Annotated in this window: 62 protein-coding genes, 1 tRNA gene and 1 other RNA gene (1 of these 64 running past the window's edge); 29 read left to right on the forward strand and 35 right to left on the reverse strand. The window is 39.8% G+C overall.

Annotation, left to right across the window (positions count from 1 at the left end):
- Positions 1-259 precede the first annotated feature (259 nt).
- From LLF28_00115 to LLF28_00150, 8 genes are all read left to right on the forward strand, one after another.
- Positions 260-667 carry a LysR family transcriptional regulator gene (locus LLF28_00115; protein ID MCE5193858.1) on the forward strand — a complete coding sequence of 136 codons (408 nt, stop codon included), beginning with the start codon at positions 260-262 and terminating at the stop codon, positions 665-667.
- Between the two features lie 54 nt (positions 668-721).
- On the forward strand, positions 722-973 hold the full coding sequence (locus LLF28_00120; GenBank protein MCE5193859.1) for a hypothetical protein: 252 nt from the start codon (positions 722-724) through the stop codon (positions 971-973).
- Positions 974-1,217: 244 nt separating this feature from the next.
- Entirely contained in the window at positions 1,218-2,000 is a 783-nt protein-coding gene (gene modA, locus LLF28_00125; GenBank protein MCE5193860.1) for a molybdate ABC transporter substrate-binding protein, read from the forward strand.
- Positions 2,001-2,005: 5 nt separating this feature from the next.
- On the forward strand, positions 2,006-2,671 hold the full coding sequence (gene modB / locus LLF28_00130; GenBank protein MCE5193861.1) for a molybdate ABC transporter permease subunit: 666 nt from the start codon (positions 2,006-2,008) through the stop codon (positions 2,669-2,671).
- Positions 2,672-3,454, forward strand: coding sequence for an ATP-binding cassette domain-containing protein (locus LLF28_00135; GenBank protein MCE5193862.1), 783 nt, complete (start codon positions 2,672-2,674; stop codon positions 3,452-3,454).
- A gap of 128 nt (positions 3,455-3,582) precedes the next feature.
- Positions 3,583-3,680, forward strand: an RNA gene (ffs, locus tag LLF28_00140) — signal recognition particle sRNA small type.
- Between the two features lie 175 nt (positions 3,681-3,855).
- Positions 3,856-5,451, forward strand: coding sequence for a DNA polymerase III subunit gamma/tau (gene dnaX / locus LLF28_00145; GenBank protein MCE5193863.1), 1,596 nt, complete (start codon positions 3,856-3,858; stop codon positions 5,449-5,451).
- A 40-nt stretch (positions 5,452-5,491) separates the two neighbouring features.
- On the forward strand, positions 5,492-5,848 hold the full coding sequence (locus tag LLF28_00150; protein MCE5193864.1) for a YbaB/EbfC family nucleoid-associated protein: 357 nt from the start codon (positions 5,492-5,494) through the stop codon (positions 5,846-5,848).
- Between the two features lie 25 nt (positions 5,849-5,873).
- Here the strand turns inward: LLF28_00150 and LLF28_00155 are convergent, their stop codons facing one another.
- The 3 genes from LLF28_00155 to LLF28_00165 all read right to left on the reverse strand — a co-directional run bounded on the left by LLF28_00155 (position 5,874) and on the right by LLF28_00165 (position 8,205).
- Positions 5,874-6,203, reverse strand: coding sequence for a cytochrome c (locus tag LLF28_00155; protein MCE5193865.1), 330 nt, complete (start codon positions 6,201-6,203; stop codon positions 5,874-5,876).
- A gap of 10 nt (positions 6,204-6,213) precedes the next feature.
- Positions 6,214-7,401 carry a molybdopterin-dependent oxidoreductase gene (locus LLF28_00160; GenBank protein ID MCE5193866.1) on the reverse strand — a complete coding sequence of 396 codons (1,188 nt, stop codon included), beginning with the start codon at positions 7,399-7,401 and terminating at the stop codon, positions 6,214-6,216.
- Positions 7,402-7,509: 108 nt separating this feature from the next.
- Positions 7,510-8,205 carry a hypothetical protein gene (locus tag LLF28_00165; GenBank protein ID MCE5193867.1) on the reverse strand — a complete coding sequence of 232 codons (696 nt, stop codon included), beginning with the start codon at positions 8,203-8,205 and terminating at the stop codon, positions 7,510-7,512.
- Between the two features lie 102 nt (positions 8,206-8,307).
- Here LLF28_00165 and lepA point away from each other — a divergent pair, with 102 nt between their 5' ends.
- Positions 8,308-10,095 carry a translation elongation factor 4 gene (gene lepA, locus LLF28_00170; protein MCE5193868.1) on the forward strand — a complete coding sequence of 596 codons (1,788 nt, stop codon included), beginning with the start codon at positions 8,308-8,310 and terminating at the stop codon, positions 10,093-10,095.
- A 14-nt stretch (positions 10,096-10,109) separates the two neighbouring features.
- On the opposite strand, the gene LLF28_00175 is transcribed toward lepA, so the two are convergent.
- The 6 genes from LLF28_00175 to LLF28_00200 are packed head-to-tail and all read right to left on the reverse strand — an operon-like array spanning position 10,110 to position 12,628.
- The gene (locus LLF28_00175; protein ID MCE5193869.1) at positions 10,110-10,514 is read right to left on the reverse strand and encodes a DUF5658 family protein; all 405 of its coding nucleotides are present in this window, start codon (positions 10,512-10,514) and stop codon (positions 10,110-10,112) included.
- 30 nt (positions 10,515-10,544) lie between these two features.
- Positions 10,545-11,018, reverse strand: coding sequence for a hypothetical protein (locus LLF28_00180; GenBank protein MCE5193870.1), 474 nt, complete (start codon positions 11,016-11,018; stop codon positions 10,545-10,547).
- Positions 11,019-11,047: 29 nt separating this feature from the next.
- Positions 11,048-11,389, reverse strand: coding sequence for a DUF190 domain-containing protein (locus tag LLF28_00185; GenBank protein MCE5193871.1), 342 nt, complete (start codon positions 11,387-11,389; stop codon positions 11,048-11,050).
- Positions 11,390-11,392: 3 nt separating this feature from the next.
- Entirely contained in the window at positions 11,393-11,776 is a 384-nt protein-coding gene (gene crcB / locus LLF28_00190; protein MCE5193872.1) for a fluoride efflux transporter CrcB, read from the reverse strand.
- A gap of 16 nt (positions 11,777-11,792) precedes the next feature.
- Positions 11,793-12,290, reverse strand: coding sequence for a hypothetical protein (locus LLF28_00195; GenBank protein ID MCE5193873.1), 498 nt, complete (start codon positions 12,288-12,290; stop codon positions 11,793-11,795).
- On the reverse strand, positions 12,287-12,628 hold the full coding sequence (locus LLF28_00200) for a hypothetical protein (protein MCE5193874.1): 342 nt from the start codon (positions 12,626-12,628) through the stop codon (positions 12,287-12,289). The genes LLF28_00195 and LLF28_00200 overlap by 4 nt, the downstream gene beginning before the upstream one ends.
- A 147-nt stretch (positions 12,629-12,775) precedes the next feature.
- On the opposite strand from LLF28_00200, the gene hemW reads away from it, so the two are divergent.
- Genes hemW through cdd form a run of 10 tightly spaced genes read left to right on the forward strand, consistent with a single transcriptional unit; the run spans position 12,776 to position 23,587 of the window.
- On the forward strand, positions 12,776-13,909 hold the full coding sequence (gene hemW / locus LLF28_00205; GenBank protein MCE5193875.1) for a radical SAM family heme chaperone HemW: 1,134 nt from the start codon (positions 12,776-12,778) through the stop codon (positions 13,907-13,909).
- A gap of 37 nt (positions 13,910-13,946) precedes the next feature.
- The gene (uvrA, locus tag LLF28_00210; GenBank protein MCE5193876.1) at positions 13,947-16,757 is read left to right on the forward strand and encodes an excinuclease ABC subunit UvrA; all 2,811 of its coding nucleotides are present in this window, start codon (positions 13,947-13,949) and stop codon (positions 16,755-16,757) included.
- A gap of 44 nt (positions 16,758-16,801) precedes the next feature.
- Positions 16,802-17,233 (forward strand): hypothetical protein, encoded by a 432-nt coding sequence (locus LLF28_00215; GenBank protein MCE5193877.1) that lies wholly within the window; start codon positions 16,802-16,804, stop codon positions 17,231-17,233.
- Between the two features lie 43 nt (positions 17,234-17,276).
- Positions 17,277-19,067: a GspE/PulE family protein gene (locus LLF28_00220; GenBank protein ID MCE5193878.1), complete on the forward strand. Its 1,791-nt coding sequence runs from the start codon at positions 17,277-17,279 to the stop codon at positions 19,065-19,067.
- A 3-nt stretch (positions 19,068-19,070) separates the two neighbouring features.
- Positions 19,071-20,045 carry an ABC transporter permease gene (locus LLF28_00225; GenBank protein ID MCE5193879.1) on the forward strand — a complete coding sequence of 325 codons (975 nt, stop codon included), beginning with the start codon at positions 19,071-19,073 and terminating at the stop codon, positions 20,043-20,045.
- Positions 20,042-20,890, forward strand: a complete 849-nt coding sequence (locus LLF28_00230) for an ABC transporter permease (protein ID MCE5193880.1) — start codon at positions 20,042-20,044, stop codon at positions 20,888-20,890. The genes LLF28_00225 and LLF28_00230 overlap by 4 nt, the downstream gene beginning before the upstream one ends.
- A 6-nt stretch (positions 20,891-20,896) precedes the next feature.
- A complete protein-coding gene (leuD, locus tag LLF28_00235) occupies positions 20,897-21,397 on the forward strand; it encodes a 3-isopropylmalate dehydratase small subunit (protein MCE5193881.1) in 501 nt (166 codons plus the stop codon).
- 32 nt (positions 21,398-21,429) lie between these two features.
- Positions 21,430-22,494 (forward strand): 3-isopropylmalate dehydrogenase, encoded by a 1,065-nt coding sequence (locus LLF28_00240; protein MCE5193882.1) that lies wholly within the window; start codon positions 21,430-21,432, stop codon positions 22,492-22,494.
- Positions 22,495-22,508: 14 nt separating this feature from the next.
- Positions 22,509-23,195, forward strand: coding sequence for a response regulator (locus LLF28_00245; protein MCE5193883.1), 687 nt, complete (start codon positions 22,509-22,511; stop codon positions 23,193-23,195).
- Complete coding sequence (gene cdd, locus LLF28_00250; GenBank protein MCE5193884.1) at positions 23,174-23,587, forward strand: cytidine deaminase; 414 nt, start codon at positions 23,174-23,176, stop codon at positions 23,585-23,587. Before LLF28_00245 ends, cdd begins: the two co-directional genes overlap by 22 nt.
- A 26-nt stretch (positions 23,588-23,613) precedes the next feature.
- Here the strand turns inward: cdd and LLF28_00255 are convergent, their stop codons facing one another.
- Positions 23,614-24,633 carry a 4Fe-4S binding protein gene (locus LLF28_00255; GenBank protein ID MCE5193885.1) on the reverse strand — a complete coding sequence of 340 codons (1,020 nt, stop codon included), beginning with the start codon at positions 24,631-24,633 and terminating at the stop codon, positions 23,614-23,616.
- 148 nt (positions 24,634-24,781) lie between these two features.
- Between LLF28_00255 and LLF28_00260 the strand changes: the two genes are divergently transcribed.
- The 4 genes from LLF28_00260 (at position 24,782) to LLF28_00275 (ending at position 28,391) form a co-directional block, all read left to right on the forward strand.
- The gene (locus LLF28_00260; GenBank protein MCE5193886.1) at positions 24,782-26,038 is read left to right on the forward strand and encodes a DUF1015 domain-containing protein; all 1,257 of its coding nucleotides are present in this window, start codon (positions 24,782-24,784) and stop codon (positions 26,036-26,038) included.
- A gap of 10 nt (positions 26,039-26,048) precedes the next feature.
- Complete coding sequence (gene gap, locus LLF28_00265; protein MCE5193887.1) at positions 26,049-27,053, forward strand: type I glyceraldehyde-3-phosphate dehydrogenase; 1,005 nt, start codon at positions 26,049-26,051, stop codon at positions 27,051-27,053.
- 1 nt (position 27,054) lies between these two features.
- Positions 27,055-28,308, forward strand: a complete 1,254-nt coding sequence (locus LLF28_00270) for a phosphoglycerate kinase (GenBank protein MCE5193888.1) — start codon at positions 27,055-27,057, stop codon at positions 28,306-28,308.
- Between the two features lie 8 nt (positions 28,309-28,316).
- Positions 28,317-28,391: transfer RNA gene (locus LLF28_00275), tRNA-Val, on the forward strand.
- A gap of 505 nt (positions 28,392-28,896) precedes the next feature.
- Here the strand turns inward: LLF28_00275 and LLF28_00280 are convergent.
- The 24 genes from LLF28_00280 to LLF28_00395 form a co-directional block, all read right to left on the reverse strand.
- Positions 28,897-29,676 carry a hypothetical protein gene (locus LLF28_00280; protein ID MCE5193889.1) on the reverse strand — a complete coding sequence of 260 codons (780 nt, stop codon included), beginning with the start codon at positions 29,674-29,676 and terminating at the stop codon, positions 28,897-28,899.
- A 334-nt stretch (positions 29,677-30,010) separates the two neighbouring features.
- Positions 30,011-31,000, reverse strand: coding sequence for a GTP 3',8-cyclase MoaA (gene moaA, locus LLF28_00285; GenBank protein ID MCE5193890.1), 990 nt, complete (start codon positions 30,998-31,000; stop codon positions 30,011-30,013).
- A gap of 3 nt (positions 31,001-31,003) precedes the next feature.
- A complete protein-coding gene (ybgF, locus tag LLF28_00290; protein MCE5193891.1) occupies positions 31,004-31,873 on the reverse strand; it encodes a tol-pal system protein YbgF in 870 nt (289 codons plus the stop codon).
- Positions 31,874-31,905: 32 nt separating this feature from the next.
- Positions 31,906-32,424 carry a peptidoglycan-associated lipoprotein Pal gene (gene pal, locus LLF28_00295; GenBank protein ID MCE5193892.1) on the reverse strand — a complete coding sequence of 173 codons (519 nt, stop codon included), beginning with the start codon at positions 32,422-32,424 and terminating at the stop codon, positions 31,906-31,908.
- 75 nt (positions 32,425-32,499) lie between these two features.
- Entirely contained in the window at positions 32,500-33,792 is a 1,293-nt protein-coding gene (gene tolB, locus LLF28_00300; protein MCE5193893.1) for a Tol-Pal system beta propeller repeat protein TolB, read from the reverse strand.
- The gene (locus tag LLF28_00305; GenBank protein MCE5193894.1) at positions 33,789-34,439 is read right to left on the reverse strand and encodes a TonB C-terminal domain-containing protein; all 651 of its coding nucleotides are present in this window, start codon (positions 34,437-34,439) and stop codon (positions 33,789-33,791) included. The genes tolB and LLF28_00305 overlap by 4 nt, the downstream gene beginning before the upstream one ends.
- A complete protein-coding gene (gene tolR / locus LLF28_00310) occupies positions 34,436-34,843 on the reverse strand; it encodes a protein TolR (GenBank protein ID MCE5193895.1) in 408 nt (135 codons plus the stop codon). The genes LLF28_00305 and tolR overlap by 4 nt, the downstream gene beginning before the upstream one ends.
- Positions 34,844-34,846: 3 nt before the next feature.
- Positions 34,847-35,467 carry a MotA/TolQ/ExbB proton channel family protein gene (locus LLF28_00315; protein ID MCE5193896.1) on the reverse strand — a complete coding sequence of 207 codons (621 nt, stop codon included), beginning with the start codon at positions 35,465-35,467 and terminating at the stop codon, positions 34,847-34,849.
- Positions 35,468-35,577: 110 nt separating this feature from the next.
- Complete coding sequence (locus LLF28_00320) at positions 35,578-36,249, reverse strand: hypothetical protein (GenBank protein ID MCE5193897.1); 672 nt, start codon at positions 36,247-36,249, stop codon at positions 35,578-35,580.
- Positions 36,250-36,987 (reverse strand): TlyA family RNA methyltransferase, encoded by a 738-nt coding sequence (locus LLF28_00325; GenBank protein ID MCE5193898.1) that lies wholly within the window; start codon positions 36,985-36,987, stop codon positions 36,250-36,252.
- Positions 36,984-38,876, reverse strand: coding sequence for a 1-deoxy-D-xylulose-5-phosphate synthase (gene dxs, locus LLF28_00330; GenBank protein MCE5193899.1), 1,893 nt, complete (start codon positions 38,874-38,876; stop codon positions 36,984-36,986). The genes LLF28_00325 and dxs overlap by 4 nt, the downstream gene beginning before the upstream one ends.
- A gap of 28 nt (positions 38,877-38,904) precedes the next feature.
- Positions 38,905-39,792, reverse strand: coding sequence for a polyprenyl synthetase family protein (locus LLF28_00335; GenBank protein MCE5193900.1), 888 nt, complete (start codon positions 39,790-39,792; stop codon positions 38,905-38,907).
- 19 nt (positions 39,793-39,811) lie between these two features.
- Positions 39,812-40,552, reverse strand: a complete 741-nt coding sequence (locus LLF28_00340; protein MCE5193901.1) for a succinate dehydrogenase/fumarate reductase iron-sulfur subunit — start codon at positions 40,550-40,552, stop codon at positions 39,812-39,814.
- Between the two features lie 38 nt (positions 40,553-40,590).
- A complete protein-coding gene (locus LLF28_00345; GenBank protein MCE5193902.1) occupies positions 40,591-42,504 on the reverse strand; it encodes a fumarate reductase/succinate dehydrogenase flavoprotein subunit in 1,914 nt (637 codons plus the stop codon).
- 5 nt (positions 42,505-42,509) lie between these two features.
- A complete protein-coding gene (locus LLF28_00350; protein MCE5193903.1) occupies positions 42,510-43,181 on the reverse strand; it encodes a succinate dehydrogenase cytochrome b subunit in 672 nt (223 codons plus the stop codon).
- Positions 43,182-43,183: 2 nt separating this feature from the next.
- Complete coding sequence (locus tag LLF28_00355) at positions 43,184-44,590, reverse strand: NAD-dependent malic enzyme (GenBank protein MCE5193904.1); 1,407 nt, start codon at positions 44,588-44,590, stop codon at positions 43,184-43,186.
- Between the two features lie 29 nt (positions 44,591-44,619).
- Complete coding sequence (locus tag LLF28_00360; protein MCE5193905.1) at positions 44,620-45,324, reverse strand: ABC transporter ATP-binding protein; 705 nt, start codon at positions 45,322-45,324, stop codon at positions 44,620-44,622.
- The gene (locus LLF28_00365; GenBank protein MCE5193906.1) at positions 45,311-46,078 is read right to left on the reverse strand and encodes an ABC transporter ATP-binding protein; all 768 of its coding nucleotides are present in this window, start codon (positions 46,076-46,078) and stop codon (positions 45,311-45,313) included. The genes LLF28_00360 and LLF28_00365 overlap by 14 nt, the downstream gene beginning before the upstream one ends.
- Before the next feature lie 11 nt (positions 46,079-46,089).
- Positions 46,090-47,052 carry a branched-chain amino acid ABC transporter permease gene (locus LLF28_00370; protein MCE5193907.1) on the reverse strand — a complete coding sequence of 321 codons (963 nt, stop codon included), beginning with the start codon at positions 47,050-47,052 and terminating at the stop codon, positions 46,090-46,092.
- The gene (locus LLF28_00375) at positions 47,049-47,927 is read right to left on the reverse strand and encodes a branched-chain amino acid ABC transporter permease (protein MCE5193908.1); all 879 of its coding nucleotides are present in this window, start codon (positions 47,925-47,927) and stop codon (positions 47,049-47,051) included. Before LLF28_00375 ends, LLF28_00370 begins: the two co-directional genes overlap by 4 nt.
- A 7-nt stretch (positions 47,928-47,934) precedes the next feature.
- Positions 47,935-49,131, reverse strand: coding sequence for an amino acid ABC transporter substrate-binding protein (locus LLF28_00380; GenBank protein MCE5193909.1), 1,197 nt, complete (start codon positions 49,129-49,131; stop codon positions 47,935-47,937).
- A 100-nt stretch (positions 49,132-49,231) separates the two neighbouring features.
- Complete coding sequence (guaA, locus tag LLF28_00385; protein ID MCE5193910.1) at positions 49,232-50,779, reverse strand: glutamine-hydrolyzing GMP synthase; 1,548 nt, start codon at positions 50,777-50,779, stop codon at positions 49,232-49,234.
- Positions 50,780-50,880: 101 nt separating this feature from the next.
- Positions 50,881-51,105, reverse strand: a complete 225-nt coding sequence (locus LLF28_00390) for a DUF2283 domain-containing protein (protein MCE5193911.1) — start codon at positions 51,103-51,105, stop codon at positions 50,881-50,883.
- Positions 51,102-51,572, reverse strand: coding sequence for a hypothetical protein (locus tag LLF28_00395; GenBank protein MCE5193912.1), 471 nt, complete (start codon positions 51,570-51,572; stop codon positions 51,102-51,104). The genes LLF28_00390 and LLF28_00395 overlap by 4 nt, the downstream gene beginning before the upstream one ends.
- 185 nt (positions 51,573-51,757) lie before the next feature.
- On the opposite strand from LLF28_00395, the gene nikR reads away from it, so the two are divergent.
- From nikR to LLF28_00425, 6 genes are all read left to right on the forward strand, one after another.
- The gene (gene nikR / locus LLF28_00400; protein MCE5193913.1) at positions 51,758-52,174 is read left to right on the forward strand and encodes a nickel-responsive transcriptional regulator NikR; all 417 of its coding nucleotides are present in this window, start codon (positions 51,758-51,760) and stop codon (positions 52,172-52,174) included.
- Positions 52,175-52,230: 56 nt separating this feature from the next.
- The gene (locus tag LLF28_00405) at positions 52,231-53,001 is read left to right on the forward strand and encodes a transporter (GenBank protein MCE5193914.1); all 771 of its coding nucleotides are present in this window, start codon (positions 52,231-52,233) and stop codon (positions 52,999-53,001) included.
- An 18-nt stretch (positions 53,002-53,019) separates the two neighbouring features.
- The gene (locus tag LLF28_00410) at positions 53,020-54,093 is read left to right on the forward strand and encodes an energy-coupling factor ABC transporter permease (protein ID MCE5193915.1); all 1,074 of its coding nucleotides are present in this window, start codon (positions 53,020-53,022) and stop codon (positions 54,091-54,093) included.
- Positions 54,094-54,156: 63 nt separating this feature from the next.
- Positions 54,157-54,966 carry a cobalt ECF transporter T component CbiQ gene (gene cbiQ / locus LLF28_00415; GenBank protein MCE5193916.1) on the forward strand — a complete coding sequence of 270 codons (810 nt, stop codon included), beginning with the start codon at positions 54,157-54,159 and terminating at the stop codon, positions 54,964-54,966.
- Between the two features lie 11 nt (positions 54,967-54,977).
- A complete protein-coding gene (locus LLF28_00420) occupies positions 54,978-55,700 on the forward strand; it encodes an energy-coupling factor ABC transporter ATP-binding protein (GenBank protein ID MCE5193917.1) in 723 nt (240 codons plus the stop codon).
- Positions 55,701-55,721: 21 nt separating this feature from the next.
- Entirely contained in the window at positions 55,722-55,910 is a 189-nt protein-coding gene (locus tag LLF28_00425; GenBank protein ID MCE5193918.1) for a hypothetical protein, read from the forward strand.
- Positions 55,911-55,916: 6 nt separating this feature from the next.
- On the opposite strand, the gene LLF28_00430 is transcribed toward LLF28_00425, so the two are convergent.
- On the reverse strand, positions 55,917-57,251 hold the 3' portion of the coding sequence (locus tag LLF28_00430; GenBank protein ID MCE5193919.1) for a response regulator. Its footprint extends 717 nt past the window's final position; 1,335 of the gene's 2,052 nt are visible here — the last part of the coding sequence; its start codon lies off the right edge, out of view — the gene reads right to left on this strand; the stop codon is at positions 55,917-55,919.

The raw sequence follows: 57,251 nt of genomic DNA on the forward strand, positions 1-57,251 counted from the left end.
GAGGAATTTAAAAGCATAATTAAAAAGAATAAGACAGTAACTCTGCTTTATTCTGCTTCGGATAAAGAACACAATAACGCTGTCGCGCTTGTAAAAATGCTCAAGTGGCGCGCCAGCTGAAGCAATTCCACAGGCGCTAAAGGCAAGCCTGGCGCAGATAGGTTTGGGCGCTTATCAACAGTAAACATATTTTTGTAGTTTTAATTTTAATTGAAAATATTGTTTGACATTTGGTTATTCCTTTTTGTATATTACGCTCATGAAAACATCAAAACCAAAATTCAAACCGTCTAAAAAGGATAAAAAACCTGCTGACAGCGCTGTAAAGAAAAACAGCTATGCACTTAAAGGTAGTATATGGATTGAAGGGGAAAGTGGAACATTTCTGGGTTATGGAAGGGTTATCCTTCTTGAAAGGATAAAACAATACGGTTCAATATCAGAGGCAGCAAAGTCCATGGAGATGTCTTACAGGCATGCATGGGAGCTTGTGGATTCCCTTAACCGTCAGGCAAAAAAACCTTTGGTTGAAACCTCTACAGGAGGCAGAGACGGCGGGGGTGCAGAACTTACAAATGCAGGAAAAAGAGCGATTGAAATATTCTGGAGACTTCATGAGAGATTTAAGGGATTTTTAAAGAATGAGGCGAAAAATCTGAAGTTTTAAAAAAATTTTCAATCGTTATAGCTAGTATAATATAACGTTTAAAAGGAGGGTTTCATGTTTGGAGGCTCAGGCTATCTTCCTTCGCATATAATTCTTGAAAAACAGGGTTATATCTATTCCCCTGGTTCATCTGATTGCATGGAACTTGTCAAAAAGCTCATTGATTTTGTCTTATCAGAAGAGGGCAAGGCAATATACAGGAAATATCATTATTTCATGTCGCCTGATGAGGTATTTGCTTATATAGGAGAAAATAGGCCTGTCGGCGGAGAATATGTTGTTCCACAGGAGTGGCTTAAAAAATAAAGGACCTTCTGCTAAGTGTCTATTCATGCCACCCCTTTTCACCCTCCTCCATGAATCTATGGAGGAGGGAACCCCTTTTATGCTGAAGGATATTTATTCCTATGATAATATAGCGGCGAAGAAATGGTGAAAAGGCTTGTCAGCTGGATTTTAAGATGTAATATTTGACATTTGGTTATTCCTTTCTGTATATTACGGCTATGACTGGGAAGGTGGAATTTATGGATTTTAAGGAGGGTGAAAAATGCGGGCAATGAAAAAGCTAAGAAGATTTTTCGCGGTTGTTTTTTTTATTTATTTACTCGTCCCATCTAATTTATCTGCAGATCCAGTAAAAGACATTACCATTTCGGCCGCAGCAAGTTTAAAAAATGTATTTGAAGAAATAGGAAGGCTCTATGAGGCTAAATACGGCGCGAAGTGCATCTTTAATTTCGCTGCATCGGGCGACCTTGCGAGACAGATTATCGGCGGCGCTCCGGTGGATGTTTTTGCGTCTGCGTCTCAAAAAGATATGGATGAATTAGGAAAACGTGAGCTGATCATATCCATGACTCGCGCAGACTTTGCCGCTAATAGTATTGTTTTAATAGTTCCCGCCGGTTCAAAAGCAGTGCTCAAATCTTTTGAGGGTTTGAACAAAGCGGAAATAAAAAAGATCGCTCTAGGAAATCCAAAAACTGTTCCGGCAGGCAGATATGCAGAAGAGACCTTAAATTTTTATAAGATAATTCCTTTGATAAAGGATAAACTTATATATGCAGAAAACGTCAGGCAGGTGCTGGATTACGTTGCTCGCGGAGAAGTTGACGCGGGGATTGTATATTCAACCGATGTTGTTGCCAGATCAAATGAGATCAAGGTAATTACTATTGCGCCAGTTGAAAGCCACAAACCGGTTGTTTATCCAATCGCAGTTGTTAAGGGAACAAAGAACGAAACAGAAGCAAAGGCTTTTATATCTCTGGTGCTGTCGCAGGATGGCAGAAAAATATTAGAAAAGTACGGTTTTAAGACCATTAAATAAAAACAATGGACAATTCAATTCTTTTTTCAGTCCGTCTCTCATTGCAGGTAGCATCAGTGTCAACGGCGCTTATTATGCTTGTCGGAATCCCGATCGCATATTTTCTCGCTAGAAAAAACTTCAAGGGCAGAGAAATGCTTGATGTTATTTTCACTCTGCCACTGGTTCTTCCTCCTACTGTAACAGGTTACTATCTTATCGTAATCTTCGGAAGAAACGGCTTTATCGGCAGACTGATTTATGAATGGACAGGCTGGACTATAATGTTCACATGGTATGCAGCTGTTCTGGCTTCTTTTATTGTAGCCCTGCCTCTGATGATAAAGACTGCAAGGGCTGCGATTGAATCTGTTGACAAGAGCCTTATCAACGCATCATTCACACTCGGACACTCTGAGTTCGATACCGCATTAAAAGTAATTCTCCCTCTTGCGAAGCGCGGGATTGTTGCAGGCACTGTATTGTCATTTGCACGCGCAATGGGAGAATTCGGAGCAACACTAATGCTTGCAGGCAATCTGCCCGGCAGAACAGATACGATGCCGATCGCGATTTACAGCCTTGCATCCGGCGGCGAATGGACCAAGGCGCATTTTATGGTCTTGCTCATGACATTAATGTCCGGAGTATTTTTATACATTGCTAACAGATATGCGAAAAGGATTATATAAATGAGAGTTAAGATCAGACTTCAGAAAAAGATCAATGATTTTTTCCTTGATGTAGAATGGCAGATCGGCAATGAGCTGGCTGTGCTCTTCGGTTTTTCAGGAGCCGGCAAATCAATGACTCTCCAGCTGATAGCAGGTCTTATGAAACCTGACAAAGGGAATATTAGTTTAGATGATATTATATATTTTGACAGCTCATCAGGAATAAATTTTCGTCCGCATAAGCGGCCTTTCGGTTATGTGTTTCAGGATCTGGCGCTCTTTCCGCACATGACAGTCTTAGATAATATTATTTACGGCGCAGTAGATCTTCCCAAAAATGAAAAGCTGGACAAGGCGCACGAGATGATCCGAGCGTTTAAACTTACAGGACTTGAAAACAGATATCCTTCTGAAATATCCGGCGGACAAAAGCAGAGAGTGGCATTTGCGAGGTCATTGATACGCCGTCCGAAAATGCTTTTGCTGGATGAACCTTTTTCCGCGCTTGATAGGCCTCTTCGTTTAGAGATGAGAAACTTTCTGCGTGAGATTAGAGACAATTTCAGCATTCCTGTTTTTCTTGTGACGCATGACTTTGAAGAAGCGGATATGATTGCTGACAAAATAATCATTTATGAACACGGCAGGATCGCTCAAGTTGATCCGCCTCATAAGATCAAAAACAGCCCTGCAAATAAATATGTTTCAGAACTCATAGCATGCAATGGAACCTGTGGATATAACAAGAAAACACAGAAAGCAAATCCATGTGACTTACATAATCCCTCGTTTTTGATTTAGATTGTTTTAACTTCGACATATGAATGTTAAATAAATTTTCTTGTGCTAAAATACTGCACATACCGTGTGAATAATATTTTTTATTAAAATTGATTTGCAGCAATTATTCACTATTTTATTGCAGCCAGGGGACAGCCCTGCGCAGCAGAGTGGTGTGAACTCCGCCAGGTCCGGAAGGAAGCAATGGTAAGCATTTACTCTGGGTGCCGCAGCAAGTTGTCTCCTGGTTGGAGTAAAATAAAAAAAATTAGTGTTAAAAATGAAAACATTGTTCAAAATTTATTTAATTCAATAAATTTTTAAATTATGAATAGAACAAACAGACTCAAAATTTTTATAATCGACAGGACAAGCAGTTAAATTCTTTAACAGAATTATAGTGTTATTATGAAAGCAGGAATATGAGCTATCTTGTGCTTGCAAGAAAATGGAGACCCCAGGGGTTTGAAGACCTTACTGGTCAGGAACCTATTATCAAGATCCTCAAAAATTCCATATCACAGAATAAGATCGCGCATGCATATATCTTTTCAGGTCCTAGAGGAGTCGGGAAAACAACTACTGCAAGAATTCTTGCAAAGGCTCTTAACTGTGAAAAAGGCCCGACAGATAATCCATGCGGCATATGCGGATCATGTATATCAGTAAAAGAAGGGACAGCCATTGATGTTATGGAAATAGACGGAGCTTCCAACAATAGCGTTGATGATATCAGAGATCTGAGGGAGAAAGTTAAGTACACGCCTTTAGGAGGCAAAAACAAGATATATATAATTGATGAAGCGCATATGCTTTCTGTTGCTGCGTTTAACGCGCTCTTAAAAACTCTTGAGGAACCTCCTCCACATGCGGTCTTCGTTCTCGCAACAACAGCGCCAAAAAAAATACCAGTAACAATTTTTTCAAGGTGCCAGCATTTCCCATTCAGAAGGATATCAGTTCACAAGATAAAGGATAGGCTTAAGCATATAACAACATCAGAGAAGATAAATATCACTGATTCAGCTCTTGAGATGATTGCAAGGGCTGCTGACGGAAGCATGAGAGATTCACTGACGATTCTTGACCAGATTGCATCTTTCTCATCAGACATAAATGAAGATGAGGTAAAAGATCTGCTAGGCGTAACTGATATTACGATGCTCTCGAAAGTTGCATCTGCGACAATCAATGGGGACAGGGAAGAGATCATTAAGATGATTGCAGAGCTTGTGGATAAGGGAGTTGATCTAAAAACATTTGCAAAAGACCTTGTCGAATTCTTCAGGAGTCTTCTCGTTGCAAAGATTGTTAAGAATCCGGAAGATATACTGGAACTTGCTGAGAATGAAATAAAGGCAGTGAAGAATATCCTGCCTGATGTAAACACTGACATCCTCACGCTAATTATGGCAGAGATTATAAAAGCAGAATCAGATGCAAGGTCTGCTTTTTCCCCGAGAGTAGCGCTGGAGATGGCGCTTATCAAGGCAAGTTTCCTTTCAAGTTTAAAACCCGTAAAAGAAGCAATAGAAAATATAGACAGGCTTGTAAAAGAATTAGGCTCAAACATTCAGCCTCAGCCTGTTTCAAAAGAAGAACCAAAGACAGTCAGGCCGCCTGTCGCGGAGCAGGATTTAAAAAAAACACTAAATCCTGAAAATATCGAAGATGGAAAGTCACTTCTTGATGCAATCTTAAACAAGATCGATGACCCAAGAATTTCATCAAAGCTCGAAAAGGGGAAACCTGTTCTGAGCGGCAATATATTGAAACTCACATTCAACAGCAGCGAGGCTGAAATTTTTGCTGATGCTATAAAAAAGAATTCCTCTCTTATCGAAGGCATTGCCTCGGATATTCGTGGAAACGCTGTAAAGATCGAGATACATACTGAAACAAGAAAACTTGTACGCAAACAAGATCTTCAGGACAAGGTAATCGCAGATCCTGCAGTAAAAGAAATAGTCGATTTGTTTGACGGAAGAATTGTTGATGTGAAGATTAAAGAAAATTAGACGATAATTCATTTGACATATAATAGGAGGAAATTAAAAGATGTCTAAAAAAATGTTAGGCGACATAATGCGCGAGGCACAGAGGCTTCAGGCCGAGATGCAGAAAATGAAAGAAGAAGCAAAAGCAAAAAATGTTGAGGCATCTGCCGGCGGAGGAATGGTGACTGTTACTGCTAATGGCAGCGGAGAAATAGTTTCTATAAAAATCGAGAAGGATGTTGTAAATCCGGATGATATTGAAATGCTTCAGGATCTTATAATTGCAGCAGTAAATGAAGCAGTAAGACGTTCACAAGAGATGATGAACGAGGAAATGTCCAAGCTTACCGGAGGCCTTAATATCCCGGGATTCGGAGGATTAGGCGGCTTGGGCGGAGGACTCGATAAGCTGCTTTAATTTTAATTAAATTTAAATCTCTTTTTTATTTTCCTTTGCTGTAAGCTGTTACTAAATAATTTATTATTGTCGGGACATCTTTATCCGGTATGTCAGCTCCAAATGTCTTAATCATTTTATTGACTGTGTTTTCCCATTGTATACGTGAAGGATTCGGCTGCATGGTTATATAGTCAAGACTGTGGCAGACGCTGCAATGATGTTTAACTGTTTCCACTCCTGAGGCATTCTTAAGTTCTACCTTGATCTCGGGCAGATCAATCGTAAGTTTCGTTCCCTGCGAATATGAATACCGGGCAGCAATGAAAACAGCGCTCATGATTAAGATGAGAGAAATTATAAATATCTTTTTCATTGGCTCCTCCTTATCTGACTACCACAGTGGTTTTTTCTATTTTATTCCATAGGTAGCCCGCAGGATTCCAAAGACTATCGAACGGCTGTGATTCGCCGATGCTGTTGGTTGCCCGCGCCATCAAAGTATAGTTTCCAGGTTTTTGCGGCTTCCACTGATAGAACCACTGAACCCACGAGTATTTCCCCATATCTTTACCGAGTGATGCTTCGTTCCAGGTCTTACCGTTGTCAGTAGAAACTATCACATCTTTAATCCCGTATCCGCCTGAAAATGCTATCCCCATGACTGTCACAGGATTCTTTGCCTTTATCACAGTCTGAGATGCAGGGTCAACAATGACAGAGCGCGTTGTCATTCTATTGATCGGGATTGTTTTCTTTGGATCAGTGCCGCCTGGAATACAACCACAGGGGTTAGCAGGAATTCTGTAAGCGGTTTTCATCCAGAAGCCTGTAAACTCCTTAGACAACACAGTGATATTATTCAATGACTTCACCCAGTATGTTGCGTACCATCCCGGCACAATAAGGCGAGCAGGAAATCCGTTCAGCATTGTGAGCTGTTCACCGTTCATCTCATATGCGACCATAATATCATCTTCAAGAGCTTTATCCACAGGAAGACTCTTCAAAAAATCCGGTGTCTCAGGCAGCTCTGCACTGTCGAGGCCGTTAAAGCTTATATCAACAGAATCAGGTTTAAGTCCTGCACTGTTAAGGATGTCTTTAAGACGAGCTCCTTTCCATTGCACATTACCCATTGCGCCGTTTCTCCACTGTCCGCCTAAAACTCTGGGTTCAAAAAAACTTCTTCCATTTCCTGAACATTGGATGACTGCTGTATAAGAAATCTGCGGAAATTTTTTCAGATCTTCCATGGAAAGCTTTAGTTCTTTGTCTACATTTCCGTTTATGATAAGCCTCCATTCATTGAGGTCTACTGAGAACGGTATTTCTGATATATGCCAGCGCACAAATAGCGCGTTGTTTGGCGTTAGTAATTCTTTAAAATACTTTAAAGGTGTTTCAAGCTGCGGCGGGTTTGAGGTCAGAAGGATCAAATCCGTCTTTTGAGGAAATTTCGCGATCCTCTGTTCATCTGCAAAAAGATAATGAGGGATCCCATCCAGAGCAGCAGCAGCAGTTATAACTCCTGCTGTTTTTAAAAAATGACGTCTGCTAAAGATTTTTTTCATAGCTTTCCTCCTTACATTTATGGGAAATCTATCTGTAATTTATAGCGTCTGAAACAAAAGGCGTAATCTATAAGCCAATACTATCACAAAATATGATTAGATGACAGTCTAAGAGGATTGTTCAGCTTGAGCCGCAGATTCAATAAACTGTCTTAATTCTTTTTCCTCTATCTGAAGTTCCTTTGCAAGAAGGCTCGGGGTTGCTCCTGTTTGCTTGAGTACTTTTTGCAGATATTCTTTATGAGTTATATTGCTGTCCCAGCAGGAATGAAAGTGTTCTTTTAAGATTGATGCAAGGCCTTCAGAAGGTATCTTATGACCTTTTTTTGTTGCCTCTTTTTCGCCTGTGCTTGCAGGAACGCCGATTATTGTAAGCCTGTCATCAATAACTATATAGCGGAAATCATGGGCTAGAGGGTATGCGCTGTATCTTACCTCTGCGCCGGCTTTTGAATATAGATAGCCGATATGCAGTCTGTCAGGAAATTTTGGCACGAGATATTTAACAACAATGCCTTTCTTTGTTAGTTTCTCGATATTGTTCATTAAAGTTTTTGTCCTTTTCCTGTCTTCACCAAGGGGAAGCCTGCCTGTAATGCATCCAATGACATAGGAATTGGCATTCATCATGGATTCAGTTACTGCAAAAAAATATTCCTGTCTGGAGAGAATCTTGACCGCCCTTTTAACTTCAACAAGCAGGTGCTTTCTGCTTTTGCCTTCTTTCAGGCTGTAAAGGATGAGTACTATTGTAAATAGAAGCAGCACTGATTCGATTATCAATAATAATTTTTCTATTGACATATAACAATTTTAGATGATTATTGGATGTCTGGCAAGTGTTTAATAAAACAAATAAATATTTTATGATAGACTATAAAGCTAAATTAAAACGGAATAACAATTATGCCAAAGAAAATACGCAACTTTTCAATCATAGCCCACATTGACCATGGTAAGTCCACACTTGCGGACAGGCTCCTTGAATATACAGGCGCGCTCAGTTCAAGGGAGATGATGGAGCAAGTGCTTGATTCAATGGATCTCGAAAGAGAAAGGGGCATTACAATAAAAGCACATTCAGTCCGTCTCCTTTACAAGGCTGATGACGGCAATGAATATATCCTTAATTTAATAGACACACCCGGACACGTTGATTTCTCGTATGAGGTGTCAAGAAGCCTGGCTTCATGCGAAGGCGCGCTTCTTGTTGTTGATGCTTCCCAGGGAGTTGAGGCCCAGACACTTGCCAATGCATATCTTGCAGTAGAACACAATCTCGAGATTATTCCGGTAATAAACAAGATAGATCTTCCGAGCGCTGACCCTGAAAAGACAAAAGAACAGATAGAAGACGCAATCGGCATTGATTGTTCTGATGCAATACTTGCGAGTGCAAAAGAAGGAATCGGAACAAAAGAGATTCTTGAGGCAATTGTTAAAAAAATACCTTCACCAAAAGGCAGCGATGAAAAGCCGTTGAAGGCGCTGCTATTCGATTCGTGGTTTGACAATTATCAGGGAGTTATTGTGCTTGTCAGGGTATTTGAAGGAGTTATAATGCCGGGACAGAAAATAAAGATGATGGCAGCAGGAGGAGTGTTCGAAGTAGGACAGGTTGGGATTTTTACACCTAGAATTACGCCTGCCGAGAAACTTTCTTCCGGAGAAGTCGGTTATGTAATCGCAGGAATGAAAAGCGTTACAGATACAAAGATCGGAGATACAATAACCGATGTCTCTAATCCTGCGTCAACACCATGTCCGGGTTACAAAGACATTAAGCCGATGGTCTTCTGCGGATTGTATCCGACAATTCCGCATCAGTATGCAAATTTGCGAGATGCGCTTGACAAGCTTGTACTCAATGATTCCTCTTTCAGTTTTGAGCCTGAGACATCGCTTGCGCTTGGTTTTGGTTTCAGATGCGGTTTCTTGGGACTGCTTCACATGGACATTATCAAAGAGAGACTCGAAAGAGAGTTTGACCTTTCACTGCTCAGCACTGCTCCGACAGTTGTATACAGGATCACAAATGCAAAAGGAGAAAAAACATATATTGATAACCCCGCTCTGCTTCCTGATAAGTATGAGATGATCGAAGAGCCTTATGTTGTCGTGACCCTTTTTGTTCCTCAGGATTTCATAGGACCGATCCTTGATCTCTGCCAGGAGAAAAGAGGAGTCCAAAAGAGTTTTGCATACATAGGCAAAGACAGGATAAAAGTAGAGTACGAACTCCCTTTAAACGAAATACTCTGGGATTTTTATGACAGGCTTAAGTCTGTGTCAAAAGGATATGCATCGATGGATTATGATTTTCTTGGCTACAGGGAATCAGATCTTGTAAAGCTGAACATACTTTTGAATGGAGAGCCTGTGGATGCTCTTTCTCTTATTGTTCACGAAGAGAAATCTTACTATAAAGGAAGACAGCTGACAGAAAAACTAAGGGAGATAATCCCGAGGCAGATGTATGAAGTCGCTATACAGGCAGCAATCGGAAATAAGATCATTGCGCGCGAATCTGTAAAGGCAATGAGAAAAGATGTCTTGGCAAAATGCTACGGCGGCGACATAACAAGAAAGAGAAAACTTCTAGAGAAACAGAAAGAGGGCAAAAAGAGGATGAAGCAGGTTGGGAGAGTGGAGCTTCCTCAAGAGGCTTTTCTCGCAGTTTTGAAGGTTAAGTAATCGCGCTGTTGATTTCATCCTGCCAAAAGATGCACCCACATGCCTGCTGCAACTGCCTGTGAAAATGCAATAAGATAAAGCGGCAGAAAAGCGATCCAGTATCTTTTTTTTCTCTTTAACCAGTTTTTAGTCATGCGCGTAAGCGCCAGATAATATACCCAGTCAGAGTCTCTATGAATGCCGATATAACACACGACCGCTGTCAGCGCTGCTAATGAGAGGACAATGCCTTTTCCTAAAATCAGTCCTGCTGTTATGCCGAAGCTGGTCATCATATGCCTTAGAACAGGATTGCCTTCCATATGTATATCGCCGTCAATCCCTTTTAATGTTAGCAGGATATCAAACGATGCGAAAATAATATAAAGCAAGATGGATATGCTCAGATGCAGAAGCAGATTTCGCTTGGTAGCAGGCATTTGCATTTAATTTGTATTTTTACAACTATATTACTTAAGCACTCTTACCAGCGAGAAAAGTCCGCGCCAGTCACCATGATTTGAAGTTATGCCTCCGATTACCTGATTGTTATCCGAGAGTATCAGTCTGTATTTATCTAAGCCGATTACAATATTCGGATCGTCTTTTCTGTAGCCTTCAAAAATCAGCACTCTGCTTTGAGTGTTGTAAGTTCCCCTGATATATTCGGTTCCTTTTAATCCTATTTTCGTAATGTCAGAGTCTTGCGGAGAATTATTCATCGTCCAAATGATATCGCCGCTGATAATTCCATCAGGCGAAACATCTAAATGCATTTCTGCAAAATAAACATAGCCCTTTGGACTGTACCATGTGCCTCTCCATGTTCCATTTAGATTTGTTGCAGAAGGAACTGAGCTTAAGGTGTTTTGGCTGAAAGCAATCGGAGCTAAAAAAAACTGAGATAAAATCATAATTGCAAAAAATATACGGACATGTTTCATCGTTTTACCCCCTCCATATTCCTAAAATTTTATTTCTTGCCTCCACTGCGATAAAAACGCACATGGGCTTTTTCCATCGTAGCCAAGCCTTCTTTTATTACATTGTCTATTATGGATAAATAGTTCTCAAGCTTTTCCTGCGTATCGACTATCTCGACAATAACAGGGAGATCTTCGGATAATCGTTCGATCTTGAAGGTGTGCAGACGGCTGTGCGCTCCAAAACCAGTCATGCCTCGAAGGACTGTTGCGCCTGCAAGTCCAAGTTCTCTGGCTTTGATTACAAGCCATTCGTAGAGTAGTTTGCCTTCATGTTTGTCGCTTTCTCCTATGAAAATTCTGAGGAGATATCCTTCTTCAGGAAGAACCATATGTCACCTCCATACCAAAAAAGCTGATGATCTGCCTAACCAGACAGAGACGAAACAGATTATGACCTGACCAAAAATATTAATCAGTGCCAGGGCTGTTTCCCTGTCGCGGAACAGATTAAATGTTTCATTTGAAAAAGCAGAAAAAGTTGTGAATCCCCCCAAGATTCCCACAAAAACAAAAGCGCGCGTTGAATCAGAGAACAGACCTTTTGTTTCAGACAGTTGGGAGAAGAGACCGATAAAAAAACAGCCTATGACATTTACGACAAAAGTACCATAAGGAAATGAGATGCTTTTTGAGAGCATCTGCACATTACCGCTGATAATATAACGGAGTATTGCCCCTATGAATCCGCCTGCCCCAATGATTATAAGCTTATGCATTTTTTGATTGAATTTTTTACTGTTCTGGTTTTTTTGTGTTGTCTATTATTTCTTCTCTTATCAATCTGCCATTTTCTATAGTCAACAGCAGCTCTTTTTCATATACAGAACCATATCCCATATGGATATACTGTAACAGCTTGCCCTGCTGGATGCGTAATGTTCCATTAAACCAGACTGCTTTTATCGGAGCCTTTTGTTCATGAAAGATTTTTGATATAGGAATTTCCTTGCTGTCGCTTCCGCATGTTCCTTCGGATATTTTTGTGAGATATAAGTACCCATCCTCGATTTTCCATGTTGCAACGTATCCACGCCAGCATGCAGTGCAGGAAAAAACAAAGAGACTATTGGGCCGCGGGTTTTTTGTGCTGAAATATGATTCCAGAGGATTACTGAAGATAGAGAGGGTTTCACCTTTATAAACAATATAATCAGGGATCTGAGCAGTGGCAAATGCCGTGCTGTGCAGCAGCAGTACAAATAAAATTACTAAAAGCTTTTTTAAATTCATTTAATAATAATATATGTAATTAATAAGAAAATTGCTATAAGAATTGAGAATGTCATCCATGAGATGATATTGACCTGAGTTTGATCTTTTTGTTCAGGCGCTGAATTGATATCTCTATTAACCTGTTTTTCGAGCAACTTGGAAGACAAAATAAAAATACAAATACCCAATATCCCAGCAGCAAAAAAGGTGATTATTGCTGACAATGATTGATCGGGTTTTCTCGTGATTACAAATATACCTCCGGTAAAACCAATTACAGTCATAACACCGCCTATTAATTTCCCAAGCATAAAAGGCAGCTGTTTTAGTTCCGATACAAAGTGTCTAGTTATCATCTTAAGTGAATCTTAAGTTAACTAAATGGAGCTGTCAAGAGCGGTTTGTGGACAGTCTAAAAATCATATTAAATTTGTTTGATTTTGTTTATAATATTCGCTAACCTTAAATTCCCCCTGAATTAAGGATAAGGATTAAAATCTGTTATGAAGGCTGAATTTCTCTACATACATATTCCTTTCTGTCTGAAAAAATGCAGTTACTGCGATTTTTTTTCTGCGCCGTACAATGAAGCCTTATCCAAGTCTTATGTTAATGCGCTCTGCAAAGAACTATTTTTGAGAAAAAATTCAGCAGGCGCATTGAAGGCGGTTTATATCGGAGGAGGGACCCCCTCTTTGTTAACGGAGAACTGCTTTAAAAAGATTTTTAAATTCTTAAATGAGAATTATAAGATTTCTTCTTCTGCTGAAATAACAGTAGAGGTTAATCCTGCGACAATAAGCGAGTCGAAGATTCGCTCACTTGTAGAATTTGGGGTTAACAGGATAAGCATGGGAGTGCAGTCATTTAATGATGATGAGCTGAAAACTCTTGGAAGAATCCACAATTCATACGATGCCTTGAAGACGATAAAATTGATAAAGAAAAACGGGATCGATAATTTATCACTCGATTTAATTTACGGCATACCAGGCCAGACGCTAAAGACGTGGCATGATTCATTGGCTCATGCGATCGAGTTTGTGCCTTACCACATTTCTTCTTACGAGCTGACACCTGAAAAAGACACCATGCTTTACGGATTGATAGAAACAAAAAGATTTAAGATGCCTAATGAGGATAGTATTCTCAAAATGTATGACAGGACAATAGATTTTCTTGGAGATTCAGGTTATGTGCATTATGAGATTTCTAATTTTTCATTCCCAGGCTACAGATGCATTCATAATCTCAATTATTGGGAAAGAGGCGCATATCTTGGAGTTGGCGCAGGAGCACATTCATTTGTAAAAGGCACAAGAACAAAAAATTTTGCTGATATAAAAAAATATATAGAAGATCTTAATAACAACATTCTGCCTCAAGTAGAGGCTTCAAAGATTACCGAAACAGAAGCTGCAAAGGAATTCATATTTCTGGGACTTAGAAAAACAGAAGGGATAAGTCTTACCGGCGCAAAAACACATGGGCTCGATCTGCAGAAACTTTCAAAGAGCAGTCTGATAAAAGAAAAATATCTGGAAATAAAAGAAGACAACCTGATGCTTACAAGAAAAGGAAGAGTTTTATCAAACACTGTGATAGTCAAGCTCTTCGATCAACTCCTGCCTGAGTAAATCTTCTCCTAAAGCCTTCATATGTTAAAATATCAAAATGTCTCAGGAAGAACTCATAATTGAGGGTGCGAGGCAGAATAATCTCAAAAACATTACTCTCCGGCTACCTCATAATAAAGTAATTGCAGTCACAGGCGTATCTGGTTCTGGAAAGTCATCACTTGCATTCGATACTGTTTTTGCAGAAGGCCAGTGGAGATTTATCGAATCTCTTTCAACATATGCAAGACTGTTTCTTGAAAAACTGGACAGACCTGATGTTGATGCGATACATAACATAAGACCTGCAATAGCGCTCGAGCAGAAAAATCCTGTTAAGGGTTCTCGTTCAACAGTGGGAACGCTCACAGAGATATACGATCTGCTAAGACTTCTCTATTCTAAAATATCGGTTCCATTCTGCCCAAAATGCAATAAAGAGATAAGAAAATGGGATGCCTCACAGATTGCTTCAGAGCTTGTAGAGAAATACAACGAACAGAAGGCTGTCATAATTTTCAATTCAAATAAATCTCCTGAATATCTGATAAAACAGGGTTTCCAGAGAATATGGCTCAATGGAGAAATACTGGAACTGCAAACAGAAGCTGAAAAATACGGAACCGTTATTAAGACGAAAAAACAAACAGAAAGCACAAAGTCTTATGATGTTGTGCTGGACAGGCTTGTTATAAAAGATGAACCCAGACTTGCAGACTCTGTGGAGATGGCATGGAGAGAAGGACATGGGAAGATTAAAGTAATAATAATCAATGCTGAAAATATAATCCGTATTTTCAGTTCAGAAAATACATGTGAAGAATGCGATATTGAACTTCCTGAACCCTCACCGCTTCTTTTTTCTTTTAACCATCCTGTGGGCGCATGTCCTGAATGCAGGGGATTCGGAAATGCATTGATATATGATGAAGATCTCATTGTGCCTGATAAATATATCTCTATTTCTGAAGGCGCAGTTGATATATGGGAAAAGGCTGGCTACAAGTGGTGGAGAAAACAACTTATTGCAGGCGCAAAAAAATCAGGGATAAGCCTTAAAAAACCTTACAATGAACTTTCAGCTGATGAAAAAGAAAGGCTTTTTAAGGGGACAGATGATTTTTACGGCATAGATGATTTCTTTAAGGAGCTTGAGGGCAAGCGTTATAAGCTTCATGTGAGAGTATTCCTGAGCAGATACAGAAAGCCTGTTATATGTCCGTTATGCAAAGGAAAAAGACTGAAACGTGAAGCGCTGGCATATAAGATTTCAAATCTTGATATTGCTGAATTATGCGATCTGCCGATTTCAGAGATGGTAGGATTTTTCAAAAATTCAGACATGAGTTTTTTTCAAAGAGATATAGCAAAGGAACTTCTCAGACAGATCAATTCAAAACTTCAGTTTCTAAGCAGAGTTGGGCTTGATTATCTGAGCCTCAACAGACAGGGTAAAACTCTTTCGGGAGGAGAATACCAGAGAATAAATCTTTCCAACCAGCTTGGTTCATTTCTGACAGGAACGCTTTATGTGCTGGATGAGCCTACAGTTGGTCTGCACCCAAGGGATACAGAAAGGATTGCAAAGATAATGGCGGAGCTTTCTGATCTTGGCAATACGATAATCGTTGTAGAACATGACAGGGAAATTATTGAATCCTCTGACTGGATAGTTGAACTCGGCCCAGAAGGAGGGCATAAAGGCGGAGCTGTTATTTTCTCCGGGACAATAAAAGACTTTCTCAAGAGTGAAACCCTGACAGCTGAATTCATAAAAAACAAAGGCGTTGAAAATTCAGAGATTTGGATTCACAAAGCCAAAGTTTCATATCCGCTTTCACGTACAAAATATCTAACGCTTTATGGCGCTTCCGGCAATAATCTTAAATCAGTTGATCTGAAGATCCCCTTGGGCACATTAACTTCGGTCACTGGTGTTTCAGGTTCAGGCAAGAGCAGTCTTGTTGTAGAAACACTTTACAGGGCGCTTGCAAGACATTTTAAGGTTGAACCTGAAATCTCTCTGCCTTACAGGGATATTCAGGGCGCTGAATTTATAAAAAACATTAAACTTATTGACCAGACATCTCTTGGAAAAAGTCCGCGCTCAAATGCTGTAACGTATCTTAAGATATTTGATTCGATAAGGAAGATTTTCTCAGAACAGCTAGAGTCAAGATCGCATGGATATAGTCCTGGATTCTTCTCATTTAATGTTCCAGGCGGAAGATGCGAGACATGCAGGGGTGAAGGCTATGAAAAAATGGAGATGTATTTTTTCGAAGACCTGTATGTAAAATGCGAAGAATGCAGCGGCAAGAGATACAAACCTGCAGCCTTGAATGTTCACTACAGAGGGAAAAACATAAATGATATCCTTAATATGACGGTTGATGAAGCAGCTGAGTTTTTTCATGACATTCTCCAGATAAAGAGCAGACTCTCGCTTATGCAGGAAATAGGGCTGGGTTATTTAAGAATTGGCCAGCCTGCAACAACATTCTCTGGAGGAGAGGCGCAGAGGATTAAGATTTGCGGAGAATTAATAGGCGCTGGAAGTCCCGGAACTTTTGCAAATAAAAACAAACCTCAGTATTTATACATCCTTGACGAACCCACAGTCGGACTTCATTTCAGGGACGTAAAGGCGCTGCTTATCGTGCTTCAGAAACTTGTAGATGCAGGAAATACAGTTCTAGTTATAGAGCATAATCTTGATGTCATAAGATTATCAGACTGGATTATAGATTTAGGACCAGAAGGCGGAGAAAAAGGCGGAAGGATTATCTTCGAGGGAACACCGGGAGAATTAATTAAATCAAAGGAATCTTATACAGGGAAATATCTTAAGAAATATTTTGAGCAATAAATTTGATTTAACAAAATCAGCAAGATGTTGTACATTCTAAGAATATGGCAAAGAAGAAAAATATATTTCAAATCGCACTTTTGTTCTCAATAATTCTTTTTTCCTTGACTGGGTGCGCATCTCAGGGCGGACCGGTTCTTTATCCTAATAATTATTTAAAAGAAGTCGGGAAAGAACAGGCTCAGAAAGACATCGAAGAGTGCGAACTTCTGGCCAGCGAATATGTACAGAAAAATCCCGGAGGCGATGTTGCAGGAAGCACTGCGGCAGGCGGAGTTTCGGGCGCAGTTATAGGCGGAGCCGGAGGAGCTGTTTTGGGGAATGTCGGAAAAGGCGCTGGTGTGGGTTCTGCAACCGGAGCTGCTGCTGGTCTGATACGAGGAATATCAAAGGCGTCAAAACCAAGTCCTGTTTATAAAAATTTTGTGAACCGCTGCCTTAAAGAAAAAGGCTACGAACCAATCGGCTGGCAGTAATTTCATAAGTACCACTTCTTAGGCTTTTTAGTATAATATTCCCATGGTAAGAGAGAAGGTTTTTACATTGGAATTTGCGGCGAAAGTTCTGCTTAAACGAGGGCTTATTTCAGATGATCAATACAAGGATATCATTGCAAAGGGCAATGTACAAAAAATAAGGGTACAAAAATTACAGGATACCGCTCATCCGAGAAGACTTCATCAAACAACCTTTTCAATCCTTCCTGCAGAAATAATCGCTTCATTTGATATTGAGATCCCTGGCAAGAACGGCAGGATTCTAACAGAAGATGCAATTACAGAGGCTATTGCAGATGAAGTGAATATGGAATATAGAAAAATTGACCCGTTAAAACTTGATCTCGATGTGATTACCTCTCACGTATCAAGACCTTTTGCACTCAGACATTTGTTCATCCCAATAGAAGAAAAAGACGGTGTTGTAACAATAGCAGTTGCTGATCCTTTCAATCTCGATGCAGTTGAAAGTCTCAAAAGCGCAAGAAAGATCAAGATTAAGATTGTTTTAAGTTCCAAGTCAGATATTCTCAAGATCATCCGCGAGTTTTTCGGATTTAGGATGTCAGTGAAGGCGGCAGAGGCAGAGATGGACAGCGGGTTTGAACTCGGCAATCTTGAGCAGTATATGAAGCTCAAAGGGCAGGGCGAGATAGAGGCCAATGACCATCATATAATCAATGCTGTTGAATATCTTCTGCATTATGCATTTGACCAGAGGGCAAGTGACATACATATCGAACCAAAAAAAGAAAAATCTCATGTACGGCTGAGAATAGACGGATTACTGCATTACATACATACGATACCTAAATCAATTCATGCGCCTATTATCTCCAGAATAAAAATGCTTTCTAGAATGGATATTGCTGAGAAGCGCAGACCGCAGGATGGAAGAATAAAAACAAATTACAATGGCAAGGATATAGAGATAAGAGTATCCACTCTTCCTGTTGCATTCGGAGAAAAAATTGTCATAAGAATATTCGACCCTGAGATATTGCTTCAGGATCTTGATCAGCTGGGATTCTATCCAAGGGAGTTTCAGCTCTATAGTTCATTCATCAGAAGACCAAGCGGGATAATACTGGTTACAGGACCAACAGGAAGCGGCAAGACAACAACTCTTTATTCTACGATGAAAGAATTATCGTCACCTGATGTGAATATCATTACCATAGAGGAACCGATCGAGATGGTTGTCGAGGAATTCAATCAGGTTGGAGTTCAGCCTGCGATCAATGTCACATTTGCAAATATTTTAAGAACTGTGCTTCGTCAGGACCCTGATATTATTATGGTTGGTGAGATTCGAGATAAAGAGACTGCCGAGAACGCTGTGCAGTCTGCCTTAACAGGACATCTTGTGCTTTCAACTCTTCACACTAATGACGCTCCTTCTTCAGTAATAAGACTTCTTGATCTGGGCGTGCCTTCGTTTTTATTGTCGTCAACAATAATAGGAATAATTGCGCAGAGGCTTGTAAGAAAAATATGCCCGCACTGCAAAAAAGAAAAAATACTGACCGAAGAAGAAATAGAACATCTGCAGCTAGTAAAAAAGTCTTATAAAGTTTATTTTGGCGAAGGTTGTTTGGAATGCAGAGGTACAGGTTATAAAGGCAGAACAGGGATATTTGAGATAATGGAATTTTCGGACAAACTTAAAGCTGCCCTTACAGACAAGATAGAACTCCCTTTAATTTATGATATTGCAAAGTCAGACGGCCTTATAAATCTCAGAAAAACAGCTGTTAGAAAGATGCTGGAAGGGATCACAACATACGAAGAAGTGGTCGCGGTAACAGGATAAAGAATGCTTTTTTATACAGCTAAAAGACTGATGATGATAGTCCCTCTTGTCTTAGGCATTACACTCATAACATTCATAGTCATTCACCTTGCTCCAGGGGATCCTGTTGAAGTTCAAACAGAGATGTCATTGAAAGCTTCGGCACAGGCAAAAGAAAATCTTAGAAAACTCTATGGTCTTGATAAGCCTGTGCATATCCAATATTTTGAATGGATCAAGAGATTCATAAAATTAGATTTTGGGAAATCGATGGTAGACGGACAAAAGGTAATAAATAAGATATTCGAAACAATCCCGATCACCTTAATTATAGCTTTACTGTCTCTGATTCTTATATTTATTGTTGCAATACCTCTTGGGGTTTATTCTGCAACAAGACAATATTCTTTATTCGATAAAATTTCTACTGTAGGAGTATTCATAGGCTTTTCCGTGCCTGAATTTTGGCTTGCTCTTTTATTGATGATACTTTTCGGTGTTCATCTCGGATGGCTTCCGATCTCGGGAATTCAGAGTATAGATGTCTCGAATATGAACAGCTTTGAAAGAATTCTCGACTGGATAAAACATCTGATACTTCCTGTAAGCATTACTGCATTCGGAGGACTTGCGAGCCTCAGCAGATACAGCCGTTCGAGCATGCTTGAAGTAATAAAACAGGATTACATAAGAACCGCATATGCAAAAGGATTAAGGGAACATGATGTTGTCTTCAAACATGCATTAAGAAATGCGCTTCTTCCTATTATCACAATACTCGGTCTTTCGATACCCGGGCTTATTGGCGGAAGCGTTATATTCGAGCAGATTTTTTCAATCCCAGGAATGGGAAGATTATTTTTTTCATCAGCAATGTCGCGAGATTATCCTACTATAATGGGCATACTTACAATAGGAGCAGTGCTTACCCTCATAGGAAATCTGGTGGCTGACATCTCTTATGCATTTGTTGATCCAAGAATAAGGGTGAGAAAATGAAACTCGGTGTAATAGTTGCTAAAAGATTTTCCAGAAACAGACTGGCCTTAATAGGTTTTTGTGCAGTTGCTCTGCTCCTGTTTTCAGCTTTGGCAGCTCCTGTTATTACGCCTCACAGCCCGACAAAAATAGATGTTCATAATATACTTTCTCCGCCTTCAATGAATCATATTTTCGGAACAGACGAACTAGGCAGAGACGTGTTTTCAAGAATGATATTTGGAAGCAGAGTTTCATTGCAGGTCGGATTTGTTGCTGTGGGAATCGCTGTAATAATCGGTATTATTGTTGGAGCAATAGCCGGTTATTACGGAGGATGGATGGATTCGATACTAATGAGATTCGTGGATGTAATGCTTGCCATCCCGACGCTTTTTCTAATTCTTGCAGTGATAGCTGTTGTCGAGCCGAGTATTATCGTGATTATGGTTGTTATCGGAGTTACAAGCTGGATGGGAATAAGCCGTCTTGTAAGAGCGGAGTTCCTTAGCCTCAAAGAAAGAGACTTTGTTCTTGCAGCTAAATCTTTAGGGGCAAATGACATGAGAATAATATTCAAACATATACTGCCTAATGCGCTTGCACCTGTGTTTGTCTCTGCAGCATTCAGGATTGCCGGTGCAATACTGCTTGAATCAGGACTTTCATTCCTTGGCCTTGGCGTTCAGCCGCCGACTCCAAGCTGGGGCAATATTCTTACATCAGGGAAAGACAACATTACTGTTGCGTGGTGGCTGTCGTTTTATCCGGGGATTGCAATACTAATTGCAGCCTTGAGTTATAATTTAGTCGGCGAGGGATTAAGGGATGCACTTGACCCTAGGCTATGGGATATGGAAGTATAAGTGACTATGATAATAAAAGGCAAAAACTGGAAATTCGGAAATGACATCGATACTGACGCAATTATTCCTGCAAGGTATCTGAATACCTCAGTCCCTGCAGAACTTGCAAAGCACATTATGGAGGACGCAGACAAAGACTTTCCTTCAAAGGTAAAGCAAGGAGACATCATTGTTGCCGGGAAAAATTTTGGATGCGGTTCTTCAAGAGAACATGCGCCTATTGCAATCAAGGCAGCAGGGATTCAGGCGGTAGTGGCAAAAAGCTTTGCCAGGATTTTTTATCGAAACTCATTTAACATTGGTCTTCCCATATTCGAGTCAGAAGAGGCATCTGAAAAAATATCTCAAGGCGATGAGATTGAGATAGACGCTGATAATGGGATAATAAAAAACATCTCTAAGAATGAGACCTATAAGGCAAAGCCAATACCTCCATTTATGCAGGAGCTTATCTCAGAAGGCGGGCTTGTAGAATGGACGAAGAAAAAACTGGCATTTCAAAAATAAAAGCTTAAAAAGAAAGAGGAGAAGAAGAAATAATGAAGTCTTATAACATTGCAGTTATTCCTGGAGACGGCACAGGGCCAGAGGTGATAGCAGAAGGAATAAAAGTTCTGGATGCGGCCTCTGAAAAATTCGGTTTTAAATTAGAGTATAAATATTTTGATTACGGAGGGAACAGCTATCTTAAGACAGGAGAGGTTCTGCCTGAGAATGCCGTATCAGAACTGAAAAAACATGATTCAATTTTTCTAGGGGCAATAGGCCATCCGGATGTAAAGCCCGGGATTCTGGAAAAAGGAATACTTTTGAAACTCAGGTTCGAACTTGACCAATATATAAACTTAAGACCGGTAAAACTCTATCCGGGTGTTGACTGTCCCTTAAAAGATAAAAAACCTGAAGATATAGATTTTGTTGTTGTAAGAGAAAATACCGAGGGGCTTTATGCAGGAGCAGGCGGCGTATTAAAAAAAGGCTCGCCTGATGAAGTTGCTATTCAGGAATCAATAAATACAAGAAAGGGTGTTGAGCGCTGCATAAGATATGCATTCGAATACTGCAAGAAGAGGAATAAAAGAAACAAACTTACTTTGTGCGGAAAGACTAATGTCCTGACGTTTGCATTTGATCTTTGGGAAAGGACTTTTTACGAGGTCGCAAAGGAATATCCTGACATAAAAGTAGATTATGCTCATGTTGATGCAACAACAATGTGGTTTGTGAAAAATCCCGAGTGGTTTGATGTGATTGTTACTGATAACATGTTCGGTGATATTATTACTGACCTCGGAGCAATGATTCAAGGAGGAATGGGAATTGCTGCAGGCGGCAATATAAATCCAAAGGGTGTTTCTATGTTCGAACCTATCGGTGGTTCAGCTCCTAAATACACAGGGAAAAACATTATCAATCCATTGGCTGCAATATGCGCAGGCGGAATGATGCTTGAGCATCTGGGTGAGGATAAGGCAGGAAAGAACATTGAAGAAGCTGTAATGAAAATCACGGGCAAACATCTTAAGAGTCTTGCTGCAGGAAAAATGGGCTATTCAACAACTGAAGTAGGAGATATGGCAGCAAAAATTCTCAAGGGAAAATAGAGGAACTTTTAATCATGGGGATTGAGCATAGAGATAAAAAAAGGATTCCATTCAATCAGCAGGTGCTGATAAATAACTCCATGAAAGTTAATGCGATCGATATAAGCGAGGGTGGAATTTATGTTCATACAGGAAGGATGTTTCCTGTTGGCGATATAGTTGATGCCATGATATATGTAGGATCTTCTTCTGTTAATCTCAAGGCAAGTGTTCAACACTGTCAGTTAGGCGTGGGAATGGGGCTGGAATTTGTTGAATTAACCCTGGAGCAGCAGGAAAAGCTCAGAATTCTCATGAAGGAATTAGAGACAAAGAGTTCTGCTTCAGATAAAAAACATGTTTTAATTGTTGATGATAATGATATGGTCAGAAGGATGAACAAGAGCAGGCTTGTTCTTGACGGCTATACTGTTTTCGAAGCAAAGAACGGTCCGGAGGCAATAAAGGTATTTCAGTCCGAACATATTGACCTTGCAATAGTAGATCTTTATATGGAACCAATCGACGGCTTTAAGCTGACAAACTTTATAAGACAGATGCCTGAGCATACAAATACCCCTGTAATAGTATTCTCAGCGCGCAGCACCCCTGAAGTAATAGATCAGGCAATGGGCGTAGGTGCAAATCTTTTCCTTGTAAAAATGACAACCTCTCCTGTAAAACTCAGCGAGAGTGTAAAATCACTTCTAAAACAAAAATAAACATGACCCCTGAAGAAATCGATCTATTTATAGAAACCGCAAAAAAAGCAAAAGATAATGCGATTGTTCCATATTCAAGATTCAGGGTGGGCGCTGCTCTTATGACTGCTGAAGGTGGGATATACAGAGGATGCAATATTGAAAATCCTTCTCTGATGCTGAGTTTCTGTGCAGAAAGGGCTGTGATCATTAAAGCGTTATCAGAAGGTGAAAGGCATTTCAAGGCTATGGCAATCGCATCTGACAGCAAAGACTATTGTTTCCCATGCGGCGCTTGCAGGCAGATGATCGCTGAATTTGCGCCTGACATAGAGATATATCTTGTGTCAGAAAAAGGCATTAAAAAATTCTCTATAAAAGAACTCCTTCCTCATCAGTTCAAACAAAAATAGCGCCCTGCCCATTTTTTTCTGATTGCTTATGGGTGTTTCAAGATATCTGCCTGAGGGATTATCTTTGAATATTCTTCATGGGTGACTGCTGAATTCCACTTGCTTGTTGTTTTCCCGATACTGATTGCTCCAAAGAACAAAATAAGAACCAAAATTGAAAATAATATTGGATTTAAAATCTTGTTTTTAGCCATTGCAATATCGAGCGCGCCTTTTGCAGGACAATAACTAACGCAAACAAGACAACCTGTGCATTCAGGAGAGCTAATTCTGACTTTTTTATCTACAGGTAGAAATGACAGACAGTTTTTCGAACACTTCCCGCAATTAATGCACGCATCTGTATTTCTCGTTATCTTTACAGGGCTAAAAAGGCTTACTGTGCCGACCAATGCTCCATATGGACATAAATATCTGCACCAAAAGTTTCTAAAGAATAAAGAACCTATAAAAAGAATCAAGAGTGTGATAAAAGTCATAGATGTCATCTTTGTAAAAAAATAAAGCATCTTAACATCAGCAATCTTGTAATAATCTTCGCTAAGGAATTTTAAGATATCCCCCGAATCCATTTTTATCGCGATCACATAAATAAAAAAAGAAAGAAGAAGATATTTTATTGCTCTCAAAGGATGATCAATGTACTTATTCATGATAATATTTCTTTTGAATATCTTTTCGCCAAGTTTAGATACAGTTTCTGATATCGCTCCAACAGGGCATATCCATCCGCAGAAACTTTTCCTGAGTATTAGCGAGGTTAAAATAGCTGCTATGAATATTACAAGCCCGGCAGGATGAATTCTGTCAAGTATCCCTGTTGTTATCCAAAGCTTAAGAGACATTAAAGCTCCGATTGGGAGGAAACCTTCGATTGAAGGATATCTTTTGGAAAGAATATCTGTGTTGTCAATTGTTAATCCTGGGGAATTAAAATATTCAACAAAAAGATATAGCTGATATCCTGCAAAGATTAAAAAAATCAGTATTCCCCACTGGACTGTATATCTCATATATCTGATATACGAACGATTGAATTTTTCCATATGAGCTATGATAAACTTTTTTTAATTCTAAAAACATGATTTTTATCAGAAAAACAATAGCAGAATAATATGTTTAGAAAATATGGCAATTAAATAATATCATGTGCTAAAATAATCAGAATTTTTTATCGCTTTTCCGTGGGGAAATATGACAAAAATTAGTCCGTTCAGAGGTATTCTCTACAATACGAGCAAGGTTTCGGGAGAAGATGTTGTTGCTCCTCCTTACGATATTATTACGCCTGAATACAAGGAAACGCTTTACAGAAAAAGCCCTTACAATATTGTAAGGATAGATTTTGGCAAAGAGCAGGAAGACGATAATGGATCCGCAAACAAATACACACGCGCTGCGCAGAATCTTTCACAATGGCTCAAAGACGAAATCCTTATAAACACAAAGAAGCCTTGTTATTATGTTTATGAGATCGAGTACAAAATCAACGACAGACAGAAAAAACTTAAAGGATTTTTCGGACTTGTGAAGCTCGAAGAGCTGGGCAAGGGAATATATCCTCACGAATGCACTCATTCGAAGCCAAAGACAGACAGGCTGAATCTCATGAAGTCGTGTGATGCAAATACAAGCCCGATATTTTCTCTTTATAACAGCCATGAGAAAAAGGCGTCGGATATAATCGAAAAAACAATGGCTTTAAAACCATATATGGAAGCGAAAGATCCCGAGAACGCTGTTCATAGGTTATGGATAGTCGAGGATGAAAAAGATATAGATATAATAAGTAGAGACCTAGAGGGCAGAGCTATATTCATCGCAGACGGCCATCACAGATATGAAACAGCCCTTGAATTCCAGAGAGAGATGAAAAATAAAAATCTTGACTGCACAGGGAATGAGCCGTTCAATTATGTCCTGATGTTTCTTGCAAATATTTCAGCTGAAGATCTGACAATACTTCCTGCTCACAGACTTGTCCATGGTTTTTCTGAGGATTCCCTGAAAATATTGTCAGACTATTTTGATGTAGAGCCGCTTAGAGAAGAGAATATGGAAAGTGCAATGTCAGCACAAAAACATGCCATTGGATTAAGCTATGTTGACAGGGTTGAAAACAGTCTGAAACAGTATATAATGAGACATAAAGGCAAAGGGCTCAAGGATATCCATCCTGCGCTTGTGGATTTGGATGTAACTGTACTGCATGAACTAATTTTTGGAACGCTTCTCAAGATAACTGATATAGCTTATGAGATGAGCTCTGAGGAGACGCTGTCTATGGTAAAAAAAGGACTTTATGACGCAGCCTTTTCCCTCAAGCCAACAAAGGTTGAGGATGTTGAGAGGGTTGCACTTTCGGGAGTCAGAATGCCTCCGAAGTCCACATATTTTTACCCAAAGCTCTTCACAGGATTTGTAATAAACAGTTTCAGAAATAATTTGTAGGGAGGATTTTATGGCGCTTAAAGTTGGAATTAACGGTTTCGGGAGAATTGGGAGAGTTTTTCTAAGAGCAAGTAAAACATGCAAGGATTTCGAGATTGTTGCTATAAATGATCTCACAGACTCAAAGACACTGGCACACCTGCTTAAATATGATTCGATCCACGGGATGTTTGACGCTGATGTAAAGGCCGCTGACAGCAGTATTATTGTTAACGGTAAAGAGATTAAGATAACAGCGCTTACTGACCCTGAAAAACTTCCGTGGAAGGCGCTTGGTGTTGATGTTGTGCTCGAAGCAACAGGAAGATTTACTGATAAGGCTTCAGCATCAAAACACATCACTGCCGGAGCAAAATGGGTGATAATATCTGCTCCTGCAAAAGAACCTGACATAACTGTATGTATGGGAGTTAATGAAGAAACACTTGATCTTGCAAAGCACAAGATTATTTCTAATGCATCTTGCACAACAAACTGTCTTGCGCCTGTTGCAAAGATCCTGCATCAGGAATTTGGGATAATCAGAGGACTGATGACAACAATTCATTCTTATACAAATGACCAGCGCATTCTTGATTTCCCTCACAAAGATCTGAGAAGGGCAAGGGCTGCTGCGATGTCTATGATACCGACCACAACCGGAGCAGCTAAAGCGGTCGGTCTTGTTCTGCCCGAACTCAAGGGCAAACTTGACGGTTTGTCAATGAGAGTTCCTACTCCTAATGTTTCTATAGTAGATCTTGTTGCTGAACTTAAAAAAGATACAACTATTCAGGAGGTTAATGCTGCTTTTAAGAAAGCAGCAGACGGCAAACTCAAAGGCATCATGCAGTACACAGAGGAACCTCTTGTATCAATAGATTTCAACGGTAATGCCCATTCATCAATTATAGATGCATTAGAAACAAAGGTGATGGAAAGCAGGATGGTAAAAGTTCTTGCATGGTACGACAATGAGACTGGTTACAGCTCAAGAGTGCGTGACCTTATAAGTTATATTGCAAAAAGAGGCTGAGATGATTAAGAAGAACAACAATAATAATCATAATCCTAATGCGCCTATTATCGATGTTCTTGGCAAACTGACAATAGAAGAGCTGAATATAAAAGGAAAGAGGATATTTATAAGGGCAGACTTTAATGTTCCTCTTGATGATAATCTCAGCATCACAGACGACAGAAGAATACGCTCAACACTTCCCACAATCGACTATGCAATAGACGAAGGCGCAAAGATAATAATCGGCTCTCATCTTGGAAGACCAAAGGGCAAGGTTGATCCCAGATTTTCTCTTGCGCCTGTGGCAAAAAGACTTCAGAGGCTTCTTGGCAAAGAAGTTACATTTGCGCATGACTGTATAGGTCCGCAGGTCGAAAGCCTTGTATCAAAAATGAAGGAAGGCGACGTTGTTCTTCTTGAGAATCTGAGATTCCATCCAGGTGAAGAAAAAAACGATCCTGAATTTTCGAAATCTCTTGCAAAACTCGCAGATTTTTATGTGAATGATGCATTTGGAGCTGCGCACAGGGCTCATGCGTCGACTGCAGGGATAGCAAAACTTCTTCCATCTGCAGCGGGATTTCTGATGAGAAAAGAGATTGAATATCTAAAAGGCACGATTCAAAATCCTGTCAGACCGCTCGTTGCCGTGCTTGGAGGAGCAAAGGTTTCAGGAAAGATTGGAGTGTTAGAAAATCTTGTTGATAAAGTTGATAAGGTTATAGTCGGCGGCGGAATGGCTTATACATTTATAAGAGCGATGGGTTATGAAGTAGGCGATTCTCTGGTTGAAGATGATATGCTTGATTTTGCAGAGAAGATACGAAACAAACTCATAAAAAACAATGTAAAGTTTTATCTGCCTGTAGACAGCGTTATTGCCCAGACAATTGAGGCTGGCGCAGAGACAAAACTTGTTACAACGCAGGAGATACCAAAAGGATGGAGGGCGCTTGATATCGGCCCCGCATCAGCAAAACTTTTTTCAGAGGCTATTCAGGATGCAAAGACGATAATCTGGAACGGCCCGATGGGTGTGTTTGAGATGGATGCATTTTCAAGAGGGACATTTGCTGTAGCGCGCGCAGTTGCCGATGCATATGCATTAACAATAGTCGGAGGCGGAGATACTGACCTTGCTGTTCATAGGGCAGGCGTATCAGACGCCATATCATTTATATCAACAGGGGGCGGAGCATCGCTCCAGCTTCTTGAAGGCAAAGAGCTTCCGGGCATAGCGGCTTTGACAGACAGAAAAAAAGAAGAATAATTTCGGAAGGGCGATTAGCTCAGTGGTAGAGCGCTTCCTTCACACGGAAGAGGCCGTAAGTTCGATCCTTACATCGCCTACCATATACTTTGTTTTTGCCTTCTCATAATTTTGTATCAATTATTTTCTAGTCCCAATCCCATAAACCATGTTGAACATTACTGGTTTTATTCGTTGAAGCTGAATTTAACTTATTTTTAACAGTCAATTTGGTTTGAACAGTTTTAATGGTTAAATCCAAATTATAATTTTCTTTTGCTCTGCAACGACTTTTAATTGTCAAAGTAGAATGAACCATTTTGCATATTCTAGAATTTATAAGCTCTGTTTTCGTCATACAATCTCCCCTTCATTCTTACAGAAAGCAACTATTGTTGCATTTTCAAGGATGGTTTCTTCCATAACTATTCCCCTATTAATTCGAACTTTATTCTCATTTTTATGCTATGCAATATGATAGCGTTTTGAATTGCGAAAGGTTGGAGACAACCCTTTAGTCAGCTGTTCAGAAAAAACGAAAAAACGTTTAAAATCAACTAGGGAATTTTTAAATGCAGGAAAATATCACAACAAAACAGGAAATTTTTGTCACATCTTTGGCGGTGAGAAATCACAAGAATTTTTGAGGTAATTTCTAAGTTCTTCTAAAATAGAATTTGTAGGTTTATTTTTAAATAAAACCATAAATTTTTTTCTAAATTTTTCATGTTGTTTTGTTATGTCTCCTACAATGGGTGATTTTTCAATGATGCTTCTTATACGCAAATCAAAATTAAAAAATAGGTCTAGACTTTTACATAAAGGCAAGGAACTGGCAAGTCTCCTTTTCTGACTCTTATAAAAGAAATGAAAAAATTCCCATTCAGCAAGTTTTTCTTTGTAGGCAATCTGCTTTGATAGATTTACAGGCATCATCGGGAATTCTTTTTTTAATCTAGAGAGTATCTTCTTGGGATACTTTTTATTCATGCCAAAGTATTTTGCTATTTCAGATATTCCAAGTATGCAGTTTCTTTTTATCTTGTTAATGTCTTTTTTAAGCATATAAGAGCGATTTCTCATAAGGTCTTCCCTTATATAATCATCAAAAAAGCCATATCGTTTCATTTTTCTTATAAATGCTATTCTATTTGCTTCGGATATTGTTGTCTTGCTCCTTTCAGCTTTTCTTGGGTTGCTCTGTATAGAAAATATCTTGCATAAATTTTTATAACCGTAAACTTTTTGTTGTCTATTTTCTTGTCTACGTTTTTCGTAAAATTCATTGAGATATTTAATGTACTGAGGAGAAAAACCAAAATAGTCTTTCCCATCTGTTACATGCTTGTTGAAAATCTTTCTTGAAGGAAATCCGCTAACCTTTCTCATTTTTCTGCCACTCTTTTTTTGTGGTTTGCTCCTGCTCCAATAAATTGAAGTTTATTTAGGGGAAGGTGTAGGAGTTACACCTTGTCAGCCTATATTGCCTATCTTCTAAAATTATAACGCTTTATGCTTCAAAATATAATCCTTAACTGCCTCAGCTGAATTGTACTGTTCTTGTATAGTAGACAAGCAAAAAATAGGGAAAAGGGCAAAACGCCTTTTCTATTAATTTGCAAAGATTTGGGAAAACTTGGTATGTGGAATAATTGTTACAGGATAATTCACACGGAAAAAGCCGTAAGTTCGATCCTTACATCGCCTACCATTTAAAATTTTTTTATCCGCCGATCTGTGACATTGTGCGGATGAGTTTTAAGGTTTTACTGCTGCTGTTGATATTATGCTTTTCGGGTTTTACTGCTATTGCAAGATTCAGAAGTCTTCTGGTTTCTTCTTCAATGTTTGTTCCTCTTAATGCAGGCTTAAGGTCGATTTCTGTCTCGGAAAAAAGACAAGGCCTTAGTTTACCATCAGCTGTGAGCCTTAGACGATTGCATTCCTCGCAAAAGTGATGTGTTATTGCGCTTATAAAACCTACGACGCCTTTTGCATTTTCTATCCTGAAATATTTTGAAGGCCCGTTCTTTCTAACCTTAACAGGAGTGATTCTGCCGATCTTTTCTACTTCGGACATTATCTCATTGCACGGAACATATTTTTCAGGACTCCAGAATCCGTCTTTTCCAAACGGCATAAATTCGATGAATCTTACATGACAATCTCTGTCAATAGTTAATCTTGCAAAGTCCTGTATCTCATCAGCATTAATATTTCGGATTGGTATCATATTTATCTTAATGGGCAGAAGACCTGCCTTTCTTGCAGCTTCAAGTCCTTTAAAAACAACATTTATGTCGCCAAGTCTTGTTATTTCTTTGTAACGCTCAGGTTTCAGAGTGTCAAGGCTGACATTGACCCTGTCAACGCCTGAATCTGCCAGCGCTTGTGCATATTTTTCCAGCAGAATTCCATTTGTAGTGATGCTAAGATCTTCTATGCCTGCAATTTTTTTTATTTCGGATGTTAATGATGTCACATCTTTTCTTGCGAGAGGCTCTCCGCCTGTTATCCTGATTTTTTTCACGCCAAGTTCAACAGCAGCTTTTATAACCCTGATGATCTCTTCATAAGAAAGAATGTCTTTATGCTCGATCGGATTGATTCCTTCTGAAGGCATACAGTATACACAGCGCAGGTTGCACCTGTCTGTGATCGAAATGCGCATGTAATCGATGACTCTGTTGAATCTGTCTTTTAGGCCTGACATTTTCTAGCGGCTTTTCTTTGCTGATGGTTTGTTTATTTCATCGAGTTTTTTCTTTGCAATGCCTGCTTCTTTGGACTTGGGATATTTTGTCCTTAACTGCTCAAAGATGCCTTTTGCAGCTTTTTTGTCTGTCATTTCCAGGAATGCCAGTCCCTGTTTGAGCATTGCGCCGGGACACTTGTCACTTTTCGGATATTTTTTTATTAGTGCATCATATTCAACAATTGCTCCTGCATAGTCCTCTTCTGCGTAAAGCGTCTCTGCGATCCAGAACTGAGCATTTGCCGCAAGATTATCTTTTGGATGTTGCTTAAGAAATGTTTCGAATTTTGCACGTGAGTCTTTATATTTTTTCTCTTTGTAGAGGTTATATGCTGATTCATAAAGTTTCTTAGGTTCTTTTGCATCAGTGGTTTTTGTTTCTGTTGAAGCTGTTTCTTCTCCATCAGCTTTTTTTTCTTCAGATATTTCGGTTTTGTTTTTTTGGGTGTCTGTACCTGATTTTGAAGAAGTTTTTGGCTGCATCTCTTTTATCTGATTCTCAAGCGCAGTGATCTGTGCGCGCAATACTTCTATTTCCGAGGTCATTTTCTTGAGAGAATTATCCTGATTATATTTGTTTTCGTCGAATCTCCCTGTAAGGGTCTGAAGGTCTTTTGATACGGATGAGACCTCAGAGCGGAGCGTGGCTCCGCTCTCTCTCATTGCATTAAAAGATTCATCTTTGTTTAATTTGAGATCAGAGGCCTGTTTCTGAAGTTCATAGATATCCCTTTTCAGCTGGTTAATTTCAGCTCTGAGCATAGACATATCGCTCACTGACGCACACCCTATGATGAGCAGAAGCGGCATAAGAAGGAATATCTTTTTCACTTTATTCTCCTGATGGTCTTAAGATCGTTTATTTATTTTGCTACTTTAAACTCAACTCTTCTGTTCTCCTGCCAGCACCCTTCTGTTTTTTCTGTGCAGAGAGGTTTCTCTTTGCCAAAGCTTATTGTGCTTAGCATGTTCTTACTTGTGCCGAGTGATACAAGATAATCTCTCACTGACTTTGCTCTCTTTTCTCCAAGTGCCAGGTTGTATTCGTTTGTGCCTCTCTCGTCACAATTTCCTTCGAGAACTATCTTTGCTGTTTTGTTGCTGATTGCCCAGTCTGCAACACTCTTGAGAGTTGGTTTTGCATCACTTCTGATGTTGTATTTGTCGAAATCAAAAAGAACATTACTAAACATGGAACCTGCGGCAGACTCTTTTACAGCCATTGTCTCAACTTTTGGAGCTTCAACCTTTTTTTCGCCTTCAACAGCTTTCTGGGTTGTTGCCGGCTGTTCAGGAGCAGTTGAAACTTTCTTCTGCTGCGCACAACCTGCAAATGCAATTACTAAAAATAAAGCAAATACCAAAGCTGAAAATCTCTTCATAATAAACCCTCCCTTATTTTATGAAATATGTAGCCTGAGTTATTACAAACTCACCAATGACTACTGTATAACAATTTAATTAGGAGACCACCTCGGACCGGTTGCCTTTAACCAAGCTGGTGTAATCCTTTTCTGGATCTCCCCATTATCCCGCATTATATATATGCCGGTTGCGCCGTCCCTGTCTGACGAGAATATTATAAACCTTCCGTTAGGAGAAAATGAAGGGTCTTCGTTGTTGCCTATGTTGGTAAGTCTTGTTAGTCCCGAACCTTCAGGCTTGACAGTAAAGATATGATGTTTTCCTTCAAATCTGCCTACAAACACAATGTTGTCGCCAACTGGCGACCAGATAGGCGATGTATTATAATTTCCTTCGAAGGTGATTCGTCTCACATCATAGCCGTTTTTTTCCATAATATATATCTGAGGTGTTCCGCCTCTGTCAGAGACAAAGGCAATCTTTTTACCGTCTGGCGAGAATGAAGGCGAGATTTCTATCCATCGTGTTAAAGAAATCTTTGTGATCTTGAATTTAGAAAGCTTCAATGTATAAATGCCATAATCCTCGTCTTTTGATGAAGCAAAAACTATCTCATCTCCTTCAGGTGAAAAATTGCCTGTTATATTCAGACCTATAGAATTAAATATGCTTCTTTCTGTCATCTTTGTAAAGTCTAGCAGATATATGCCCCATTGTATGCCTCGCTGTGATGAATATACAATCCGAGTGCCGTCTTTTGACCAGTGAGGAGCAAGGACGAAATTTCCCCTAATGCCAAGACGCTTTATGTTTGAACCGTCCCAGTCCATGATATAAAGTCCTTTTTTGCCTTCATCTTCAGCAACAAAGGCGATTTTTGTTGTGAATATGCCTTCCTCGCCGGTGATCTGTTTATATAGATCATTTGCAATAGAATGAGCAACTTCTCTAAGAACAGTTTTTTTGCCTTCATATTTTTTCTTTAAAATTTCTTTTCCATCAGTAACATCGTATAGCGCAACATTTATTGTTAGGTCCTGATCTCCGGTTACGGTTCCTTTAACAACTGTCTCAGCGCCTATTATGCTCCAGTTCTCGGGATTAAACGGATGAGTTGATTCTTCGATATATTTTTTTCTGTCAATACACAGGAAAAATCCAGTGAACTCAAGGTCAGCTTTTATTATGTCTGATATTGCCTTTCCTTCACTGCCTGTGAATTCAGAAATTGCTATAGGAAGCTTTCTCATGCCCGGGGAATTTATATCAATGTAAGTCTTTGCCTCGCTTTTGGAGATCAAGAAGTTAAAACATAAAAATGAAATAAGAACAATCAGCGCTAAATTTTTTAAATTCAAATTCATAGTTTTTAATTTATTTATCATGGTGTAAACCTCAATCCAATTTCTTCCATGTCATATGGAGGCGGTGTTACGGGGCTTGCCTTTGTTATTGCCCTTAAAACGGATTTATCAAAAAGAACATCTCCTGAACTTTTCTCAATTCGGTTGATTTTTACTGCTCCGTCTTTTTTTATTGTTACTGTGATTATCGCCTCGAGTGTCATGTCGCTTTTTGACGGGAATGCCCAATTCTGCCTTATTTCTTCTCCTATTTTTTTCTCATAGCTTCCCATGGAGATCCCGCTACCTGTTGTGTCTTGTGTATTTGAAGAAGTCACAGTCTCGGAATTACCTGAAGCCTTGAGTGAAATTATATTTCTCAGTTTTACAGTTTCGGCAGCTTTCTTTTTTCCTTTTAAAGCAGCAATTCTGTCAGAGGCATATTGTTTTTCATCTTCTTTAGAATCCACATTTTTTGAGCCGTTGATTGACGCTGAGTCAGAAGATGTTTTTGGTATTGCTGCAGGTGCAGATGCGCTTTCAACTTCGGGACCAACAAGATTTACGATGTATGAGGCGGGCCTGATAAAGTGATTTGTCTGCTTGATTATTATTACTGCTACGAGGAAAAAAGTTATATGAAGTGCGAGCGATATAATCGCTGTTGTGCGAAGTTCGGGCTTCCTCATTTTTCACTTAAGTCAATCTTTGGTTCAGTAATCATCCCGAGTTTTTCTATTCCGGCTGCTTTTATATCACCCATTACCGCAACAACAAAACCGTATGACACATCCTTGTCAGCCTTTAAAAAAACATTAGGTCTGGAAGAGCTTAATGCCAGGAGTTTTTCTTTCATTGAAGAAAGTGATACAGAGATGTCATTCATGTAAATGCTGCCGTCTTTTTTCACTACAACAGTTATTCTTTCTTCAGGAGGAAGATCTTTGCCTTTAGCCTTTGGAAGATTGACATCGATTCCCTGCTGTAGCAGTGGAGCTGTAACCATGAATATTATTAACAGCACCAGCATTACATCAACGAATGGCGTTACATTTATTTCTGATAATACGCTTTTGTTTCGTTCAGTCTTCATTTTTTACTCTTTAGCAAAGAAATCGAGGAGTTCTTCTGAAAAATCCTCCATCTCTATAATCATCTCTCTTGCCCTGCTAAGATAGTAGTTGTATGCAATAACAGCTGGAATTGCCGCAGCAAGTCCTGCCGCTGTTGTAATAAGCGCCTCTGCGATTCCGGGCGCTACAACTGCAAGCGATGCTGAACCTGCAGCCCCGATTCCCCTGAATGCGTTCATTATTCCCCATACAGTTCCGAATAAACCGATGAATGGAGTTGTTGAGCCTGTTGTCGCAAGGAAGTTCAGGTATTTCTCGAGTTTTGCGGATTCTAGCGCTTCATACCGCCTTAATATTCTTTTTATTTCAGTTTTATCCTGAGTTTGCTCGCTTGCTGTGTATTTAAATACATTAGCCAGAGGGCTTAGATTAAGTGTCCTTGTGATGCCTGACAGTGCTTTTACATCACGTCCTGCCCTGTATGCCTCGAGGAAAATGTCTGTTTCCTTGTCTGCCCGTGACATATAGCGTTGTTTATAAAATATTATTGCCCATGAAACAACCGAGAAGAAAACAAGGATGAGAATGACGAATTTAACGACAAGACTTGCCTGTAATATTAATTGAATGACAGAATGTTGCATTGATATTCTCCTGTTTTAAGATTGAGAAAATACTGATTTTTAAAAACGTTTCTATTATAAGTCAAACGAATTTTTTATTCCATAGCCATAAGATAAAATATTAGGTATGATCAATGGGGCTTTCTTGCCTGTGCTAGTTTTTTTGCCGCTGTTCTGAGCGCATCTGATATATTCCTGTTTTTTTCGATTATAGAAAGGTCTTTGAGTTTTAAACTTGTAAGCATCGGGATTGCTACGCCGGCCGGAGTTTTCGGGTTTGTTATAACTGCAAGGAGGATTTCATACTTTTTCATCCATTCCCTGTTTTTCATTATAGCGCGCAAAAGTTCGTCAGGTATTGAACGCTGGTGTGCAAGTATCTCTATCTCGGATTCGGATATTTTGGGGTTCTCAATTACTGCCAGCATTATTTGTTTGTTCGGATCTTTTAAAAGAATAGACCTTGCTTCTCTGCCGCCTCTCATAGCCAGCATTCTTTTTTCAGATATGTTTAGACTATGGATTCTCTGAAGAATGCTGTCAGAACGCATAGAGTCTTCTCCTGCTGTCTGAGACTCTGAACTGACATTTACAGGTATCTGCAATTGTTTTGCGGCTTCTTCCTTAATATTCTGCGGAGCAGACGGATGCTCTACAAGTAAAAATAATATCTCAGGTCTCTTCCTGTTTGCGTTTAATATCTCTTCAAAAAGATTATCGTCATCTACCTCAGCGAGCAAAGCCTCTATAGCATCTTTTGAAGCCAATGAAAAGTCGACTCCAATGGCAATTTGTTCGTCCATTTACGATTGCTCCTTTTTCATATATATAAAATATTCTACATTGCCTTTTTGTCCTTTTACAGGAGATTCGAAAACTCCGACTGTTGTCAATCCTGAACCCTCAAGGCTTTTTCTTGTTAACTCAACGCATTGTAATCGTTTTTCCTCATTTCTTACAATGCCGCCTTTTCCGACATCTTTTTTCCCAACTTCAAACTGAGGTTTGATAAGACATAGAATCTCACCGTTATTTTTTACGAATTCGGCTGTTTTAGGAATAATCTTTGTAAGTGATATGAAAGACACATCAGCGGTTGCAAAATCGATATCATCAGAAATTTTTTCTCTTCCAATATGTCTCATATTTGTTCTTTCAAGGAGTATTATCCGCGGGTCATTTCTCAAAGACCATGCTATCTGGCCGTAGCCAACATCAATGCAGTAAATTTTTTTTGCTCCCATCTTGAGCATGCAGTCAGTAAACCCGCCTGTTGATGAGCCCACATCCATCGCAATCTTATCTTTCAGGTCAATTTTGAAAAAATCTATTGCAGATTTAAGTTTGAGTCCGCCTCTGCTGACAAAAGGGATGTCGTCTTTTTTTAGGCTGATATCTGAATCATCTGATATCAATGTGCCTGCTTTTGTAATGGTCAGTCCATTAACAGAAACAGCACCTTCCATTATCAGGGCTTTCGCCCTTTCCCTGCTTTTTACAAATCCTTTATCTGTAAGTATCTTATCTAACCTTTCTTTCATTGTTCAATTTTCAGCTCTAAGTCTTTAAGCATAGAGACCGCAGTATTATAAATCCCTTCCTCATCAATGCTGTATTTTTTTCTAAGGATTATCTGCGAACCCTGCTCCACAAATTCATCAGGTATGCCGAGCAGTTTTATCCTGACATCACGAATATCCAGCTCATTCAGGCATTCCAAGACTGCGCTTCCGAACCCGCCAGCAACAACATTGTCCTCTATTGTTAGCAGCCGCTTTGTTTTTGCCGAGATTGAAGATATGAGTTTTTTGTCTATCGGTTTTATAAACCTTGCATTTATTACTGCTGCCATAATGCCTTCTTTTTTAAGACGTATTGCTGCCCCCAGAGCAGGATAAACAGTGTTGCCTATTGCAATTAATGCAATGTCGTCCCCTTCTATTAATATTTCTGCCTCGCCTGTACTAAATCGTCCTGATAAATGAATCCTTGATTCAGGGGATGGTATTTTTCCTCGGGGATATCTTATTGCAGAAGGACAATTGCAATTTAAGGCGAGCTTCAGCATTTTTTTTAATTCAATATCATCTTTTGGCGCCATCACGATCAAATTTGGGATATGCCTTAGATAGGAGATATCAAATACACCCTGATGTGTTGGCCCGTCCTCGCCGACTATGCCTGCACGGTCAATAGCAAAGATAACCGGCAGATTCTGAACACAGACATCATGAATAATTTCATCGTATGCTCTCTGTAAAAAAGTAGAATAAATCGCAACAACAGGCCTTAAGCCCTGTGTTGCAAGTCCGGCTGCAAATGTTACAGCATGGGGTTCTGCAATCCCCACATCGTAAAATCTTTCAGGATATTTTTCTGCAAAAGGCTCAAGCCCTGTCCCTTCTTTCATCGCTGCTGCTATAGCGATAATTCTTTTATCATCCTCTGCAAGTTCTATAAGCGCATCCCCGAAAACCTTGCTGTATGAGGTTGTCCTCTGGTCGCTGAGCGGGTCTCCGGTCTCGACCTCGAATGGACCAATGCCGTGATAAATGCACGGATCTTCTTCTGAAAATTTATATCCTTTTCCTTTTTTTGTGACGATATGCACCAGAGAAGGTTCTTTAATTTCTTTTATCCCTTTAAATGTCTCGATAAGAAGATGTATATTATGTCCGTCAATTGGGCCGACATAATTAAACCCAAGATCTTCAAAAAGTCCGCCTGGAAGAAAGAATCCCTTTAGGCTTCCTTCTGCGCGCTCTGCAATTTTTGCTACTGAGCCTCCGATCTTTGGTATGCCTTCAAGCAGAGCCTTTGTCTCTTTCCTGAATTTTTGATATGCACTGCTGGTCAGAACTTTGCTCAGATAATTAGACATGGCTCCAACATTGGGTGATATGGACATCTCATTGTCATTCAGTATTACTATCAAGTCTTTTTTAAGATGCCCTGCCTGATTAAGTCCTTCATAGGCAAGCCCTGCAGTAAGAGCTCCGTCGCCAATTACAGCAATGACCTTGAACTTTTCACTGTTCTTATCTCGTCCTGCTATTATTCCGAGCGCTGCAGATATCGAGGTTGAACTGTGGCCGGAGCCGAATGCATCGTGAATGCTTTCATCTCTTCTTGGAAATCCTCCGATGCCTTTATATTTTCTCAGGGTTGAGAATTTTTCGTATCTGCCTGTCAGGAGTTTATGGCTGTATGACTGGTGTCCAACGTCCCATATGATTTTATCTGTTGGCGAGTCAAACGCAAAATGAAGCGCGATTGTGAGTTCTATTACTCCCAGATTTGACGATAAATGTCCGCCATTCATTGCAACCTGTTTTATAATCAGACTTCTGAGTTCTTCTGACAAACGATTCAGGTCTTCGATCTTGAGAGATTTTAAATCCTGCGGCGAGTTTATGTTTTCTATTAACAACTTAATATCCTTCTTTTATTGCTTAAAGCTAATTTTTTCTTTCCAGCAGATACTTGGCAACAGCCCTTAAAGGTTCTGCTTTTTTATCAAATGCTGAAAGTGCATCTATTGCGTTGTTTATTAATTCTTTTGCTTTTTGCTTGGATCTCTCCAATCCGTACAACTTGGGATAAGTCATTTTTTGTTTTTTTTCATCAGAACCTTTTGGTTTGCCCAGCACCTCAGTCTCACCCTCTACATCAAGTATATCATCAACAACCTGAAAGGCAAGGCCGATATTTTCAGCGTATTCTGAAAGTTTTTTCAGCATATCATCTTTGCATCCTGCAAGAATTCCGCCAGTGCGTACGGAGGCAATTATTAGTGCTGCGGTCTTGCGGTTATGCATGAACAATAGCGTTTCCTCATCAGGTTCAGAATTTTCTGAAAGAAGATCCTGTGCCTGTCCTCCGACCATTCCCAGAACCCCGGATGCCTTTGATATCTCTTCTATGACTTTTAGCAGTGCAGATTCAGTTATTTTTGGAGATTTATTTTTTGACAGAAGATAAAATGCCTCTGTAAGAAGTCCGTCTCCGGCAAGTATTGCCATCCCTTCGCCAAAAACCTTGTGGTTTGTCGGCTTGCCCCGCCTTAGATCATCGTTATCCATTGCAGGAAGGTCGTCATGAATTAAGGAATAGGTATGAATAAATTCGAGTGAAGATGCATAAGGGATGATTCCCTCTGTATTTCCCCCACATGCCTCATAAGATGCAATGCAGAGTATCGGCCTTATTCTTTTGCCTCCTGCAGAAAGGGAATACACAATCGAATCTCTTAAAGTCTCTGGTTTATAGGAGACATCAAAATAACTTCCTATGAATTGGTCAACAAGCCTGCGCCTGTCATTGAGATAAGACTTTAAATCGAACATGCAGTATTTTAACTCAAAATCAAGGAAGAAGTGACTTGATAAACTCCCTGTTCAGTTTTGCAATAAATTTTACCTTTATGCCTTTGGGACAGACAGCCTCGCATTCGTAGTGATTGCTGCAATTTCCAAATCCCTGTTTTAGCATTTCTTCTGTCATTGCGCAGACTCTGCGTTTTGCCTCTGCTTTTCCCTGTGGAAGCATTGCAAGATGTGATACCTTTGCTGATGTGAAAAGCATTGCAGAACCATTAGGACATGCTGCAACACATGCGCCGCATCCAATGCACTCAGAGGCATCCATTGCAGTTTCGGCATCATCTTTTGGAATTAAAATTGTATTTGCATCTGGAACCCCGCCTGTATGAACTGATATATAACCGCCTGCCTGTATCAAACGGTCTAAGGTGCTTCTGTCAACAATAAGGTCTTTTATAACAGGGAATGCCTTTGCACGAAAAGGCTCGATGTAAACGGCATCTCCGTTTTTAAAATTTCTCATATGCAGTTGGCATACAGTAGTTTTTTTCTGAGGTCCGTGGGGAATTCCGTTGATGACCTGCGAACAAGCTCCGCATATTCCCTCTCTGCAGTCATGGTCGAATGCTATGGGTTCTTTGCTGTTTTTTATCAGGCCTTCATTTACAACATCAAGCATTTCAAGAAAAGACATATGTTCGCTTATGTTTTTTGCCTCATATTTTTCGAATCTGCCTTTATCTTCAGGATGTTTCTGGCGCCATACATATAGTGTAAGATTCATGATTATACCCCTTTATAAAAACTTCACAGCCTTGATAATTATTTGTAGCTCCTTGTTGCCAAAGATATATTCTCGAATGCAAGCAGTTCTTTATGAAGTTCAGGTTCTTTGCCAATCCCTTTAAACTCCCAGGCAGCTACGTGGCAATAACCGTTGTCATCTCTTTTTGCCTCGCCGTCCGGCATTTGATACTCTGTTCTGAAATGTCCGCCGCATGATTCTTTGCGGTTAAGAGCATCTATTGACAGAAGTTCACTGAATTCCAGAAAATCAGCAACGCGTGCCGCTTTTTCCAATTCCTGGTTAAGTCCTTCGCCTGATCCGGTTATCTTTACATTTTCCCAGAATTCTGCTCTTAATTCAGGAATCAACTTCAGTGCTTTTTTAATGCCTTCTTCATTTCGAACCATTCCTACATTTTCCCACATGATTTTCCCAAGCTCTCTATGAAATTCATTAACTGTTTTTCTTCCATTGATAGAAAGAAGCTTTTTGACTGTTGAATTTATCTCTTCACCGACTTTTTTGAATTCCTCATGGCTTGTGTTTACAATCCCGGGTTTTGTCCTGCTGAGATAATTTGCGATTGTGTAAGGTATTACAAAATAACCGTCTGCAAGCCCCTGCATCAATGCGCTTGCGCCCAGCCTGTTTGCCCCATGATCTGAAAAATTTGCCTCGCCTAGAACAAATAATCCCTTGATATTGCTCTCAAGATTATAATCAACCCAAAGTCCTCCCATTGTATAATGCGGAGCAGGATAAATTCTCATCGGCTGATTATATGCATTTTCACCTGTAATTCTTTCATACATTTCAAAAAGATTACCGTAGCGTTCTTCGATTGTGTTTTGCCCAAGTCTGGTTATTGAATCAAAAAAATCAAGATATACACCGTAACCTCCTGGGCCAACACCTCTGCCTTCATCACAGACTTCTTTAGCAGCTCTTGATGAAATATCTCTCGGCGCAAGATTTCCGAAGCTCGGGTATTTACGTTCAAGATAGTAATCGCGACCATGCTCCGGAATGTCGTTAGGATGTCGCTTGTCATTCTTATTTTTAGGAACCCATATCCTGCCGTCATTTCTTAGAGATTCAGACATGAGAGTCAGTTTTGACTGATAATCTCCTGTTGCCGGGATGCATGTAGGATGTATTTGTGTAAAACATGGGTTTGCAAACAAGGCGCCTTTTTTGTATGCTCTGTAAGTTGCAGTGACATTTGATCCCATCGCATTTGTCGAGAGATAAAAAACATTCGAATAACCGCCAGTGCATAAGCAGACCGCATCACCAGAAAAAGAGGATATTTCCCCTGTTATTAGATCGCGCACAATAATTCCTTTTGCCTCTCCATTAACTACAATTAAATCAAGCATTTCTGCGCGCGGATGAAATGTTACATTGTTGGCTTTGATCTGTCTTGAAAGAGCTGAATAAGCTCCGAGCAGAAGCTGTTGTCCTGTCTGCCCTCTGGCATAAAATGTTCTTGATACCTGTGCTCCGCCGAATGAGCGGTTATCAAGATAACCAGCATAATCGCGTGCAAAAGGAACGCCTTGAGCAGTACACTGGTCGATTATGTTATTGCTCAACTGAGCAAGACGATATACATTTGCCTCGCGGGATCTGAAATCTCCGCCTTTTACCGTGTCATGAAAAAGACGCCAGATATTGTCCCCGTCATTTGGATAATTCTTTGCTGCATTTATGCCGCCCTGTGCTGCAATGCTGTGTGCCCTTCTCGGGCTGTCTTGATAGCAGAAGACCTCCACATTGTATCCGAGTTCTCCGAGTGATGCAGCAGCAGATGCGCCTGCCAAACCTGTTCCGATAACAATTATTTTATATTTTCTTCTATTTGCAGGGCTTATTAGTTTTAATTCATTGCGTCTCTTATCCCATTTTTCTGAAATCGGACCTGATGGACATTTTCCGTCGAGCGCCATTTTCTCTACCTCCCTAATATTCCGATGAAAATGATTACCGGGATAGAAACGTAACCGCAGAATATTATTACTGCTGCCAGTACAGAAGCCTTTTGAAATACCGGCAGTGTCTTTTCATTATTAAGGCCTATTGTCTGAATGATACTCTGAATTCCGTGCATAAGATGGAAAAGCAGCGCCAGTATCCCTGCAGTATAAAGCAGGGAAATTCCTGTTTTTTTGAAACCAGTAAAGATCATTGCACTGATATCAGGTTTTCCAAAAATATCTTTATTCATCTGTGCTGATGCAGCAGGGTCGATTGTCTGTATTGTGAAGTGCTGAAGATGATAGACAAGGAATGCACCGATGATTAATCCTGTCCATATCATGTATTCTGATGAAAAAGTAGTATTGATCTTTTTCTTTATTTTGTATTTTTTTGGTTTTGCAAAATAATTTTCGAGTTTAAGAAGTATTCCTAAGAAGATGTGTATGGATAAGAGGACAGCTATCACAATACGAAAAAGCCACACAATAACGGGAAACTTATGAAGATTTTCTGCGTAGGTATTAATAAATCCAAAATATATAGTGGTATTTCCCAAAAGATGAATAATAACAAAAGACAAAAGAGATGCTCCTGTAAAAGCCATGATGAGCTTTTTAACTATGGGATTTCTGAAAAATTTGAGCATGATTATTTCCTGGCCAACCCGGTTTTCTTCGCAGCCTCGGCAACAGCAGAAGCCACGGCAGATACAACAGATTTATCAAAGGGATTCGGGATGATATAGTCTTCATGAAGTTCGTCGTCTTTTATGTTATTTGCAATTGCCTGAGCAGCAGCAAATTTGATTTCTTCATTTACACCGCGGGCTCTGACATCCAGGAGCCCCCTGAAGATTCCGGGATAACCAAGCATGTTGTTGATCTGATTTGGATAATCAGAACGGCCTGTTGCAAGTATTCTCGCAATAGGGAGCGCTTCTTCAGGTGCGATTTCTGGTTCTGGGTTTGCAAGTGCAAATACAACAGGACCGTTTGCCATCAGGTTTATATCATCGACTGTTACAGTGTTTGGACCTGAGAGACCGATAAAAACATTCGCTCCTTTCATTGCATCTTTGAGCGCACCTTTGATTTTTCTCGGATTTGTTTTTTTTGATATAGACTCTTTGTATGGGTTCATGTTGATTGTTCTTCCGCCATAAATAGGCCCTGATTTATCACAAAGTATTATGTCATTTATTCCATATGACGACAGCATAATGGCATTTGCTATTCCAGCAGCTCCAGCACCCAGTATTACCACTCTGAAATTTTTGATATCTGTTTTAAAAAGTCTTGAAACATTAATTAATGCTGCAAGCACAACAACTGCAGTGCCATGTTGGTCATCATGAAATACTGGTATATTGCATGTCTCTCTCAGCTTTTTTTCGATCTCGAAACAGCGGGGTGCAGATATATCCTCAAGATTTATTCCGCCAAACGGAACTGTAATATTTTTAATAGTTGATATTATCTCATCTGTATTTTTTGTATTCAGTGCAATAGGGAAGGCATCGATATCAGCGAGCTCTTTGAATATCATTGCCTTGCCTTCCATCACAGGCATTGCCGCTTCAGGTCCAATATCGCCCAGCCCGAGCACTGCGGTGCCGTCTGTTATTATTGCAACACTGTTGCCTTTTATTGTGTAACGATATGCATGATCCGGATTGTGGTTAATATCCATGCATATGCGTCCAACTCCGGGAGTATAAACTTTAGAAAGGTCGTTCCTGTCACGAATAGTAATTTTATTGTGTATCTCGATTTTGCCGCCCTCATGTGCAGAAAAGGTGCGGTCTTTGACCTGAATGACCTTTACACCGCTTATATTTTTTAAGGCTGCTACAATATCTTTTTCATGTTCATCATCGCGGGCATTAACAGTGACATCCCTTATCATTTTTCCTTTTTCTACTCTTACGATATCAACTGAGCCGAGGTCTCCACCCACATTGCTTATGGTTGAGGCAATACCAGCGAACATTCCAATGCGGTTTTCTATCTCTAGTCTTATTGTGATGCTGTAACTTGGACTTGGTGTTTTTATCAATTTTTGTTTTTCACTTCAGGTCATCCTTGCTACATCCCAAGGTATGCCTCTTTTATCTTAGGATTTTTTAATAAATCTTTGGAATCACCGGAAAGTGTAATTGCGCCCACTTCCATTACATACGCTCTACTTGCCATTTCGAGCACCATTTGTACATCCTGTTCAACTATCAGAATACTTACTCCAGCCTTATTTATTTCAACAACTACGTTTATCAGAGATTCTACAACAGCCGGAGCAAGGCCCAAAGAGAATTCGTCTATAAGAAGCACTTTGGGTTTGCTCATCAATGCCCTTCCTATTGCGCACATTTGCTGCTCACCGCCTGATAAATCGCCTGCAAGATGGTCCCTTCTGTCATGCAGACGAGGCAGAATCTGGAATATATAATCAATTCTTTTCTTTATATTATCTCTTTTGCAGAATGCGCCCATCTCGAGATTTTCTTCTACGGTCATTCCTGCAAATAATCTTCTGCCTTCAGGAACAATGCTTATCCCGGATTTTACAATTTTCTCTGAGGGGGCATTTTTAATGCTGTGGCCTTCCATTTTTACACTTCCACTCCAAGCCCAGTTTAGACTTACGACTGTGCGCATAAAGGTAGATTTCCCAGCGCCATTTGAACCGAGCAGAGCAACTATCTCGCCCTGATCAACATCCATGCTTATATCTCTTAATATTTGAAGGTCGCCATATCCTGTGTTTAACCCTTTGATCTCAAGCAGTGCCATGATGTTGTCTCCCAGCGTGATGAGCATGTTCATATTTGCTTCCGAGGTATGCCTCGATAACTGCTGGCTGTTTGACTACCTCTTGCGGGTTGCCCTCGAATATTTTTCTACCAAGATGAAGAACAACAATCCTGTCTGAAATTCCCATGATAGCCTTCATGACATGTTCGATTACAATCAATGTTATTCCTTTTTCCTTGAGTTTGAGTATCTCTGTCATCATATCTTCAAGCTCGCGGTTGTCAAGCCCGGCCATAACCTCGTCAAGAAGCAAAAGATCGGGATTCATCGCAAGCGCCCTTGCAACTTCAAGTTTCTTGCGCTGTGCAAGAGGAAGAGTTCGCGGATCTTTATTCCTGACTTTTGTAAGAGTCACTATCTCCAGAGCTTCTTCAGCAGCTTCTCTTGCTTCATTTTTTGTTTTTGCTCCTCTTTTGCCGTAGAAAGCGCCGACCATAACATTTTCGAGTACGGAAAGCCCTCCAAAAGGTTTTACAACCTGGAATGTGCGGGCTATCCCCATTTTTGATATCTCGTAAGGTTTTAGATAATTTATCGTCTGGCCTTTATATATAATAACTCCGCCTGTAATAGGTGTTAGCCTTGATATAAGATTCATGAATGTTGTTTTACCAGCGCCGTTAGGTCCGATTACTCCGACTATCTCGCCTTTTTTAACATCAAAGTTTACATCAATGAGGACTGAAAGTCCTCCGTAGCTTTTCGCTATATTCTTTGCTTCAAGTAATATCATGGACTCATCTTTCATAGACTGTTCTCTCGAAGATTGGTTAAGAGTTTTTTAAAGGAGAAGCCTCCCCTGAATGTCTCGAATATTCCTTTAGGTAAAAAAAGAATTATGAAGATAATCAAAAGTCCAAGTACCATTCCGTGGATGGCAATAAATTTGGACCATATGATCTCTGATATTAGTTCAAGAATGAACGCTCCAAATATTGGGCCGATAACTGTGCCGGCCCCGCCAAGCAGAATCATTGCAAACATTTTTACCGAATACGAGTTTACAAAGACTGTATTTGGGTCGATATAACTTAACCAATAGGCATATATACCGCCTGAAATTCCAACCAGACCTGCGCTGAGAGCCCATGCAAATGTCTTATATAAAGGTGTGTTTATTCCCATAACGCTTGCTGCGTCTTCATCAACCTTTATTGCCCTGAGAGCATAGCCGAATTTTATTTTTGATATTATGAATGACACCAGAAGCGCAAAGACCATGCATGCCAGCATAGCGTAATAAAAGAATTTGTAGATATGCGCCGGGTCCCCCTGCATTATGGGCAGTGTTAGCCCGAGTCCCCCGCCTGTCAACTCAGTCAAATTGTCAATAATTTCTCGTATTGTTTCCATTACTCCGACTGTTGCTATTGCAAAGTAATGTCCTTTAAGTCTCAAAATTGGGATGCCAAGCAGTGTCGCAAGAATAATTCCTGATAGTGCACAGAATGGCAGAGTATAGAAAAAAGACATTCCGTATTTAGTCATGAGCACTCCAGTAACATATGCGCCTACGCCAAAAAATGCAATATTACCGAATGCCGGATATCCGGTGTAGCCTATGATTATATTGCTTCCTGTTGCTATTGCTCCGAATAAAAATGTCTGGGTTAAAACCCTGAGCCAGTATCCTGATATTATATAAGGCAGAACCATAAGTATGGCAAAGAATATTATGAGAAGTATTATGTTTTTTTTAGTTTTCAATGTTTCACCTCTGCATAATACTTTCTGCCCATAAGTCCGGAAGGCTTAACTATGAGAACAATTACCATCAGACCAAAGGCAATAGCATTTTTGTAGCTTTCGCCTATGAAATATGAGCTTGAAGTTTCAAGAACGCCGAGTAATAGTCCGCCTATCAGCGCGCCCTCGATTCTTCCAAGCCCTCCAAGTATGCTGACTATGAATGCCCTGAGGGTAAGGCCTCCTGCGATATTTGGAGAAAACGACTGCGTTAATGTGAGCAGTGTTCCACAGACTCCAGCGAGTCCTGATCCCAAGGCAAAAGTAAGAGCGTATATTTTTGCAGGGCTTATGCCGGTCATCATTGCTGCCTCAATATCAAGCGAGGTGGCTTTAATAGCTTTACCGCGCCATGTCTTGTCAAGAAAAATTCCCATTGAAACGCAGAGGATAACGCAAATCCCAAAAACAGCAAGCCTGATATAGGGGATAACAATATCGCCCAGCATCAGACTATTGCCGGCATAAACCGGCGTTACTGATCTGAAATCAGCGGAGAAGAAAGTTGTCATAAAATTAACAAGAAATATTTCAAGCCCGAAGGTGAGAATAAGGAGCATTAATATCTGTGCTTTAACAATACGGTTCATCACATATCTCTGCAGCGCATAACCGAATAAAAAAGTTGCGATGAAGCTGACAGGGATTGTGAGAAAAGGATCGATATGCCAGTTCTGGAACATATAAAAAGTAATATAGGCGCCAAGCAGCGCTATGGCGCCATGAGCTAGATTTAGTATATTTGTAACGCCCCAGACTAGCGAGAATCCGACTCCTATCAAGGCGTAAAATGCTCCTAAGAGCAGCCCGTTTACCAGAATCTGTACTATTGTCATATAATCCCTATTTCCACTGAGGCTTAGGGTAAACTACTTTTAATTCTGCTACATCTTCAGGATACACTGTTTTTTGTGTTCCTTTTTGTATCTGGATAACAGGCATTCCTTTTCCAATTACTTTTCCTGTTTTATCGAATTTTATTCTGCCGTAAAGCGTTTCTTCGTTAAAGTTGTAAAGCGCTTCTCTTATCTTATCTATGTCGTCTTTTGTCCCGGCTTTTTCTATCGCTCTTTGGAATATGACTCCTGCTGATGTTCCTCCTGCAGAATGATAGTTAGGGTCTTCATTGTATTTTGCCTTGTATGCTTTTACAAATGCCTGATTACTTCCAAACACTTGATCTTTATATTTCAAAGTCTGTGTCCATTGCGCTGAACCTAAAACATATTCAGAGTCAGCTTTCAATGAATCTACAAAATCAGGAAGTGTTGGGCCGACTGAAAATGCGATCGCCTTTGGATTGACTTTATAGTCTTTGGCTTGTTTTATGATGATTATTGTATCTTGAAAGTGTCCGCATCCCAAAATGATATCAGGTTTTTTAGCTTTGATCTGAACAATAACAGTAGAAAGGTCCTGCGTGCCTTTTGGGTAGTCCTGATAGAAAACAACTTTATATCCAAGTTTTTCAGCTGATACCTTTGCTCCCTGAGCAACCTGTGCGGAAAACAGGTCGTTTGAATAAACAATTGCAACTGTCTGCGGTTTTGGATTCTTGTTCTTAAGCATTTCAAGAGTGTCGTTCATATAGTCTGTTGCAACAGTGTAAATACCAAAAAGATTTTTGAATCCGCGTGAATAAAGTTTGTCAGCAGCGGCGCCGCCCTGAACCATCAATGCTCCATATTTCTCAGTTATAGCGCTTGTTGCGAATACTGATTCACTTCCGTACGGGCCGAGTATAAGTTTTATTTTATCTTCTGTTACAAGTTTCTCAACGAGCTTTGCTCCTCTATTAGGATCGCTTTCATCATCGTAAATCTTGATATTTACTATGTAGGCTTTGCCATTAATCTTAATGCCGCCTTTTTTATTAACAGTCTCCTTCCAGAGTTCGTAACCATTTTTTACAAGGTTACCTTCTTTTGCAAGCTTTCCAGTAAGAGATAGAGCTGCTCCAAACCAGATTTCATCAGCAGCGTAGGTTAAGACAGGGGCAAGTAAAAGGCACAAGATAAAAATAATAGTTTTTCTAAACATAGCAGCCTCCTATTTTTTACAGGTTAAGTTAACCTTTTGTGGAAACTCTAAATCTATTTAAAACTCAGTCTTAAAGTCAAGAAAAAAGCAGCCGATAAATTTATTCCCACTCGATCGTGCCTGGCGGCTTTGAGGTTATATCGTAAACAATCCTGTTTACTCCCTTCACCTCATTTATTATTCTATTTGAAATTTTTCCCAATACATCATATGGCATTTTTGCCCAGTCAGCAGTCATACCGTCAAGACTTGTAACTGCCCTCACTGCTATGACATTGTCATAGGTTCTTTCGTCTCCCATGACTCCGACGCTTTTTACAGGAAGAAGCACTGCAAATGCCTGCCATATCTTGTTGTAAAGTCCTGCTTTTTTAATCTCCTCAAGCACAATCACATCTGCTTTTCTCAAGAGGTTCAATCTTTCTTTTGTCACATCGCTGATGCATCTTATTGCAAGGCCGGGTCCAGGGAACGGCTGTCTGTTTATTATTTCATCAGGCATACCAAGCTCGCGGCCAAGCAGTCTGACCTCATCTTTGAATAGTTCTCTCAAGGGCTCGATCAGCTTTAACTTCATCTTTTTTAAAAGTCCGCCGACATTGTGATGGCTCTTGATTGTTGCTGAAGGGCCTTTGAATGAGACGCTCTCTATAACATCAGGATAGAGAGTTCCCTGCGCAAGGAAACCAGCATTTTTTATTTTTAAAGCCTCTGCTTCAAATACTCTTATAAATGTATTGCCGATGATCTTTCTTTTTCTCTCAGGGTCTTTGACGCCTTTGAGTTTATCAAGAAATCTTTTTGATGCGTCAACACAGCGTATTTTCATATGAAAATTTTTTCTGAGCATCTCTTCGACTTTTTTTGCCTCGCCTTCTCTCAGAACGCCGTTATCAACGAATATGCATGTGAGCGCATCTCCTATTGCCTCGTGCACGAGCACTGCTGTTACTGATGAATCAACTCCGCCGCTTATTCCGCAAACAACCCTCTGATTTCCGACTTTTTCTTGTATCTCTTTTTTTGCTGTTTCTATAAAGGACTTCATTGTCCATGTAGAATTGCAGTTGCAGATCTCAAAGATAAAATTCTTTAGAATCGCACTTCCTTTTTCTGTGTGCGCTACTTCAGGATGGAATTGAAGCGCATAAAAATGTTTTTTTCTGTCTGCCATTGCAGCAACAGGAGAGTTTTCTGTATGCGCAATCGGGATAAAGCCATCGGGATATTTTTCTATCCTGTCTCCATGACTCATCCATACAATAGTGCGGATTTCGGAAATGTTTTTAAACAAATCTGAATCATCGTCAATAAAGATTTCTGCTCTGCCGTATTCTCTTTTTAAAGCCTTTGCAACTTGTCCTCCAAGCATGTGTGCCATGAGCTGCATGCCATAGCATATCCCGAGCATTGGGATGCCAAGTTTGAATATCCTCGAATCAGGAATAGGAGCTTTTTTGTCGTATACACTCGAAGGCCCGCCTGAAAGGATGATGCCTTTTGCATTGAAATTCCTTATTTTTTCAAAAGGCGCATTATATGGAAATATCTCGGAATAAACATTTTTTTCCCTGACCCTCCGCGCAATGAGCTGGGTGTACTGAGAGCCAAAATCCAGAACCAGAATTTTATCTTCTTGCATGGTTATTAATTATAAAAGATTAAGTGGAGAAATGTCTAAGGGAGAGATAACTGTAGTTTGTCAAAGAATTTGCATAAATTTCTTGCTTCAGAAACTAAATTTGTTTATTAAGCGATTTTTCGCATCAATTTATTATCAAGCTCAAGTTCATAAGAGAGAATTGTTTTGATATTCATCTTTCTAGAAGCATTAAGAATTTCTATGCCTACTATCTTATTTTCGCACGTTGTGTCTAAATTAACGCACTCTGAAATTTCAATTACACCTTTAGGTTTTTGATTGCCTAATTTAATATATACGGCATCAACCTTATTGTCGTAATGTACTCTCATTTATTCCTCTCTTTTTTAGCGGATAGTTTGTTATTACTGTCATTTCTTTGTACTAACTTCTTGTACGTTATAATGCCTAAATAAATCGCTAGTCCAGCACATAACGCGTATATAACATAACCTATCCAATCTGGCAACATTACCTTTATTGCAAGAAAAACTATTAGACCAGAAAGTAGGGAAAAAGTAAATATAACAACCATAAATGAAACAATAGTTATAACAATTTTTTTAGGTAATAGTTTTAATTCTTTGTGTAATAGATCAAGTGGTTGACCACGTCTTATTTTCCAGAAAAATAATGTAAGGTATAAGAAAACTCCCATACCCAAAAAAGAAACTGGGAATATCCATATGCCAATAGTTGTTGGAGGATGACCACTACAAGAAACAATTAAAACACTAAAACAGAGGATACTTAGTACTAATGATAATAATGCAAGTATTATATAAATAACAATTCTCATTTAATTTTAAAATATGTCTTAACCGACAATATTTGTTAGTAGCTTATACATGACCCTCTTTATAGTTTCCTGCATTATATAAATGTGCCTCTGCGCTGTCAAGGACAGCGAGACTAAAATTTTACAATTTCACTCTTGACAAACCCTTACTGACTCTGTAACACTAAATTATAGAAAGTAACACTATGGCCATAACAAGATTCGGCATATCACTCGACGACACGCTCCTTGCGGAGTTTGACAGGCTTATTGCGAAAAAAGGCTATGCAAACAGGAGCGAGGCGATACGCGACCTTATCCGCGACAACATAGTAAAACAAGAATGGGAAGCTGGAGACAAAGAGGCGGTGGGCACAATAACAATCGTTTACTCCCATCATACAAGAGAGCTCGCAGATACACTCACTGACATTCAGCATGAATATCACGCCTCTATAGTTTCGGCAATGCATGTTCATCTTGATGCGCATAACTGTCTTGAGGCGCTTGTTGTGAGAGGAAGAGGGAAAGACATAAAAAAAATTGCTGACAGATTGATAGGCACAAAAGGGGTAAAGCACGGAAAGCTTATCGCAACAACAACAGGAAAGCATCTGAAATAATTTTTTTCCTGCTGGTAGCACGATATTGTAATTTGTAACATGAATAAGGAGGTTTCATGTTTTTTCTCAGGGTTGCACAAGTTTTGGCCTGCTTCACAATGATGCTGAGTTTTACATCTCGTGCTTTTGCTTTATATCCATTGGTTACAGATGATACGGGTGTCCAGGGGAAGGGGAATACGCAGGTTGAATTTTGCTCGGAGTATTCAAAGAAAGAAGAGGATGGAGTTAAGGAAAAGAGCTTCGCATTATCAACAACAATCGCATACGGATTAAATAACAGTATGGATTTGATAATTGGAGTGCCTTTTCAGAATATCAGAACAAAAACATCTGATTCTGTATCTTCAGAGGACGGGCTTTTAGATATTTTACTGGAACTCAAGTGGAAGTTTCATGATAAAGATGGTTTGAGTTTTGCGCTTAAACCGAGCATCACGCTTCCTTCTGGAGATAAAAAGCGGGGGCTTGGAAATGGAAGAGCAACATATGGGATATATTTCATTACTACAAAAGAGATTGATCCTCTGGCTTTTCATTTTAATTTGCAGTATAAAAAGAATGAGAACAAGACAGACAGCAAACTGGATATATGGAATGCCTCAATTGGATCAGAGTATAGAGCAACGGAAAAGCTGAAGTTTTGCGCTGATGCCGGAGTAAGCACTAACGAGAGCAAAGATTCAACAAAGGCTGTCTCATATGTTTTAGGAGGGCTTATCTATTCCATATTAAAGGATATGGATATTGAGACGGGATATAAACACGGCTTGACCAAGCCTGCAGACGACAGAGCATTCTTAGCAGGCATCACATACAGGTTTTAAGGAGGTTTAATCATGCATATGTCAGATGCTTTAATTTCTCCTGCTGTTGGAACAACATTCTGGGCAGGCACGATCGCTGTTATAGGATATTGTTCGAGAAAGCTGAAAGAAAAAATAGATGACAAACTTATCCCTTTAATGGGAGTGATGGGCGCTTTTATTTTTGCTGCGCAGATGATAAATTTCACAATCCCTGGAACAGGCTCGAGCGGGCATCTTGGAGGAGGCATGATCCTGGCTGCCATGCTTGGGTCATGTCCTGCTTTTATTGTGATGGCTTCTGTGCTTGTTGTGCAGGCATTATTTTTTGCTGACGGAGGTCTTGTTGCTTTAGGCTGTAATATATGGAATCTGGGCGTATATCCATGTTTTATTGCGTATCCTCTGATATACAGACCGCTGGTGAAGGATGCCAGCAGTGCAAAAAGAATTGTTTTTGCCTCTGTTGTAGGCGCAGTCATAGCATTGCAACTCGGAGCTTTTTCGGTTGTTATACAGACTTTGCTTTCCGGACAAAGCGAACTGCCGTTTGGCTCTTTTGTGCTTGCTATGCAGCCGATACATCTTGCCATAGGAATAATCGAAGGCATAATAACAGCAGGGGTTATAAACTTTGTCAGGACTGCAAGGCCTGAAATAATCAAAAATGTAATCTTGCAGCAGCAGCTTTCACCAAATATTTCGATAAAAAAAATTATTGTCATTCTCGGCATAGCTGCTCTGCTGACAGGAGGAATTTTTTCGTGGTTTGCATCTTCGCATCCTGACGGACTTGAGTGGTCTATTAAAAAAGTTTTCGGAAAACCTGAACTTGCTGATAAAGATTCGAGCGTTCATTCAGCTGCAAAATCAGTTCAGGAAAAAACAGCGGTGATGCCTGATTATGATTTCAAAAAATCCGACAGCCTGTCTGAGAGCGAACAGCCTGGCAATTCAGGCGCTGACGAAGGGAAATCAAAATGGCCTGCTGTCAGGACTGGAACATCAATTGCTGGAATTATCGGTTCTCTGTTTGTTGTTACGGTTGTTGTTGCATTCGGATTTTTAATAAGGTTGATTCGTAAAAAGCAGGCAGAGAGTCGCAATGTATGATTTTTAGAAACTGGGAATATAATATTAAATATATAAAGCAGAGCCAGGGAGGTATGCACATTAATGGCCTTTGATAGAGAATATTTTAACCTTGGACATCTTGATGCGCTTTCGTATCAGGACACATTTGTGCACAGGCTTGACCCAAGGGCAAAGATCATCACGATTATTTTTTTTATATTCACGGTCATCTCTTTCCCGAAATACGAGATTTCCGGATTGATACCTCTTATATTTTTCCCTGTAACTTTTTTCATGTTCGGCGATATTCCGGTTTTGTTTATCATGAAAAAAGTTTTGATTGTCTCCCCGTTTGTGATATTAGTAGGAATATTCAATCCGATTCTTGACAAAAGAGAGATGTATCAAATCTTCGGCATATCTTTGTCTGCAGGATGGGTTTCTTTTTTTTCTATTATTTTAAAGTTCTTTCTTGCAATTACCTCGGCGCTTCTGCTTATTGCAACAACATCTTTCCCGCGTGTATGCTACGGCTTGAGAAAACTCGGTGTTCCGCAGATATTCATATCCCAGATGCTTTTTCTCTACAGATATATGTTTGTTCTTGCCGACGAAACAATGAAGATAATAAGAGGAAGAGAGATGAGAACGTTCGAAAAAAATAAAATAAACATAAAGGCTTTTGCACAGATGATAAGCATAATATTCATCAGAACACTTGAAAGGGCGGAGAGAATATACAAAGCCATGCTTGCAAGAGGATTCAACGGAGAGATAAACATAGAAAGAAAATATAAGTTCAACTCATATGACATGCTGTTTATTGTTTTTTCAGTGTTGTCAATATATCTTGCAAGAAGGTATGATTTGCCTGATATTATAGGCAGGCTTATAATGAAAGGCATAGGATGAGCCACCATATAGTGGATTTTAATAATGTTTTTTTTGAATATCCTGACGGCATTGAGGCGCTGAGAGGAATATCTTTCCGCATTACGCACGGCGAATCTGTAGGCATTGTCGGAGCAAACGGCTCCGGCAAATCAACACTTCTCATGCATGCAAATGGATATCTGCTTCCTGATTCAGGAACTATCACTATCGGAGATCTTCAGCTTGATAATGATACACGCAGGGATATAAGAAAAAAAGTCGGAGTTGTTTTCAGTTCTCCTGATGACCAGCTTTTTATGCCTACGGTATACGATGATGTTGCTTTTGGACCTTTGAACCTTGGACTGAGCACTGAGAAAGTGAAACAGAGGGTTTATGATGCACTGAATACAGTTGGATGCCTTCATCTCAAAGACAGGCCTCCGCATCATCTGTCAAACGGCCAGAAGAGCGCTGTTGCAATAGCATCAGTAATTGCAATGCAGCCTGATATCCTTGTCATGGACGAGCCGGCATCGAGCCTTGACCCAAAATCAAGAAGACATCTTATCAATTTATTAAAAAGTTTTGAACATACTAAACTTGTTGCATCGCATGACCTCGATCTCATACTCGATGTCTGCGAAAGATGCATGGTGATAAAAGAAGGCAGGATTATCGCAGATGGGCCGGCTCAGAAAATACTTTCTGACAAGACACTGCTTGAAGAAAACAACCTTGAACTGCCTTTATCTTTACAGAGGAGTCTTTAATAAGGAGGAATAATGCAGGACATGGCTAAACTAAAACATCTTCTTGAACACTGGATGGAACACAATCAGGAGCACGCAAAGACATATTTAGAATGGGCTGAAAAAGCAGGGAATTCAGGCAACAGCGAACTAAAAGAAATACTTAAAGAGATTGCTGAAAATACCATGAGAATGGATAAAATATTCGAGAGGGCAAAAAAGATTCTATGATATTTCTCACAAATCTACAGATTTTTTTTCATTTTCAATTAATAGTAGAAAATTTTTGACAACTTCTGGGTCAAATTTCTTGCCTGATTGGTCTTGTATATATTTTTTAGCTTTTTTCTCCGGCCATGCCTTTCTGTAAGGCCTGTTGCTTCTCAGAGCATCCCATACGTCTACTACTGCAAATATTCGCGCTGAAAGGGGAATCTCCTCTGCCTTTAACCCTCTAGGATAACCTTTCCCGTTCCATCTCTCATGATGACAATAAGGTATAGCCAGCGCAGGTTTTAGATATGGACTTGCGCTGAGCAGTTCATATGCATATGAAGGATGTTTATGAATTAATATCCTTTCTTTTGATGTAAGCGGACCTTTTTTCAAAAGAATGCTGTCAGATATTGCCATCTTGCCAATGTCATGCAGAAGTGCACCGCGTCGTATATTCATGAGCTCATTATTATTGACACCCATTATTTTTGCCAGATGTACTGCCATGACACTTACTCTCTGTGTGTGTCCTTCTGTTTCATGATCTCGGAGATCAAGTGTTCGTATCCAGCCCTCAAGTGTGCGCTCATAAGCCAGCACCAGTTCCTGATTTGTACGCTGCAGGTCCTGAAACATCTCAGCATTATCAATAGCTATTGCAGCTTGTGTGGCAAGCGTATCAAGAAACTCATGCCAATCCGCATCAGCCTTTAACGGCGAGCGTTTAAGGACTTCAAGCACTCCTTTTACTTGACCTTTGGATATTAGAGGCACAGCGCAATAACTTACAAATCCTTCAGATATAAGATGTTTTAGATAATCAGAACCATCAGATTTTTTGTTTATATCGGTTATGAATATTGAACTGTGTTCCAATGCTGCTTTCCCAGCATATATTTCATCAAAATGAAAATACTGAAATTGCGGACAGCCTTTTTTAAATCCTTTGCATACAATAATCTCCAATAACTGAGTATGGGGAGAAATAAGCATTACTGTTACAGCATCGACACCTAAAAGCTGGGTAACCTGTTCAATAAATATTTTCAAGGTCAGCCTGAGGTCGAGGCTTGAGGTTATTGTATTGTCTATGGTCCGGAGCGCATTAAGGCGGTCCATTTGCAATGTAAGCTCCTGAGCCTGTTTCTGCAGCATGACTTCCGTATGTTTTTCATCAGTTATATCCTGACGGAATTCAACTACACTGACGACTTTGCCTTCATTGTTTTTAACAGGATAACCTCTTATGAACCATTCTTTTCCATCAGGGCTTTTTATCTCTGATTTCTCGGGTTTGCCGGTTTTTATGGCTAGCAGCACAGGGCAGTCAAAACACGGTTTTTTACGGTTGTGCCA

Source organism: Nitrospiraceae bacterium (assembly GCA_021373015.1).
Taxonomy (GTDB): Bacteria; Nitrospirota; Thermodesulfovibrionia; order Thermodesulfovibrionales; family UBA1546; genus JAJFTJ01.

What these genes read in the sequence shown, in the direction of transcription:
- LLF28_00115 (MCE5193858.1), top strand. Translation starts at nt 260, where the DNA reads ATGAAAACATCAAAACCAAAATTCAAACCGTCTAAAAAGGATAAAAAA.
- LLF28_00120 (MCE5193859.1), top strand. Translation starts at nt 722, where the DNA reads ATGTTTGGAGGCTCAGGCTATCTTCCTTCGCATATAATTCTTGAAAAA.
- modA (MCE5193860.1), top strand. Translation starts at nt 1,218, where the DNA reads ATGCGGGCAATGAAAAAGCTAAGAAGATTTTTCGCGGTTGTTTTTTTT.
- modB (MCE5193861.1), top strand. Translation starts at nt 2,006, where the DNA reads ATGGACAATTCAATTCTTTTTTCAGTCCGTCTCTCATTGCAGGTAGCA.
- LLF28_00135 (MCE5193862.1), top strand. Translation starts at nt 2,672, where the DNA reads ATGAGAGTTAAGATCAGACTTCAGAAAAAGATCAATGATTTTTTCCTT.
- dnaX (MCE5193863.1), top strand. Translation starts at nt 3,856, where the DNA reads ATGAGCTATCTTGTGCTTGCAAGAAAATGGAGACCCCAGGGGTTTGAA.
- LLF28_00150 (MCE5193864.1), top strand. Translation starts at nt 5,492, where the DNA reads ATGTCTAAAAAAATGTTAGGCGACATAATGCGCGAGGCACAGAGGCTT.
- LLF28_00155 (MCE5193865.1), bottom strand. Translation starts at nt 6,203, where the DNA reads ATGAAAAAGATATTTATAATTTCTCTCATCTTAATCATGAGCGCTGTT.
- LLF28_00160 (MCE5193866.1), bottom strand. Translation starts at nt 7,401, where the DNA reads ATGAAAAAAATCTTTAGCAGACGTCATTTTTTAAAAACAGCAGGAGTT.
- LLF28_00165 (MCE5193867.1), bottom strand. Translation starts at nt 8,205, where the DNA reads ATGTCAATAGAAAAATTATTATTGATAATCGAATCAGTGCTGCTTCTA.
- lepA (MCE5193868.1), top strand. Translation starts at nt 8,308, where the DNA reads ATGCCAAAGAAAATACGCAACTTTTCAATCATAGCCCACATTGACCAT.
- LLF28_00175 (MCE5193869.1), bottom strand. Translation starts at nt 10,514, where the DNA reads ATGCCTGCTACCAAGCGAAATCTGCTTCTGCATCTGAGCATATCCATC.
- LLF28_00180 (MCE5193870.1), bottom strand. Translation starts at nt 11,018, where the DNA reads ATGAAACATGTCCGTATATTTTTTGCAATTATGATTTTATCTCAGTTT.
- LLF28_00185 (MCE5193871.1), bottom strand. Translation starts at nt 11,389, where the DNA reads ATGGTTCTTCCTGAAGAAGGATATCTCCTCAGAATTTTCATAGGAGAA.
- crcB (MCE5193872.1), bottom strand. Translation starts at nt 11,776, where the DNA reads ATGCATAAGCTTATAATCATTGGGGCAGGCGGATTCATAGGGGCAATA.
- LLF28_00195 (MCE5193873.1), bottom strand. Translation starts at nt 12,290, where the DNA reads ATGAATTTAAAAAAGCTTTTAGTAATTTTATTTGTACTGCTGCTGCAC.
- LLF28_00200 (MCE5193874.1), bottom strand. Translation starts at nt 12,628, where the DNA reads ATGATAACTAGACACTTTGTATCGGAACTAAAACAGCTGCCTTTTATG.
- hemW (MCE5193875.1), top strand. Translation starts at nt 12,776, where the DNA reads ATGAAGGCTGAATTTCTCTACATACATATTCCTTTCTGTCTGAAAAAA.
- uvrA (MCE5193876.1), top strand. Translation starts at nt 13,947, where the DNA reads ATGTCTCAGGAAGAACTCATAATTGAGGGTGCGAGGCAGAATAATCTC.
- LLF28_00215 (MCE5193877.1), top strand. Translation starts at nt 16,802, where the DNA reads ATGGCAAAGAAGAAAAATATATTTCAAATCGCACTTTTGTTCTCAATA.
- LLF28_00220 (MCE5193878.1), top strand. Translation starts at nt 17,277, where the DNA reads ATGGTAAGAGAGAAGGTTTTTACATTGGAATTTGCGGCGAAAGTTCTG.
- LLF28_00225 (MCE5193879.1), top strand. Translation starts at nt 19,071, where the DNA reads ATGCTTTTTTATACAGCTAAAAGACTGATGATGATAGTCCCTCTTGTC.
- LLF28_00230 (MCE5193880.1), top strand. Translation starts at nt 20,042, where the DNA reads ATGAAACTCGGTGTAATAGTTGCTAAAAGATTTTCCAGAAACAGACTG.
- leuD (MCE5193881.1), top strand. Translation starts at nt 20,897, where the DNA reads ATGATAATAAAAGGCAAAAACTGGAAATTCGGAAATGACATCGATACT.
- LLF28_00240 (MCE5193882.1), top strand. Translation starts at nt 21,430, where the DNA reads ATGAAGTCTTATAACATTGCAGTTATTCCTGGAGACGGCACAGGGCCA.
- LLF28_00245 (MCE5193883.1), top strand. Translation starts at nt 22,509, where the DNA reads ATGGGGATTGAGCATAGAGATAAAAAAAGGATTCCATTCAATCAGCAG.
- LLF28_00255 (MCE5193885.1), bottom strand. Translation starts at nt 24,633, where the DNA reads ATGGAAAAATTCAATCGTTCGTATATCAGATATATGAGATATACAGTC.
- LLF28_00260 (MCE5193886.1), top strand. Translation starts at nt 24,782, where the DNA reads ATGACAAAAATTAGTCCGTTCAGAGGTATTCTCTACAATACGAGCAAG.
- gap (MCE5193887.1), top strand. Translation starts at nt 26,049, where the DNA reads ATGGCGCTTAAAGTTGGAATTAACGGTTTCGGGAGAATTGGGAGAGTT.
- LLF28_00270 (MCE5193888.1), top strand. Translation starts at nt 27,055, where the DNA reads ATGATTAAGAAGAACAACAATAATAATCATAATCCTAATGCGCCTATT.
- LLF28_00280 (MCE5193889.1), bottom strand. Translation starts at nt 29,676, where the DNA reads ATGAGAAAGGTTAGCGGATTTCCTTCAAGAAAGATTTTCAACAAGCAT.
- moaA (MCE5193890.1), bottom strand. Translation starts at nt 31,000, where the DNA reads ATGTCAGGCCTAAAAGACAGATTCAACAGAGTCATCGATTACATGCGC.
- pal (MCE5193892.1), bottom strand. Translation starts at nt 32,424, where the DNA reads ATGAAGAGATTTTCAGCTTTGGTATTTGCTTTATTTTTAGTAATTGCA.
- tolB (MCE5193893.1), bottom strand. Translation starts at nt 33,792, where the DNA reads ATGATAAATAAATTAAAAACTATGAATTTGAATTTAAAAAATTTAGCG.
- LLF28_00305 (MCE5193894.1), bottom strand. Translation starts at nt 34,439, where the DNA reads ATGAGGAAGCCCGAACTTCGCACAACAGCGATTATATCGCTCGCACTT.
- tolR (MCE5193895.1), bottom strand. Translation starts at nt 34,843, where the DNA reads ATGAAGACTGAACGAAACAAAAGCGTATTATCAGAAATAAATGTAACG.
- LLF28_00315 (MCE5193896.1), bottom strand. Translation starts at nt 35,467, where the DNA reads ATGCAACATTCTGTCATTCAATTAATATTACAGGCAAGTCTTGTCGTT.
- LLF28_00320 (MCE5193897.1), bottom strand. Translation starts at nt 36,249, where the DNA reads ATGGACGAACAAATTGCCATTGGAGTCGACTTTTCATTGGCTTCAAAA.
- LLF28_00325 (MCE5193898.1), bottom strand. Translation starts at nt 36,987, where the DNA reads ATGAAAGAAAGGTTAGATAAGATACTTACAGATAAAGGATTTGTAAAA.
- LLF28_00335 (MCE5193900.1), bottom strand. Translation starts at nt 39,792, where the DNA reads ATGTTCGATTTAAAGTCTTATCTCAATGACAGGCGCAGGCTTGTTGAC.
- LLF28_00340 (MCE5193901.1), bottom strand. Translation starts at nt 40,552, where the DNA reads ATGAATCTTACACTATATGTATGGCGCCAGAAACATCCTGAAGATAAA.
- LLF28_00345 (MCE5193902.1), bottom strand. Translation starts at nt 42,504, where the DNA reads ATGGCGCTCGACGGAAAATGTCCATCAGGTCCGATTTCAGAAAAATGG.
- LLF28_00350 (MCE5193903.1), bottom strand. Translation starts at nt 43,181, where the DNA reads ATGCTCAAATTTTTCAGAAATCCCATAGTTAAAAAGCTCATCATGGCT.
- LLF28_00360 (MCE5193905.1), bottom strand. Translation starts at nt 45,324, where the DNA reads ATGGCACTGCTTGAGATCAAAGGGTTAAACACAGGATATGGCGACCTT.
- LLF28_00365 (MCE5193906.1), bottom strand. Translation starts at nt 46,078, where the DNA reads ATGATATTACTTGAAGCAAAGAATATAGCGAAAAGCTACGGAGGACTT.
- LLF28_00375 (MCE5193908.1), bottom strand. Translation starts at nt 47,927, where the DNA reads ATGACAATAGTACAGATTCTGGTAAACGGGCTGCTCTTAGGAGCATTT.
- LLF28_00380 (MCE5193909.1), bottom strand. Translation starts at nt 49,131, where the DNA reads ATGTTTAGAAAAACTATTATTTTTATCTTGTGCCTTTTACTTGCCCCT.
- LLF28_00390 (MCE5193911.1), bottom strand. Translation starts at nt 51,105, where the DNA reads ATGAGAGTACATTACGACAATAAGGTTGATGCCGTATATATTAAATTA.
- LLF28_00395 (MCE5193912.1), bottom strand. Translation starts at nt 51,572, where the DNA reads ATGAGAATTGTTATTTATATAATACTTGCATTATTATCATTAGTACTA.
- nikR (MCE5193913.1), top strand. Translation starts at nt 51,758, where the DNA reads ATGGCCATAACAAGATTCGGCATATCACTCGACGACACGCTCCTTGCG.
- LLF28_00405 (MCE5193914.1), top strand. Translation starts at nt 52,231, where the DNA reads ATGTTTTTTCTCAGGGTTGCACAAGTTTTGGCCTGCTTCACAATGATG.
- LLF28_00410 (MCE5193915.1), top strand. Translation starts at nt 53,020, where the DNA reads ATGTCAGATGCTTTAATTTCTCCTGCTGTTGGAACAACATTCTGGGCA.
- cbiQ (MCE5193916.1), top strand. Translation starts at nt 54,157, where the DNA reads ATGGCCTTTGATAGAGAATATTTTAACCTTGGACATCTTGATGCGCTT.
- LLF28_00425 (MCE5193918.1), top strand. Translation starts at nt 55,722, where the DNA reads ATGGCTAAACTAAAACATCTTCTTGAACACTGGATGGAACACAATCAG.